Here is a 52,737-nt window from a genome sequence, read left to right as displayed (position 1 = left end):
CCGATCGATAATACGTAACACTAAACTTCTTCTCTTTTGCTGTTTTTCCTAAGCAACTACTCGATAATACACAGCCTTTACATTGCTGGCTGGATCCTCGATATTCCTTTAACATTTCAGACTACGAAAAAGCAAATTTTAGGATTTTGTACAATAGCCGTAATGTATAACCTAATTTACAACATATTATGTTTTACTTGCTCTTCTTCTGTAACTTTAGATAAATTAATAGCTGTTTCTATTAGTGCTAAATGAGAATAGGCTTGTGGGAAATTACCCAACAGTCTTTTGGTTTTAAAGTCTATATCTTCACTAAACAACCCTAAGTGATTACTATAGCTTAGTAATTGATCAAATAGCTTTTTTGCTTTATGCTCTTCCCCTATTTTATATAAACTATTTATAAACCAGAAAGTACAAATAGTAAATGATGAAGATGGTAAACCAAAATCATCCACATTTTTATAACGATATAACAATCCGTCATTGCTCAATTCACGTTCAATACCTTTTACAGTACTTACATATTTAGGGTCTTTAGCATTTATAAAACCATACGATTCCATTAATAATACAGAGGCATCTAAATATTCAGAACCATAAGATTGCGTAAAGGCCTGTACCTTATCATTCCATGCATTTGTATAAATATCATCTTTTATAGTAGCTTCCAATTGCCTCCATTTATCAGCTTTATATTTTTTACCCATAATTTCAGCAACTTTTATAGCCTTATCAATAGCAACCCAACACAATACTTTTGAAAAAGTAAAATGTCGGTCTTCTGTTCTAAACTCCCATATTCCTTTGTCTGGTTCTTGCCAATGTTTGCTAACAATCCAAACAATCCCTTTAGTTATGGTCCATAATTCTTCTGCGTTTTCTGCATCAATACTAAAATTCAATATTTCTTGATGAATTACATCCATTAAAATTCCATAAATATCATTTTGCTTTTGCATGTAAGCGGCATTACCCACCCTTACAGGTTTAGAGTTTTGATATCCATTTAAATGATCTAACGTTTCTTCGGTTAATTGTTTCTCTTTGTTAATGCCATACATAATTTGTAATTTCTCATCCTTATCTGGTATTAAATCAATAACAAATTGTAAAAAATGTTTGGCCATTTTTTTATGCCCTAGTTCAGAAACCACTTTAACTACCATAGATGCATCTCTTATCCAACAGAACCTATAATCCCAGTTTCGTACTTCTCCAATTGTTTCAGGTAACGATGTTGTGGCAGCAGCTAAAACGGCTCCTGTTTTATCATAACTCAATAGTTTTAATGTAAGTGCACTTCTTATAATTTCTTGGTTATATCTTTGGTATGTAGGTGTATTATCTACCCAATTTAGCCAATATACTTTGGTTCTTTCTAGTTCTAAATAGATGTTTTTTAGTGTAGGTTTAAAAATTTTCTCATTATATCCTAATAAAAAATATCCATCGGAAGTAAGTGTGATTTCTTCTGAATTGATTACTTTTTTCTTATCAAAATCGGTATACAAAAACAGAGTATCAAACTTTTCTTGTTCAGTTAAACTAACTATAAAATCGGATTTTACATGATGCTCGGTTTCTCCCAAAGCATATTCTAACTTCGGATCATAGTTAACTTTAAACTTTGGTGTACCCGATATGTATTTTATATATCTAATAATTTCTGGTGGTGCATGATAATGTTTTCCTTCTTTCTCATATCGAGGCATAAAATCTAACACTTCAAAAGCATCTTTACCGTTAGTAAATGTGGTAATTAAAATACAAGTGCTGTCAAAATATTTTTGTGTAGTGGTATAATTTTCATCGGTTAAAAAACTAAAGCTCCCTCCTATTTTATCATCTAAAATTTTAGCGAATACCGAAGAAGAATCAAACTCGGGTAAACAACACCAATCTAATGAACCTGTTTCAGATATTAATGCAGCACTTCTACAATTTCCTACTATTCCATAATTTAAATTATTCATAAAACTTTTCCTTTCATAAGGTTAAACTTAATTTTTTTTTTAAATTAACAAAAATCAATGACCAAAACCAAAATAGTAGATGAATAAAACAATAATTGTTTCTAACAGACTGCCACTACAAGTAAAAAATGAAAACGGAGATTTCACCATAAAACCTAGTGTTGGTGGGCTTGCTACCGGTATGAAATCAGTACATACAGAAGGTAATGGAATTTGGATTGGTTGGTCTGGATTAATCGAAGAAGAACTTAACCCAGAACTTTCAAAAAAAGTAGATACTGCTATTCAAAAAGAAAAATGTGTAAGTGTTTCACTAACTGAAAAAGATGTAGATAATTTTTATTTTGGCTTTAGTAACAAAACATTATGGCCTCTTTTTCATTACTTTATGGAGTTTACTGAGTTTGAAAAAGAACAATGGGTTTCTTATAAAGAAGTTAATCAAAAGTTTGCTGATGTTGTTTTAGAAAATTTAAATGACGGAGATACTGTTTGGATTCACGATTATCAACTACTATTATTACCTCAACTTATTAAAGATAAAAAACCGAATATTTCTATTGGTTTTTTCCTACACATACCTTTCCCTTCTTTTGAAATTTTCAGAACTTTTCCTTGGAGGGAAGAACTTTTAAGAGGAATATTAGGTGCTGACCTTATTGGCTTTCACACCTATGATTATGAACGCCATTTTTTAAGTTCTATAAAACGTATTTTACATTTAGATGTTAATTTTAATGAAATTACCTACCAAGATAGAATTATTAAAGTAGATTCTTTTCCTATGGGAATTGATTATCAAAAATTTTACAATGCTGCTTTAGAACATTTAGCCAAGGATAAAAAAGAAAGATCTGAATTACAGCGCAGGTTAGACAATCATTTTCAAGCTTCTGATGACACCAAACTCATTCTTTCTATAGATCGGTTAGATTATACTAAAGGAATTCCAAATAGAATTAGAGCTTTCGAGCATTTTTTAAATAGATATCCTCAATTTAAAGAAAAAGTTAGGCTAATAATGTTAGCAGTTCCCTCAAGATCTAACGTACCTCAATATCAAAAATTAAAAAGTGAAACGGATGAATTGGTAGGAAGAATTAATGGAAAATTTGCCACTGTAAGTTGGACACCCATTTGGTATTTTTACAGATCCATGCCTTTTGAAAATCTTATCGATTTATATACATCTGCAGATATAGCTTTTATTACTCCCGTAAGAGACGGTATGAACTTAGTAGCTAAAGAATATGTAGCAACAAGAACTCAACAAGATGGAGTATTGATTTTAAGTGAAATGGCTGGTGCTGCAAAAGAAATGAATGAAGCGCTATTAATAAACCCTAATAATTTTGAACAAATAGCAGACGTTTTAAAGCTAGCAATTGAAATGCCTTTGAAAGAGCAACAAAACCGAATGCAATTCTTACAAAAAAGATTAGAACGATATAGCGTAGAAAAATGGGCTAATGAGTTTATAAAATCATTAGAAGCAACCAAAAAATACAATACTACTATTGCAAAGGAAATAAAAGAAAATGCATTAGATGAAATGCTTGTCAACTTTAAAAATGCTGATAGAAAATTACTCTTTTTAGATTATGACGGAACATTAGTAGGATTTAAAAACAATCCGTCTGACGCTAAACCCGATGAAGAACTACTTCTTCTTTTAGATAAGCTTAACGAAGAAAAAAATACAGATATTGTTATTATTAGTGGTAGAGATAGAGAAACTTTTGAACAGTGGTTTGGTAATAAAAATTACAATTTAATTACTGATCACGGAGTGTGGCTAAAGAAAAAAAACAAGGATTGGAAAATGCTTGAGCACATTAAAAACGATTGGATGCCCAACATCCTTCCCATATTAGAAACATTTGTTGATAGAACTCCCGGAACCTTTGTTGAAAAGAAAAAGTATTCCTTGGCGTGGCACTACCGAAAGGCAGACCCTGAATTAGCTCAAATAAGAACTATTGAATTAAATACCGTACTAACCAGTTTAATTGCTAACAATGATTTATCCGTTTTAAAAGGAAATAAGGTTACAGAAATTAAAAGTAGTAGCGTTAATAAAGGAAGAGCTGCATCTAGATGGTTAACCCAAGCCAACTATGATTTTATTTTTGCTATTGGTGATGATTGGACAGATGAATATATGTTTGAAGAACTTCCTGATTCTTCTTATACTGTAAAAGTAGGCGCAACCAAAACAAAGGCTAAATATTATGTAAAAAATAATAAAAGTGTTAGAGAACTTTTAAAATCTTTTATAGTTTCTTAAAAAGAAAAGAGCTTACATTTTGTAAGCTCTTTTCTTTTATTGTTTGTTAGTATAACTCTATTCTAAAGCCCCTAAATAACGTTCAGCATCTAAAGCTGCCATACAACCTGTACCTGCTGCTGTAACTGCTTGACGGTATTCTTTATCTTGAACATCACCTGCTGCAAAAACACCAGGTAAATTTGTTTTGGTTGATTTTCCTTTGGTAATTAAATATCCAGTCTCATCCATATCTAACACACCTTTAAATAACTCTGTATTTGGCTTATGTCCAATTGCAATGAATACACCAGTAACTGGAATATCAAGTTTTTCTTTACTTTGATTATTAACAGCTCTTACTCCTTCAACTACATTATCTCCTAAAACTTCGTCAATTTCAGTATTATATAATACTTCAATATTCTTTGTTTTTTCAACACGGTGTTGCATAGCTTTTGAAGCACGCATATAATCCTTACGAACTAACATGGTAACTTTCTTGCAAATATTAGCTAAATACGTTGCTTCTTCAGCAGCAGTATCTCCTGCTCCAACCACAACAACATCTTGACCTTTGTAAAAGAATCCATCACAAGTAGCGCATGCCGAAACTCCACCACCAATTAAACGTTGCTCACTTTCTAATCCTAAATATTTAGCGGTAGCTCCTGTAGAAATAATTACAGTTTCAGCTTCAATTTCTTTAGAATCATCTACAATAACTATATGCTTACCTCCCACCTCTTTTGAAAAATCAACTTTGGTAACCATACCAAAACGAACATCTGTACCAAAACGTTCTGCTTGGTTTTTTAAATCTTCCATCATGGCGGTACCATCTGTACCATTAGGATATCCTGGAAAGTTATCTACTTCTGTTGTTGTAGTTAACTGACCTCCCATTTGCATACCTGTATACATTACGGGTTTCATATCTGCTCTTGCTGCATAAATTGCCGCTGTGTATCCTGCTGGTCCTGAACCTATAATAAGGCATTTAATTTTTTCACTTGTTTCTGACATGGGGTTTATTTTTTAGAAGTACAAAAATAATTTTTTTGATAAATTAAGGGTGTTTTTTGAAATATAATTTTATAATTCAACAATAAGGAAAAGTAATCATTCAAAAAAATATTTTTTTTGATTTGTATATTGAGTTTTTTTTCTACATTTGCAATCCGAAAACGCAACGGGGTGTAGCGTAGCCCGGTCATCGCGCCTGCTTTGGGAGCAGGAGGTCGCAGGTTCGAATCCTGCCACCCCGACTTAATAAAAAAGCTGAACTAATGAGTTCAGCTTTTTTATTATGTTTCTATTTTCTTTAAAAAAAACTCTCTGTAGCTAAGTCCAATAGGTATTCTTTTACCTTCAATTAAAATTCTATTTCTTTGAACAGAAGTTATATGATTAATGGAAACTATATATGATTTATGTACTCTTATAAAGTTTTCATTTTTTAATTTTTCTTCAAAACTCTTTAAACTGCTAAGGGTTAAAATGGGTTTGTTTGCATTTGTGTATATTTTAATATAGTCTTTTAAACCTTCTACATATTTGATGTCATTTAAATTTATTTTTAAGTTTTCGTACTCAGATTTAACAAAAACAAACTTGTTGGTTAAAGCTACTTCTTGAGATGAGGGTTGTGTTATACTTTTAGACTTTAAGGTGTTGTGTGCTCTTGTAGCTGCTTTTAAAAAACGATGAAACGGTATAGGCTTAACTAAATAATCTATTGCGTTTAAATTAAAACCTTCAACTGCATAGTGTGAGTAAGCAGTTGTAAAAATAAACATAGGTTTTTGCTCTAATGACTTAATAACTTCAATACCTGAAAAATTAGGCATTTCAATATCTGTAAAGATTAAATCTACTTGTTCACTTTGTAAAACTGTAGTTGCTTCAAATCCGTTAGAACATGAGGCTACCAATGTTAAAAATGGTATTTTTGAAATAAAATCTTCTAATAATTCTAATGCTAAAGGCTCATCATCAATTATAATACATTTCATCATTATTTTTTTAATTTAATAGATAAATTTACTTCATAGCTATTATTAATTTGTGCAATTTTTAGACTATGATTATTTGGATATAATAAATTTAATCTATTCTTAATATTTTCTAATCCAACTCCTGAATTTTCTTTTTTTGTGGTTTTTATTGATACTTTGTTATATACATATAAGTTTAAAAAATTATCTTCAACACTTATTTTAATAGTAATTATAGTATTTCCTTTAAAATCTGTACCATATTTAAATGCATTTTCAATGAAAGAGATAAGTAATAAAGGTTCTATTTTATAATCTAGATTACCATGTGCATTAAATTTAACATTACTTGAATCTTTTAATCGTAAAAGCTGTAATGAAATATAGTTTTTAACATAGTTAACCTCTTTTTCTAAAGAAACCAACTCTTGATCTGCTTCATAGATCATGTACCGCATTAACTCTGATAAAATTACTATTGCATTTGTTGTGTCTTTTGATTGTTTATGTGCTAGTGAATAAATACTGTTTAGTGAGTTGAATAAAAAGTGTGGGTTTAATTGAGCTTTTAAAAAAGATAATTCGGAGTTTACTTTTTGTGTTTCAATTAAGGTTCGTTGTTTTTCTGTTTTATACCATTCAATACCTAATCGTATACTTGTGCTTAATGCAATCATTAAAAAAAACAAACTTCCTAATGGAAAAAAGCCTCTTGTTAATTTGCCTAAAAATGACATACTTTCTTTTGGTTTAAAGAAAGGTGGCTGCTTATTAAAATTTCCATCGGCATTCATATGAAAGTTTGGAAAGTCTTGAGGCTTTGATATAAATAGCTCAATAGTTTGTACAAAAAGAATACTTAATACAAAAATTAGTATTAAGTATATAATTATTCTATTTGCTAGTAGCAATTTAGGAACCAGTAAAAAGTAGTTTAAATAAAAGATGATGATTAGTATACAAAATCTCAGAATAAAATCTACTGGAATTATATCAAACCTATAATAAATTTGAGAAACATTAGCTACCAAAAAAAACATCCATAAAAGAGTATGGATTATAAATGGATGTATTTTTTCAAATAAATTATTCAAAAAGTTTTTTTTCAAAGTTACTATTTAGTTTTGTAAATTGTAAAATAAGGCTGACCAAGAAAATTGAAAGGATTACAGTTTTTCAATGATTAAGAGTTCTTGGTTCAACCTTATAAAATGTTTGGATTACAATTTGTTAATCATCATCATCTTCTAATTCATCTGGTTTAAACTCCCAAACATCATCAAAATAATAACTACTACTTCTTCCCATTAAGACAAAGGCTGTGTTTTCAAAAGTAAAGGCCGAAGCATCTTGACGAGGGGTTCCTTCAAAATCAGGAACTTCATCCCAAGTATCTGTTAATGGCTCATATACCCAACATTTACTAGTTAATGAACCTGATATTCCTGTAGCAAAATATCCTTTACCATTTATTGAAAAACCAACTCCACTACTTAAATACAAATCATCATCATCATCATTATAATCTTCTAAATCTTGTAGTTTTGTCCATTGATTACCATCAAAGGAGTAAAAATCTAACTCATTAGATCCGTTATGAATTCCTGTACCTAAATAGGCAATTTCATCAATTACAAAAACAGCTCCATTTTGTCTTTTTTCTCCACTGAAACCAAATATTTGTTCCCAAGTATTATTTGATGGATCATATTTCCAAAAATCTTTTTGTTCACTTCCGTCATATCCTGTTCCTATATATCCTACTCCGTTTATTGAAAAACCAATGGCTCCATATCTGGCAGTTCCAGCAAAATCTGTTTTTTGTGTCCATTCATCTGTTTCTGGATTGTATTCCCAAAAGTCTTTTAACTTATCATTACCGTCATATCCTGTTCCTATATATCCTTTTCCATTTATGGCAAATCCAACAGCTCCACTTCTTGCTACTCCCGGAAAGGTCGCTTTTTGCACCCAGTAATCTCCTTCTAAATTATACTCCCATGTGTCAGCTAAATAATCATCTCCATTATATCCTGTTATCAAGTAGCCTTTATTTCCTATAGTGAAAGTAACTGCATTTCCTCTTGAGTTACCATCAAATGTTGAGCTTTCTACCCAATTTCCGTATTCATCACTTTCTTCATCTCCACTACAACTAAAGAAGAAACTAGTTGTTAGAATTAATAACAAAAAACCACTTTTTTTAATTCTGTTCATTTAATATAAATTTTTAGGTTCTTCTACAAATGTATATACGTTTAAGAATTGAATTAACTAAAATAGACAAACAGGTAATTTTTATATATTATTTAGTAATTCATATCCATCAAAATAATATTGAGCGGCCTGTGTAGTTTTTTAACACTTTTTTACACTGTTATCTATAAAACTTTCTAGTTAATCTATTTAATAGTTTTTTGAAAATATCCTACCTATACTTTTATCTTCTAAAAGTTTAAATCATGAGAGTTATTATATTTTTTATTATATCCTTATACATATTTATATCATGTACAAGTGAAACTAATTATTATCCTGTAGGAAATAATTTTATTGACACCGACATCAATATTAAAGTAATAGATACTTTTTTAATTAAAGCGGGTACTTTTAAATTTGATTCTTTAGTTACCTCAAATACTAACAGACTTTTAACAGGTACAATTATAAATGATGATTTTGGAAAATTAACCTCCCAACCTTATTTTCAATTGAGTCTTTCTAATTTTTCAATTCCTGATAATGCCGTTTATGATTCTATTGGTTTTGTACTGAACTATGATACTTATTTTTATGGAGATACTACAAAAACTCAAACTTATAAAATACATCGTGTTTTAGAAACTGTTAAACATGATGATGGTAGTTTTTATAATACTTCAGGATTAGAGTTTGATTCTGAATCTCTCGGTCAAATACAATTTACTCCGAGGCCTAATAAAAGTTCTGATTCTTTATACATTCCAATAAACCGAGAGTTAGGTGAAAAAATTTTCAATAAAATTAAAGATAATGACATTAATAATTCAGATGATTTCCTTCAATATTTTAAAGGATTAACCATTGTTTCCGATACTTTATCAAATAGCCATGTGCTAGGATTTAAATATCAAACAAGCTCTGCAGAATCAGGAAGTTCTTATTTAAGGTTGTTTTATACAGAAGATGACGATGATAGCGAAGATAATGATCAAAAAATAGATCTATATATTTCATCTGCAAGTAAACAATTCAACTCCATAAAAACAGACCTCAATAATACTTCTATTAACGAATTAAATGATGTTGAAACTGTACTCTCCAGCTCACAAACTGATGATTTAATTTTTATACAAGCTGGATCTGGAATTTCTGCTAGAATTGAAATACCATATCTTAAAAAGCTAAACGATATCTCAGACAAAAGCGCTGTATTAAAATCTGAACTACGCTTTTCCCCTTTGTATAATACTATAGAAAACTACAATTCTTTAAAAGATTCTTTAGCTGTTTATGTAATAGATCATAAAAACAGACTTATAAGTCAGTTAGCTGATATTGATTCAAACCCTAGTTATGCTATTCTAAATAAAGAGAATGATGAATTTAATCAAAATGCCTATTACAGCGTTGATATGAGTGGTTTTGTTGAAACGGTGTTAAATTCAACATACGATCTTAACTATGCGCTTATGGTACAATTTGTTAATTATAACAAAACTGTAGATCAAGTAATTATTAACAACTCAAATAACCAAAATAACACAATAAAACTTATTGTTCATCACTTAAATTACTAATACAATTTACATGAAAAAATTATATTTAATTATATTATGTTTTGTTCCCTTATATTTTTGCTCAGCTCAAAATGACACAAGCTCTCCTTACTCCTTATTTGCTTTAGGTGTTGAAAATAAAACAGCTACAAGTGGTTTAACTGGTTTAGGAAATTCAGGGATAGGACAAAGGTATGTTGATGCAATAAATATATACAACCCAGCTAATTTAGGTAATATACAGCAAAAAACATTTTTATATGAATTTGGTCTTAATGGTAGTTATTCTGTTTTAAAGAACCAGGATGAAAATCAATCTTTTATTGATGGTAACATATCGCATGTAGTTATTGCTTTTCCTTTACAAAAAAATATTGGTTTAAGTTTAGGGCTCCTACCCTACACTAAAGTAGGATATAATGTTGACATTATTAATACTGTTGAGGGGTCTACTGACAAATACATATCTCGTATTAGAGGTAATGGAGGCTTAAATAAATTTTTTATTGCTAGTGGTTTTAATATTGATAACAATCTTTCTTTGGGGTTAGATTTTTCTTTTTTATTTGGATCAATAAACCAAGAAACTATTATAAGTTATCAAACTTTAACAACTATAACTGATAATAATCATTACACAGGAGTTAAGTTTAAAGCCGGATTACAATATACATTACCAACCATTAAAAATAAAGAAATTACATTAGGTGCAATTGTTGAATTTCCTACAAAACTAAGTGGCTCTCAAATACGAAATTCTTATAAAGAAACCACTAGCGGACAAGTAACAATTGATGATAATATTGAAACTGATTTAAATGATTTTGAATTACCTATAGCTTATGGCTTTGGTGTTTCATCTAAGTTAAACAACTTTATTACTACTAATTTAGATTTTAAAAGACTACATTGGAATTCTACAAATCAATATCAAAACAATGAAAGATATATAAATCAAAATATTTATGCTTTAGGGTTAGAATATACACCACTAAATAAGTTAAACACAAAAATATGGAACAGAATGAAGTATAGGTTTGGGATTAATTATAATACTGGTTTTTTAAATATTTCTAAAACAAAAATTGATAGTTATTTCACTTCCTTTGGACTTGGAATACCTCTATCTAAATATAAAAACGATTGGTTAAATATTAGCTATTCCTACGGTAAAGAAGGAACAACTTATAATAATCTTATTCAAGAAAACTTTCATAAAATAACTCTTAATTTAAATTTTGTAGGAAAATGGTTTGCTGAACGTAAAATAGATTAACATATTATTTTCTATTTTCTAGATCAAAAAAAATCCCGATGAACCATAAATTCATCGGGATTTTGAAATATAATAAAGTTTAATTAGAATACAATTTGTAAAACTATTTCTCCTATATATAAATCAGACCCTTGTGTAAAATCAATTTTTGAAACTGCAGTTTGCAATTTTAAATTGTTACCATCAAAATATTTTGTAAATCCAAATGTATAACTCTTTGAATCCTGTAATAAAGAATTAGTATAACTTGCAAATTCTGGCTCAGTTTTTTCATATCTGAAATCAAAACTAAGTCCTTTTGAAGTAACATAGCCTGTTTGTAGGCTATAGCTATCTCCTAAAACTAAATATTCACTAATTTGTTGAGGTGCTAAAACACTTACACCGTTTGCATCTATATAACTTTGCCCTAAATTGCTTGCACTGCTACTAGCATATTCAGCTAAGAACGAGAATCCTTTATATTTAAATAAAATATCTGTAAATATTTGTGAGTAATCTGGTAAGTTATTTTTTCCGTTAGCATCATACAACATAAAATCTCCATGACCTTCTCCTGTAGCATTACTTGCTCCATTATTTTTACTTGCTGCTACACCAACTAATACTTTTGGAGTTTGCTCATGTGCTATATCTGCTGTATATTGATCATTTCCTGAAGTAAAAGCACCTGCTGGATAAAAATCTACACGACCTCCTATTTTTACACCTCCTAAGTCTGCATCTCTAGAATCTGCTCCGAAGGAATTTCTACCATCTCCTGAAGTAACTGCGAAACTTGGTGCTATTATAAATCTTTCTCCGAATTTAGTTTCAATAAATAAACCAAATTCTCTTCCTGTTTTACTATAAAGTTGACTAAATCTACTTCTTTCTGTAAATTGTAATTTGTCTTCTCTATAAATCATTTCTCGGTTATTCAAAAAACTTTGTTTTTGACCTGCTGTTAAGGTTAACCAATTATATGGATGGTATGCAACCCAAGCATCTAATAAAGGTTGAGCTAAACTAAAATCGGTTTGTAATAAAAAACTTACTTTTTCATTTACTGCTTTACCGCTCAACATAAAAAAGTTTCTTTTAGAATTGAATGCAAAGTCTGAATCTAAACCTTTGGTTTTCTCATAACTTATAGTTGGTTGAATAAACCCTGAAACCCTAAACTGATAAGCTCCTTCATTAAAAGAAAAATTAAGACCACTACCTAGCTTAAAATCAGCTTTATTTTTAGTATTTGTTTCCTGTGCGTTTATGATAGTTATACAGAAAAATACAGCTAAACATAATATTTTTTTCATATTTGATTTCATTTTTTAATTCTTTTTAGGTAATCTATATATTGGTAATTCGTTATTTAATTCGGTTTCTAATACACCAAAACTCACAAAACTATTAGGCGCTTCTGGCTCTAAAACTTCAGTAATCATGGGTGCATTTTTTTGATTTGTGGTAACCACAAAAGTTCCTTCTGGAAAAGTGATTGTTTTTTTAACAAGCTTCGCTTTAACCTTTTGACGGTTTACTTTTTCATACAGCTTTTCATTTTTATCATATTTTGTAATGATGTATGCTTCAACGGTAAACTGTGTATCTTGTTCAAGAATATCTGTTTCTACTCCCAAAACAATCAGTTTTTTTATCAAATCTCTGTGGCTATTTTTAATAAAGTATGCTTTAGGTCTTTTGCGTGTTAAAATTGGAGAGGATAACAACCCGTCTCTAACAGTAATTTCCATATTCATTAAATTATCAGTATCAAGATCTATAACTTCTATAGTGTCTTTATAAACTTTATGAATACTAGTAACTGTTACATCTTCAGTAAATTTTTGTGCTTTAGCAATTTCCTCTTTAACTCTACCCATGTTTTTATAGGCTGTTTCTAAATAAGACATACCAATTAAATAGGTTGTAGCTACTCTTCTTTTAAAAGAGGTTCTTCCTAGTTTAACCCCTCTAACCTCTATTAAACTAGAAATAGCATTAGTTAAAGCATAAGATGTTGCACTTGACCGAGCATTATTAGCTCCTTTTTTAAAATGAATTTCTCCATGATAATTTCCAGTTGACATGTAGCTTTGATAACGCAAGTTGTTTTTTGTTAACACTTTTCTAGCATTTTCTACAAAAAGCGTATCTGTCATTTGTCTCATGTTTTCAGGAACATTTAGATTTCCACTGTATAAAAACATGATATCATATAAAGCAGCTATACCAAAAGTACCTAATTTGGCAAAATCTCTACGGTATGGATTGTATTCATGAAAATCAACGGCAACTTCAGGGTTAAAATCTGAGTAAGCTTGTTTTAAAGCTACACTTTCCGGTGCCATCAATTTGGTTTGATCTCTGTTTAAATCTAATCCATTAGATGCATAACGGCTTTGGTTTAAGTAACCATCAATATTAGCCATAGGTACTATAGCTAAATCAATCTTATCTAACAAATAATTGTATTTAGGATTATTTATTAATTGATATACTAAGTATAATAAGCCTTCGGTACTTGCTGGCTCATTACCATGCAAACCACCTTGCATCCATACTTTTATTTTCTCTTCGTTTGAGTTTGTATTTGTTACACTAAACATAGGAATTCTAAATCCTTCTTGACTTTTCCCTATATAACTCATACTAACATAATTAGGATGTTTAGATTCCAAATCATAGAAAAAAAGAAGCACCTCTCTATAGTCGGTAAATCCTTTATCCTTCATTAAAGCAGGAGTTACATTTTCTAGGCTATCTGCATCCGGAAAAAAACGTTTTGTAATTTTCTTTGATTGCGGACTTAATTGCCCAAAACTACTTGTTAGGGTTAACAAAAAAACTATTACTATTGTATATTTTTTGTTCATTTTTAAAATGAGAATGTTAACATTAACCTACCTATTAATTCGTTTCTATCAATAGGGTTTCCATCAGTATCATTAATTGCAGTATCAACATAAGTAACAGAAGTTTGAATCTTAGCTCCGTAATTACGTCCTAAATACTTACTTAAACCAATAGTGTAATAATTAGGTCTACTGTAAAATGTTTCATTATTTAAAAAGGAATATTCATCAGCCTCTAAATGGGTAAATCTTCCATCAAGAGAAATTCCGCTTTTAAACACATAGCCTGCTTGAATATTATATCCTTCTCCTAACATCATACGTCCTTTTACATAATTTTCAACATCCTGAATAGAGTTTCCATTTTCATCTTTACCTATTTCAAAATTTGTTGAAATTGAACCGCTATCTAGTATTCTTTGAGTGATATCTGAAGGTACTGAAGCATAACTTTTTACAAATTCTCCTAACATTGAGAAACCTTGATATTTAAAGAGAAAGTCTGCTCCAATTTTTGTGTAATTTGGTAATGACTCTTTACCGTTTTCATCTAAATAAATTCTAGTACCACTATTTCTACCTCTACGGCTACTCATACCTAAATTATTACTAAAATTAGCACCAATAACTAACTTAGGGGTACGCTCTCTCATTACATCTGCTTGCCTAAACTGTCCGAAATTAGTAAATAAACCGAAAGGCAAATAATCTATACGACCTCCTATTTTTATTGATCCGTGATCTTTATTAAAAACATTAGCCCCATCACCATTTGTTACTACTAAATATGGTTTTAGATAGCTTCCTTTACCAGTTCTGAATTTTCCTTGTAAGAATAATCCAAACTCTCTGATAGATGCAAATGCAGAGGTCAACCTACTACGTTCTACTAATTGAAGACTACTTGAAGCCATAAACAACTCACGGTTATCTGTATATGTAGAACGTTGACCAAAAAGAACTGTTAATTGTTTAACCACTTCATACGACACATATGCATCTAATAAATAGTTACTTGAAGCATTATCAGATGTATTATCAACTTCTGAAGAACCACTTAAATCAAAATGCACACGATAGTTGAATCTTTCATCTTTAGAGCCACCGTCTATTCTAAATCTAGCGCGACGTAATCTAAATCGGTTTTCGGTATCAAAGTCTTCCGAATCTGTATAGTGTTTTGCTTCAAACAAAGGTTGTATATAACCACTGAGTTTAATTTTTTTACCTCCTTGGGTAGTAAATTGTAGTCCTTCCGAAAAACGGTAAGAACTCATTTTAATAGATTGTGCTTGCACCTGACCTAAAGCCATTAACAAACAAATAAATGGGATTATTTTATTAAATTTCATGTTAATTTTATTAAAACTATGATTCAAAATTTCCTTTTACTATTAGGTTTGTATTACTCATTAATTGACTACCTTTTGCAAAGACATCTTGTAGTTTAAAATCTTTATCAAAAGCACATAAATCTGCATCATAACCAACTGCTATTTTTCCTTTAGTTTGTAACCCTAAATTTTTAGCTGGGTTTATAGTAATAAGTTTAAATGCCTCTTCTATAGGAATACCTCCTTTTTGTATAAGCTGTATTACTTCCTGTAAATTTTTATTTAACGGTGCTTTCTTTGATCCTATGATATTTTGATCTTCATCAAATACTGTAAGTCCTGCATTACCATCTGAACTGAATGTAATATTATCTATAGAAGCTCCTTGTTTTAGAGCGTATAAAACAGATTTATACGGGTCTGTGTATTTAGATGCTCCTGTAGTAATATCAATCATACCTCCTAGTTTCGCAAACTCAATTGCTTGATCAAACAACTCTTTGGTTCTTCCTACATGAGTTGGAGATATATTTTCAATAGGGAATTGATATTTATTTACTAATTCAAAAAGAACATCCATTTTAGTATCTAAATTTCCTAGATGAATATGAAGAATACCTTTTTTATTACCAATACTTCCTCCTACTCTAACATCTCTTAATTTCCTTAACAGTTCAACTGCTGTAGGATATGAAGATCTTATGTCGCTAATGGCTATTTTACATCCTAAAACTTTATCAATAAAAATCATATCTCCTTGAATGCTATCTGTTATTGTAACAGAATCTACTCCGTAATAACCAGAGAAAATATATGCTGACATTCCTTCTTGCTCAAGAGACTTGGCTTTACCGTAAAGTGTTCGAAGACTTCTAAGGGTTCCGTCTGTACCTAACAAACCAACTGCTGTGGTTGTACCACAGGAAATAAATTCGCTCAAAGAAACTTCTGGTGTCATTGATGAAAATCCATTTTTACCTCCGGCTCCAATAATATGCACATGCTGATCTATTAATCCTGGAGTTACAATCTTCCCTTCTGCATCCCAAACATCACTTACTTCAGGAAAAGAGCTTTGTAAATTATTTGAAATGGCAATAATTTTTTCTCCTGCTATTAGAATGTCTTTTTTTCCTAAATATGATGGAGTATATAATTCAGCGTTTTTAATAAGTTTTAACATAAGACTATATAAAGTGGTAAAAAAGCATTATGATTAATGCTACTACTAAGGGAATAAAATTTCTTTTTACAATTGCTAAAGTTGATACACCTGCTATTTCAGAAACAGCTATAATAACTCCTGCTACTGGTGAAATAGCTCTTCCCATTGATGCGGACAACTGCATTGGTAAAATTATTGAGGTACTTTTAACTCCTAATTTTGTTGCTATTTTAGGCACTAAAGGACCAAAAGCAAAAAAAGAGGCATTTCCGCTTCCCATTAACATTGAAGCTAAAAAAATCATTACCGTCATTACAACTCCAATACCTACTGCTTCAAAACCTAAGTTTTGTGAAGCCTTTAATAAACCATCTATAAATCCTAAACTAATAAGACCTTTAGCAAAAATATCTGCTGCTATAATTAAAGTGACTACAGATTTGAAGATGTTGCCCATTCCGTTCCAAAATATTTTTAAAGACTCTAGCACCATTTTAACATTCTTTGTCCTAACTAACTCAAAGACCATAGCTATAAATAAACTAATAAACATTGCTGTTGTAGTATCTAACACTATAGGAGTACTAAAAAAATTAAATAGTTCTGAAAACAGAATTAATAACAGTATGGGAAGTATAGGAATTATAGCATAGGCCATAGGAACATTTATCGTTTCCTCTTCTACTCTTACATCATTTGTTTGATTATATTCTTTTTTATCATAATATCTATTTACAAAATAGTAAGTGATCATCATTGAAATACTTAAGGGTATTACTAAAGGAATTTGATTGTTTACAAAAAAAGTTATAATATCTTCATTAGCAATGCCCGTTGCACTAACAGTGATTGCAGATGCAGGCCCTATACCAAATGCAGTACTAGCCGTAATTACAGAAGCTGCTGATATTTTACTTACACCTAACTTTGTTAAAATTGGAAATAAAGATGCCATGAGCAACAAGCTTAATCCTGCTGCTGAAGGTATAGCCACAAACAAAATTTGTCCTATAGGTATTACTAAAGAAGCTGCTAAATATGGTTGAGCTTTAAATAACTGTAAGGGTTTCATGGTTACATGAACTAACATTTTAGAAGCTCCAATTTGATCAATATATGCTACAAAACCTCCAATTGCCATAATCATTAACCCAACTCCTGCATTTGTTTTACTAAATGACTCTTTTATATGTTTGAAAAGATCAAAACCAATAAAATTAGTTGAGGAAGCAAGTGGAGGTATTTTATAATTTAAACTAGATGCCAATAACAACATTAAAAGGCCCAATATTATCAATACAGAATGGGGATTACGCTTTTTTAATAACAATCTTGCAGTAATAATTATAAAAATAACCGATAATAAAGGGCCTATACTAGTCATATTAATTTACCTAAATTTAGAATAAAGAACCGTCTACTTTTGTTCCTGGAGAAAATAAGGCTCCGTTTGCTTCAGGAACATCTGCTCCATGCTGAACGAAATCTCCTGTTAAATCTGGATATCTTGTATAAGATTCATCTGGATTGCCAGAAAGAGGTTCAATATCAAACGTAAGAAGGTCTTCTCCGTTTGTATTTTTTAGAGATACTACATCACCAGAATTTGTCATGTTTATTTGCCCTTCAGATGCTGTTTGCACAATAGCTCCTCCAAAATTTCCTGTAGGAGTTCCTCCTCCAAACAACACTAACACTCCATTATTTGGAATAACTGTACCTTGTGGAAATGTGTGTCTTACTTCAGCTCTATCTGAAATAGTATACCCTGAAATATCTAGTGCTGTACCAGAATTATTATAAAATTCAATAAATTCATCTTCATTTGCATCTCTAGTACCATCACCATTAGCATCTCCTGCTGAACCTGAAGCAGGATCATATAAGATTTCGTTAATAATTAATGAAAAAGGGCACCCATTAAATGCTCCTGGAGTTTGCGGACAATCATCTTCTGCATCTATAAAACCATCATTATCTGAATCTACAAAAGTATCATCATCAATAAGAGAAATATTAATATTGTATGCTGAATTTATAATTACATTACTTGTGGTACCTAAACTTAATTCAATAGTTTCAATTCCTTCTACATCTTCATCTTGTATACTATTTATAGTAATTTGACCTGAGCTTTCGCCTTTATTTATTACCATTTTTGTTGATGATATAGTATAATCTACATTGGTAGTTGCTGTACCTTGTATAACTAAAGGTATCATAATTTCATCAGCAGCAGCACCATTTATAGTTGCTGTTACTGTAATTGCGCCATTTTCTTCAGGCAAACTTGTCTCACTAGTATCCACCTCTACAAGTATTGGTAATACATCTTCTGTAGAACAAGAAAAAATAGTAATTAAGAGTAATCCTAGATATAAAGATCTAGAGAAAAAATTTTTGATTTTCATTTTAATTGGGATTTTAATTAAATGTATTATGTAGTTTCAAAACTAGCGGAGTTTGAGCGCAACAAAAGATACCAATATTAAAAAAAGAATAATACCAATTTTATTTTTGTATAAAAATTTAAAGGTTTTATAAAAAAACCGCGCTTTTTTTAACTATTAATAAAAATTTGAATTGAAAATTAAATAATAAAAAAATATAAATATGCACTCTATATAATTGGGAAATTTTTGCTTTAAATAGTGTTTATATAAAACTAGCTATTTTTTTAATTTTTTGTTTTAAAACTGTTGGTCTTACTGATGAATATCCTAAAATTAATCCGTACTCTTTTTTAGACGTAATATAGCATTTACTTAAAGGAAAAGCTATTACATCGTGCTCTGTAAGTTTTTTTATAATTTCTGTCTCATCTTCTTCTGTTGCTGAGTATTTGAAATAAGCTATTAAATGAAAACTAGAAAAAGGTTTTTGTTGTATAAACATGTTTTTACTTACCAATTCAAACTCAGATATAAACAAATCATATCTCTCTTTTGCAACTTCTATGCTTGTTTTAATGTGTTTGTATAAATAATTTTTTTCAATAAACTGATTCATAACCACCTGAATAGATGGAGATATAAAACGATGAGAGTGTTCTTGTAATGCTTCTATAGTACTTACTAGATATTTTGGCACAACCATATAGCCTAATCGGATTGAAGGATGCAACAACCTATTAAATGTTCCCATATAAATGGTTCTATCTTCTGTATCTAAACTATAGATAGTAGGAATATTTTTAAACGAATTTGCTATCTCATTCTCGTAATCATTTTCTATAATAAAACTTTTATTTTTTGATGCCCATTGCAATAGTTCTTTACGCCTTTTTAAGCTCATTTGGACACCTAACGGATAATGATTAGATGGAGTAACATGTATAATTTTCGGTTTCTTCTCAACTAATGCATTCATTTGGTCTATACTTATTCCTTCATGATCCAAATTAATGGGCAGTAAATTAGCTTGAGAACTTTTAAAAATAGAATGAACATTTGGAAAAACAGGATTTTCCAACACAACAGAATCTCCCTTATCAATTAAAGCATTAGTAATTAAATATAATGACTGTAATGAGCCTGAAACAATAACAATTTGTTCTGGATTGCATTTAATATTTCTACTTACATTTAAATAATTAGCTATACTTTTTTTTAATTCTTTAACTCCTGTTGATTGAGAGTAAGAAAGTCCTGATGATTTTATATGACGCCAATAAGTATTTAGTAATTTTTTCCATTGATTCACAGGAAAAACATCTAGAGGAGGCAACCCAGGTCTAAAAGCTATACTTGTATTAGGCTGTCTATTAATAAGAGGTATATTTTCCAAATAAGATTTTCCCTTTTGAGAAATTACCGGGTATAAGTTTTCGTTTAAAACTTTTGTTTTTTCAGAATCCTCAATGTCTGTGATAGCACGATCATAATTAATACGGTTCCCTGAGCCCTTTTTTGAAATAATAAGCTTTTCAAGTAGCAATAGCTCATAAGCTTTAATAACAGTTGTTCTTGACAAGTCCAACTCTTCAGCCAAGATCCTCGTTGCTGGTAATAGCCAATTATGGGGTAACTCTACATCAACAATACATTGCTTTATTGACCTATAAAGTACTATGTACTTATTCTGTGGTTTTATTTTCTTTTGAATGTTGAATGCTTTTTGTATTCTTTCAATTACAAATTTATTATTGGTATTCATTTTTTGTAATAATTGGTATTGCTAATGTATTGAATTTTGATTTTCTTTTGCCTCATCTATAACTAATTCTTTTAAAACATAAAAATTATGAAAATTAAAAAACTAACCCTATTTATTTCTTTCATTGTACTGTTGGTTTCTTGCAGCAAAGATGAATCAGGTACTCCAGCAACTGACCTACCAACAGACATTAATTTAGAAAAAGGAGCTGGAGTATTTACTTATAATTATAAATCAACAGAAGTAAACACTTCCTTAAATGTTTACTACTATATTCCTCAAAACATTACTACCACAACTCCCCTATTATTTGTTTTCCATGGAGCTCAAAGAAATGCTGATGAATATAGAGACGCTATGATTTCAAAAGCAAATGAATTCGGTTTTATTGTTATCACTCCAGAGTTTACTAAAGAGAGTTTTCCTGGAGGAGATGGCTATAATTTAGGAAATGTCTTTGTAGATGGTGATAACCCTACTGTAGAATCTTTAAATCATGAAAACGAATGGGCATTTTCTATTATTGAACCTTTATTTGATCATACTAAGAAATTGTTAAAAAATGAAAATCCTACGTATAGCGTATTCGGACATTCGGGTGGAGGGCAGTTTTCTCACCGTTTTATAATGTTTAAACCCAACGCAAGAATAAATAAAATGGTAACTTCTGCATCTGGTTGGTATACTTTTCCAAATGTTGCTGTTAAATTTCCTTATGGATTTGATGAATCCCCTCTTACAGACATATCCTTAGTTAACTTATTTTCAAAACAAATCTATGTGCAAGTTGGTGATAATGATGATGATCCTAATGCATCAAGTTTAAGACACAATGAATTTGCAGATGCTCAGGGATTACATAGAAAAGAACGTGCTGTTAACTTTTTTGAATACAGTAAAACATTATCAGAAGAAAATCAAATTCCTTTTAATTGGAACTTTGACATTGTTGAAAATGCTGATCATGACTTTGTTAAAGCTTCAGAAAATGCTGCTGATTTACTTTTTAAATAAAAAAATATTACTTTTTTAATAGATTAAATAATTTAACTTAAACATGAATGGGCAAATAAGTTAATCATCATAAAAACAAAAAATATACCACCTTAAAAAAAGGTGGTTTTTTGGGATAAAGTAAACTCAACATAAAAATGAATATATCAAGTAAAAAAATAGGATTGTTTTTAGGACCTATATTGTTTATAGTAATTAAATTATTTTTCCACCCTGAAGGCTTAAGCATGCCTGCCAATGCAATTCTTGCTTCCACCCTATGGATAGCAATTTGGTGGATTACTGAAGCTACTTCAATTTCAGTTACGGCTTTACTTCCTATAGTTTTATTTCCTTTAACTGGTGGTATGACACTAAGTTCCACCACTGCTTCTTACGGCCATAAATATATTTTTCTATTTATAGGGGGTTTTATATTGGCTATTGCTATTGAAAAATGGAACTTACACAAACGTATTGCTCTTACTATTATTAAAATAGTAGGCACTAACGTGAACAGAATAATATTGGGCTTTATGATAGCCACTGCTTTCTTATCAATGTGGATATCAAACACAGCAACTGCTGTAATGATTTTACCAGTAGGTATGGCAATAATTGCGCAACTAAAAGACAATCCTAAAACGAAAGAAGATGAAAATTTAACATTCGGAAAAGCATTAATGCTGGCAATTGCTTACAGCGCATCTATTGGCGGTATGGCAACTCTTATTGGTACACCACCTAATTTGGTTTTAGCAGGAGTTGTTGAAAAAACATATCACACAGAAATAACTTTTTATCAGTGGTTTATTTTTGGATTACCTATAAGTATAATTCTATTGTTTATTTGTTGGACTTATCTAACACGTTATGCATTTAAATTCAAGCAGAAAAGTTTTCCTGGAGGAAAAAATGAAATAGAAAAACAACTAAATGAATTAGGCAAAATGACATACGAAGAAAAAGCTATTTTAACTGTATTCTCTTTTACTGCACTAGCTTGGATTTGCAGATCCTTTTTATTATCAAAATGGTTTCCAGCTATAGATGATACCATTATCGCTATGATAGCTTCTGTAATTCTATTTTTAATTCCAAGCAGAAAAAAATATCAACCATTAATTTCTTGGGAAGATACAGTAAAATTACCTTGGGGAATTTTACTCCTTTTTGGAGGAGGAATGGCATTAGCGCTTGGTTTTGAATCAAGTGGTTTAGCAAATTGGATTGGTAGCCAATTAACAAGTTTAAATGGTATTTCTATTTTTATTATTGTATTTATTTTAATTGCTTCTGTAAATTTTTTAACAGAAATTACTTCAAACATGGCCACCACAGCAATGCTATTACCTATATTGGTTTCGTTAGCTCCTGTTATCAATGTTCATCCTTATATTTTATTGGTAAGTGCTACTGTTGCTGCTTCATGTGCATTTATGCTACCTGTAGCTACCCCTCCTAATGCTGTGGTTTTTGGCTCAGGTTATTTAAAAATTGAAGACATGGTTAAAAAAGGAGTCTGGATGAACTTAGCGTCAATTATTATACTAACCCTAATTGTTTATTATGTATTACCATTGGTTTGGAATTTAACTTAAACTATTCAGACTAATATTTTTATCTGATGTTTTTTTATTCATTGTTCAATTTGAAATCTAAATTAATTTTGTTTAATTTTTTATTATATTTGTTAAACAACTATTGTTTTAGATGAAAATTCTTATCACAGGTACAACTGGTTATATAGCAAAACGCTTAATCATAAAGCTTCATGAAGAAAAGCATGAATTAACCTGCTGTGTTAGAGATTTAAACAGGATACCCGATGAAATTCAAAGTTTAGGTAATATCGCGTTCTTAAAAGTTGATTTTTTAAACACTTCTAATATTCAATTTCCAAAAGATATAGATGTAGCTTATTATCTAATTCATTCCATGACTTCTTCAAAAGGAAATTTTGAAGCTAAAGAAATACAATGTGCATATAATTTTAAAGCTTTAGTTGAAAAAACAACTTGCCAACAAGTTATTTACTTAAGTGGTATTGTAAATGATAATATCTTGTCAACACATTTACGTTCAAGGTTAAATGTTGAGAAAACATTAGCTTCAAAAAAGTATGCCCTTACCACCTTCAGAGCTGGAATAATAGTAGGTAGCGGTAGTTCTTCTTTTGAAATAATTAGAGATATTGTTGAAAAGCTTCCCATTATGGTGGCTCCTAAATGGTTAAATACCAAAACACAACCCATAGCAATAAGAGATGTTATTAGCTTTTTAACAAACGCTTTATTAAAGGAAAATCTATACAATAAGTATTATGATATTGTGGGGCCAGAAGTTTTAACCTATAAACAAATGCTGTTACAATTTGCTGAAGTAAGAAATTTAAAACGGCATATTATAACGCTTCCAATTTTATCTCCCCGATTATCTTCATATTGGCTATATTTTGTCACCTCAACTACTTTTAAATTAGCCCAAACTTTAGTAGACAGTCTTAAAGTGGAAGTTATAGGTAAAAAAAGCAACATTAACTATATTTTAAATATTGAGCCCATTTCCTATAAGGAAGCAGTATCATTAGCATTTCAAAAAATTGAACAAAGTGAAGTTATATCAAGTTGGAAAGATGCTATAAGCAGTGGTGTATTTAAAGATCAATTATCCAAGCACATTCAGCTACCTCAATTTGGCTGTTATAAAGATGTAAGGTTTAGAGAAGTTAACGACCTAAATTATACACTAACAAAAATTTGGTCAATTGGTGGAGAAAACGGTTGGTACAAATTTAATTGGTTATGGAAAATAAGAGGAATTATTGATAAAGTATTTGGAGGTGTTGGATTAAGAAGAGGAAGAACACACTCAAATTATCTAGAAGCAGGAGATCCTTTAGATTTTTGGAGAGTTTTATATGCAAATAAAACAGAAATGAGATTGTTACTCTTTGCTGAAATGAAATTACCCGGTGAAGCTTGGTTAGAGTTTAAAATTGTAAAGAACAGACTATACCAAAGAGCCGTTTTTAGACCTAAAGGTTTGTTAGGCAGAATGTACTGGTATACGGTTTTTCCTTTTCATGGATTTGTTTTTAGCGGATTAATTAATGAATTAACAAAAAAATAACATCAAAATCTTAATATATTATGAATAATGTAAAAAGTTTTTATATATTTGATTTACTGTTGATTTTTATCAGTAGTAAATTTTTCCTTAAAACTCTACCCTACATTCTTAAAACTTTTGATTGTTATACAATCAATATACATAGAAAAAATCAATAAGTAGATTATTGAAATTTATGGTTGTTTGCAAAAAAAATTAATCCATTCCCCTACATTTGCAAATCCCCATTTTTAAATAGCAAAAAACCTAACTAACTATTAGTTTAGAAAATAAGTGAAATTGTTGAATTTAATTTAATAGAATTATGTCAATCATTGAAAAAGCCCTTGAATTTGAAAATAGAAAGTTAAAATTTCCAACCACTAGCGATCGAATTTTAGCTTCAAGAGAAGCTAAAGATTTGATTTTATCTTTAAACGAGGTTTATAAAAAAACAAAAGACAATGAAATAATGGATATTATGAAACGTCTTACTGCTATTAAGCAGCGAATAGAAAAAAGATTAAAAGGAAAACCATTAACAGAATAAATTTTGAAAAAATTAAGTATTGTTAGAGGAAGTAAAGAATTTTTGTTAACTAAATTTTTCTTTACTTCTTCATCAAAAACTTAAGTAATTTTTTTAAAACAAAAGAGTAAAGTAAACCGTACTCTACTTTAAAAAGTAACTGTAACTATATATCATTTGATTTCAATGATATAAACCCTTGCTATATGAAAACTTTATATGTACTACCGTTTTTAATATTATCTCTTTACTCTTGTAAATCACAAACCAATAAAAACACCACTAATATGTCTGTATACAATGTAAAAATTAACACTTTACAAGGTAAAGAAATAAATTTTTCTGATTATCAAGGAAAGAAAATTTTATTTGTAAACGTGGCTTCTAAATGTGGTTTTACTCCTCAATATGAAGGTTTACAAAAGCTTTCTGATGAATATAGTGAAAAACTTGTGGTTATTGGTGTTCCATGCAATCAATTTGGAGGACAAGAACCCGGAACTTCCTCTGAAATACAAGAATTTTGTCAGGTTAATTATGGAGTAACATTTCCTATTACCGAAAAAGTTGATGTAAAAGGAGACAATCAACATCCATTGTATAAATTTTTAACTGATAAAGATTTAAATGGTAACAAAAACTCATCAGTAAAGTGGAATTTTCAAAAATATTTGGTAGATGAAAATGGTAATTTAATAGATTATTGGTACTCAATTACCAAACCTCAAAGTAAAAAAATTACCAAATACTTACAATAAATGTTTACTAAAAAAGGTAAGCTTTTCTTTCTATTTTTAGTAATAAACCTTTTGTGTTTATATATTGGGACTGTATTAATGGATAATGGTCCTCAACAAAAGTGGTATTTAAGCTTAAACAAAGCACCATGGACACCACCTGGTTGGGTTTTTGGAACCACTTGGGTGTGTATAATGATTTGCTTCTCTTTGTATTCATCACATTTATTTAATAAAAATTCTTCAAAAAAAACTTATGTAATTTATGCCTTACAAATAATATTAAATATTAGTTGGAACTACATTTTTTTTAATCAACATTTAATATTAGCTGGTTTATTTATACTCTTTTTTCTTTTTGCTACTATCTTATACTTTTTTTTAAATTTTAAAAATGAAGTAAAAAAACTACGATTTTTATTAGCCCCATACATTATTTGGCTTGCTATAGCAATATCTCTAAATTTCTACATCTTAATTTACAACTAATGAAAATTTACCAACTACATAAGAAACAAAAATTACCAATTAGTGTTGATAAAGCTTGGGATTTTTTATCTGACCCTAAGAATTTAAAAGTTATTACTCCAAACTATATGGGGTTTAACATTTTATCTGGAGCAGAACGAAAAATGTATCCTGGTCAAATAATTCAATATATAGTTACTCCTGTTTTAGGTATAAAAACAAAATGGGTTACAGAAATCACACACGTAGTTGATAAAAACTATTTTGTTGATGAGCAGCGTTTTGGCCCATACTCGCTTTGGCATCACAAACACTTTATAAAACCAATTGATGGAGGTGTTGAAATGGAAGATATTATTGATTACAAACTTCCCTTAGGTATTCTTGGACAAATCATACATCCAATATTAGTAAAACCTAAATTGGAAGAAATTTTCGAATACCGTAAAAACAAATTAATTGAACTTTTTGGAGAATATAATGGATAGTATATCTATTTTTTGGTTTCGTCGTGATTTAAGACTAGAAGACAACCATGGTTTGTTTAAGGCTTTACAATCAGACAGTAAAATACTACCTATATTTATTTTTGATAAAAATATTTTAGAACAACTTCCAAAAAACGATGCTCGAGTAGGTTTTATTCATCAACAGCTTTTAAAAATTAATTCGGTCTTACTAAAACATAATAGCGGTTTAACCACACACCATGGTACTCCTAAAGAAGTTTTTCAAACTCTTACCAAAAAGTTTAAAATAAATGCTGTTTACACCAATAAAGACTATGAACCGTATGCTTATAAAAGAGATAAAGAAATTGAAAATTTTTTAAACTCTCAAAGTATTGAATTTTATTCATATAAAGATCAGGTAATTTTTGAAAAAAAAGAAGTTGTAAAAGATGATGGAACACCGTACAGAGTATACACTCCTTATTCAAAAAAATGGTTATCTATTTTTAACAAACAAAAACCTACTTTTTATTCTTCAGAAAATTTATTAAAAAATTTAGCTTTAGTTGAAAAACCACAACTCTTATCGTTAGAGGAAATCGGTTTCCAAGAATCAAACATCAAAATCCCCAATTTTAATATCAACTCTCATTTAATAGAAAATTATGAGGAAACCCGAGATTTCCCAGCTATAAACGGAACTTCTCATATAGGACCCCACCTTCGTTTTGGAACTATTTCTGTTAGAAAAGCTGTTGATAACGCTCAAAAAAGTAAAAACAATACTTTTTTAAAAGAGCTTATTTGGCGAGAGTTTTTTATGCAAATCCTGTGGCATTTTCCTAAAACGGTTACTGAAGCGTTCAAACCCGAATACGATCATATAAAATGGAGGAATAATGAAAAGGAGTTTGAAAAATGGAAACATGGAAAAACCGGATATCCATTAGTAGATGCCGGAATGCGTCAACTTAACAGCACCGGCTATATGCATAACCGAGTACGAATGTTAGTAGGTAGTTTTTTATGTAAACATTTACTTATAGATTGGCGTTGGGGTGAAGCCTATTTTGCAGAAAAACTTCTAGATTTTGAATTAGCAAGCAATATAGGAAACTGGCAGTGGGTAGCAGGTAGCGGCGTAGATGCTGCTCCTTACTTCAGAATTTTTAATCCTACTACCCAAATAAAAAAGTTTGATAAAGATTTACAATATATCAAAAAATGGGTTCCAGAGTTTCAAGAGCTAACATATCCAGAACCTATGGTTGACCATAGCTTTGCCAGAGAACGTTGTTTATCTACTTACAAAAAAGCTTTAAATAATTCTTAAAATTAGTAGTTTTAAGAAAACAACTTGTTTGGAACAAACGCTAAAAATTAGCATAATAATGTTGTTGAAATTCATGGCGGTAATTTTATTAACAAATTTGTTTTCCTCTGAATGGAAACACAAATTTTAATTTTAAAATTTTAAATCCATTTTTTTCAGAGCTTTTTTTATATTTGCCTTCACTCGGGATGTAGCTTAGTCCGGTTAAAGTGCTGGTCTGGGGGACCAGAGATCGGAGGTTCGAATCCTCTCATCCCGACTTAACTTTTATAAACCCTCAGCTAAAATTTTTAATTTTGGTATATTCAACACAAAAATTTCTTTTCCTTTTAAATCAATCAGGTTGTTTTTCTTGAATTCAGATAACAATCTGATTGCTGACTCAGTTGCAGTACCAATAATATTAGCTATATCTTCTCGGGTGAGATGAATAGAGTTTATTCCTTCTTCTGTTTTAAAATTCTCATGCAGGTATAATAATGTTACTGCTAATCGCTGTTTTACAGTTTTTTGGGCCATATCAACAATAATATTATCTGCATTTTTTAAAGACAATGCTAATTTCTGCATCATACCCATAGTAAAATTCGGATTTCTTTGAAGATTTTTTATCACTTCTTCTTTGGGTATAAAACACACCTCAACATCGTTTAAAGCAACCGCTTTTAAATTTGAAGACTCATTACTTATTAAACTACGTTCCCCTATTAAATCTCCTTTTTTTATTAAGTTGATAATTTGATCTTTACCATTATCACTCATTTTAGAAACTTTACAAACACCATTTCTCACACAATATAAACCGTTTATATGCTCTCCTTCATCAAAAAGAACTTCTCCTTTTTTTATTTCTTTAGATGATTTACATAATGACAAACGAATCAATTCATCCTTAGTCAATTCTTTAAAAGCATTTAATTGCCGAATACCACATTGTTCACATTTACCCATATTATTGTGCCTTTCTACTATCAAAAGTAACTATTGTTAAATCGAATAACATGACAAATATCATATTTTAAACTTACAGTTTTTGTGACTTTTGTTACAGGCAAAAGAGTAAATATGAAAACTACACAATGTTATCATTGCGGTAACGATTGTAATGATGAATCAATACAAATAGAAGACAAGTTTTTCTGCTGTAATGGCTGTAAAACTGTGTATGAGATTTTCGCAGAAAATGAGTTGACTTGTTATTATGATTTCCAAAACAATCCGGGAGCTGTTCCACAAGAAATTAAGGGGAAATATGATTTTTTAGACAATGAAGAAATTGCAAAAAAACTGCTAGATTTTGATGATGGTAACACACAAATAGCTACGCTTTACATTCCGCATATTCATTGTAGCTCTTGTATTTGGGTACTTGAAAACCTACATAAACTCAATGATAACGTAAGTAACTCGCAGGTTAATTTTCCAAAAAAAACAGTGAGAGTTGCTTATAATTCTGAAAAAACTTCCTTAAAAAATATTGTTTTACTGTTAAGTTCTATTGGATACGAACCTTATATCAGTTTAGAAGATTATGAAGTTGGTAAAAAGAAAGTTGATAGAAGCTTAATTTACAAGTTAGGCGTTGCAGGATTTGCGTTTGGAAATGTAATGCTACTGTCATTTCCTGAGTATTTTGAAGTAAATGAATTTTGGCTAGAAAAGTTCAAGCATGTTTTTCGTTGGATCATGTTTGCTTTTTCTTTACCTGTAGTTTTTTATGCTGCTCAAGACTATTTTGTATCGGCCTATAAAGGATTAAAAAATAAAATTTTAAATATTGATGTACCTATTGCCTTAGGGATTTCAGTTTTATTTATCAGAAGTTCAGCCGAAATTATTTTTGATCTAGGATCTGGTTTTCTCGATAGTTTAACCGGATTGGTTTTCTTTTTATTACTCGGAAAATTCTTTCAGCAGAAAACCTATAACTTCTTATCGTTTGAGCGTGATTATAAATCGTACTTTCCAATTGCGGTTACAAAAATAAATAAAGATCAATCGGAAGAAAACATACAAATTTATGATGTTGAAAAAGGTGATAGATTATTGATTAGAAGTCAGGAATTAATTCCAACAGACGGAATTCTAATCAACGGTAATGCACAAATAGACTATAGCTTTGTCACAGGTGAAGCTGATCCAGTTGCGAAAAAATCGGGAGACAAAGTTTTTGCCGGAGGAAAACAAATGGGTGATGTTATTGAAATTGAAGTGTTAAATTCTGTTTCTCAAAGCTACCTAACACAATTATGGAGCAACGATGTTTTTCAAAAAGATAAAACATCAACTTTTAAAAATTTAACCGATAGTATTAGTCAGCATTTTACTATCGCTGTGTTAACTATTGCTATAATTGCAACTTCTTTTTGGCTGTATGTTGATGCATCCAAGGCATTGAATGTTTTTACAGCTGTATTGATTATTGCTTGTCCGTGTGCCATAGCATTAGCTGCGCCTTTTACTATGGGAAATATGCTTCGTATTTTTGGTAAGCTAAAATTCTATCTTAAAAATGCCTTGGTGGTTGAGCAATTAGCCCAATTAAACTATTTAATTTTTGATAAAACCGGTACACTAACCACTAACGCTAAAAACAATATTGAGTATCAAGGTAAAGAAATAAAATCCGAAGAAAAATCGATTTTAAAAAGCTTATTAAGAGCTTCTAACCATCCTTTAAGTAGAAATTTATACAATTCATTAGAAGAAGTTTCGGCAATACCTGTTGAAAATTTTCAAGAACACATTGGCAAAGGATTAGAAGGTAACTATCAAGATACTCGTATAAAAGTAGGCTCTTCATCTTTTGTTACAAATGCTAATGAAGTGAATAATTTAGATACATCTGTTCATCTAAGCATCAACAACACTTACAAAGGAAAGTATGTATTTAAAAATAGCTATAGAGAAGGTGTAAAAAAATTATTCGATAAACTTTCAAAACACTTTAAACTAGCTGTCGTTTCTGGTGATAACGAAGGAGAGAAAAAATATTTAACCAATATTTTACCAAACAATACACAACTTCTTTTCAATCAAAAATCAGAAGATAAATTAAATTATGTAGCGCAACTACAAAAAGAAAATTTCAGCGTTGGAATGATTGGAGACGGATTGAACGATGCTGGAGCTTTAGCACAAAGTAATGTGGGAATTGCTTTATCAGAAAACATCAACGTCTTCTCCCCTGCTTGCGATGCCATTTTAGATGCTCAAAAATTCAACCAGATTGATAATTATATAGTAGCTGCAAAAAAAGCTGTTAGAATCGTTAAATATTGTTTTTTACTATCTTTAGTGTATAATATTATTGGCTTATATTTTGCTGTTACTGGACAGCTAACTCCTGTAGTTGCAGCAATTTTGATGCCTTTAAGTTCAATCAGTATTGTGGTATTTACTACAATCAGCACTAATCTAATCGGAAAAAAACTTAATTAGACTTATGAAAATTCAACGTTATATAGATCATACTTTATTAAAACCAACTGCTACTGAGCAAGACATAATTCAACTTTGCAATGAAGCAGCACAACATCATTTTTATGCAGTTTGCGTTAACGGATGCTACGTTCCACTAGCCAAAGAACAACTTAAAAACACTACTGTAAAAGTAGCTGCTGTTATCGGTTTTCCGTTAGGCGCCATGAGTACCGAAGCTAAAGTTTTTGAAGCTAAAAAATGTATTGAAAATGGTGCCAATGAAATTGACATGGTAATCAATGTAGGCATGTTAAAATCTGGCGACAATGAATATGTTGAGCAAGAAATTGCACAAATTAAAGAAGCTATTGGTGACAATGTTTTAAAAGTGATTTTAGAGAATTGTTACCTAACTAAAAAAGAAATTGAATTAGCGTGTCAACTATGCTTGAACGCAAATGCCGATTTTGTAAAAACCTCAACTGGATTTGGAACCGGAGGAGCAACTTTTGAAGATGTTGCAATTATGAATAGTATTGTTGATGGTGAAGCACAAATAAAAGCTGCGGGTGGTATTCGTGATTTAGAAACCGCATTAAAATATATAGAAATGGGCGTTACTCGCCTTGGAACCTCATCAGGTGTAGCATTGGTAACCACTGGTATTGCTGATAAAAACCAATACTAATCTAATTCATTATTAAACTACAAAAAAATTATGAGCGTACATATTGAAGCAAAAAAAGGAGAAATAGCCGAAACCGTTTTATTACCCGGAGATCCAATGCGTGCTAAATGGATTGCTGAAACTTTTTTAGAAAATCCGGTTTGTTATAATGAAGTGAGAGGAATGTTAGGTTATACCGGAATGTATAAAGGTAAAAGAGTATCGGTACAAGGAACAGGTATGGGAATTCCATCTTCATTAATTTATTGCCATGAATTAATTAATGATTACGGTGTTAAAAATTTAATTCGTGTAGGCTCTGCTGGTTCGTATCAAAAAGATGTGAAAATAAGAGATATAGTTATTGCCATGGCAGCTTCAACCAACTCAGGGTTAAACACTATTCGTTTTAATGGTGCTGACTTCGCTCCTACTGCCAGTTTTGAGTTATTTCAAAAAGCTGTTGAGGCTGCTAAAAAGAAAAATATTCCTTTGAAAGCTGGTAATATTCTAAGTTCTGATGAATTTTATGCCGATGAATTTGAAAGTTATAAAAAATGGGCAGATTACGGAGTTTTATGTGTTGAAATGGAAACCAACGGGTTGTACACCGTTGCTGCTAAACACAACGTAAATGCACTGTCTATTTTAACCATTTCCGACAGTTTGGTTACTGGTGAAAGAACCACTGCTGATGAGCGAGAACAAACCTTTAAAGAAATGATACAAATAGCTTTGGAATTAGCTTAAGAGCCAACTCAAAAGAATCAAGAAATTACAACAAGAACATGAGTTCACTTATACAAAAATACAACGTTCCGGGACCGCGTTATACAAGTTACCCTACCGTTCCGTATTGGGACAGCACCACTTTTTCTAAAGAAAAATGGATTGAAAGTTTTAAAAAATCGTTTTACGAAAGCAATACTTCCGAAGGAATTAGCTTATACATTCATTTACCATTTTGTGAGAGTTTATGTACGTTTTGTGCGTGCCATAAACATATTACCAAACGCCACGAAGTAGAAGAAGATTATATCGACACTCTTTTAAAAGAATGGAAATTATACATTGATCTGGTTGATGAAAAACCCATCATAAAAGAAATTCATTTGGGCGGTGGCACACCTACTTTCTTTTCAGCAGAAAATCTACAGAAGCTAATCAACGGATTATTAGCAAATGCTAAAAAACATCCAAATCATGAGTTTAGTTTTGAAGGCCATCCAAACAATACCACAAAAGAACATTTACAAACTTTGTTCAATTTAGGTTTTACACGCGTTAGCTTTGGCGTACAAGATTATGATCTAAAAGTTCAAGAAGCCATTCATAGAATTCAGCCTTTTGAAAATGTTGAAAACGTAACGAATTGGGCAAGAGAAATTGGATATACATCGGTAAGTCACGATTTAATTTTCGGGCTTCCATTTCAAACAAAAGAAAATGTTATTGATACCATTAACAAAACCAAATTATTAAAACCTGATAGAATTTCTTTTTACAGTTACGCTCATGTTCCGTGGGTAAAAGGTGTTGGGCAACGTGGATTTAATGAAGAAGATTTACCCAAAGACGAAGAAAAGAGAGAACTCTATGAAATTGGAAAGCAACTTTTTGCAGATTTGGGCTACGTTGAAATTGGAATGGATCATTTTGCGTTACCAACCGATAGTTTGTATGAAGCTACTCAAACCAAAACCCTACATAGAAATTTCATGGGTTATACTGCCAATAAAACTCAACTAATGATTGGTTTAGGAATGTCAGCAATTTCAGATTCTTGGTATGGGTTTGCTCAAAATGTAAAAACAGTAAAAGAATATCAGCAAATGGTAAATTCAGGAGAAATTCCTGTATTTAGAGGACACGTTTTAACAGAGGAAGATTTAGTTGTTAGAAAACACATTTTAAATATTATGTGTCATTTTTCCACTTCTTGGAAAGATAAAAATGAATCGTTTGGTTTCCTTGATCAGTCTATTGATTTATTAAAAGAAATGAAACAAGATCATCTATTAGAAATTAACAATAACCACTTGATTGTTGAAGAAAAAGCAAAACCTTTTGTTCGGAATATATGTATGGCTTTTGATGTAAGGCTCCAAAAACAAAAACCAGAAACCAAACTCTTTTCCATGACTATTTAAGATTTAAAAACTCGAGGTTTTAGCCTCGAGTTTTTTCTTTTATAAAAAATTCAAACATGACAAATATCATGTTTTAAACAGTAAAGCAAACCTACTTTTGATGTTGTAATTATCAGGCAATAAAAATGAGCGTAATCTATCTATTACTTACCATTAGCATTATAGTAGCTGTACTGTTTTTTATAGTATTTATCATTTCTGTAAAAAAGGGTCAGTTTGATGACACCTATACTCCATCAGTTAGAATGCTGTTTGATGATGAACTTATAAAAGAAGAGAAAAATTAACTAATTAATAACTAAAATCAATTCAATATGGAAATGCAACAATTTTATTACGATAACAAAATCGTAAAAAAATTCGTTTACGCTACAATGCTTTGGGGAATTGTTGGCTTTTCAGTAGGGTTACTTCTAGCTTACATGTTCTTGTTTCCGAATTTAACTGAAGGAATTTCATGGTTAAGTTTTGGTCGATTACGCCCACTACACACAAATGCAGTAATTTTTGCCTTTGTAGGAAATGCAATTTTTGCCGGAGTTTATTATTCACTTCAACGCTTGTTAAAAACAAGAATGGCTAATGATTTTTTAAGTAACTTAAACTTTTGGGGGTGGCAACTTATTATCGTTGCCGCAGCTATCACCTTACCTTTAGGATACACTACTTCCAAAGAATACGCTGAATTAGAATGGCCTATAGATCTTGCCATTGCAGTAGTTTGGGTAGCTTTTGGTGTAAACATGATTTGGACCATTTTAAAAAGACGTCAACGACACTTATACGTAGCTATCTGGTTTTACTTAGCAACATTTGTAACAGTTGCAGTATTACACATTTTTAATAGTTTAGAATTACCAGTGTCATTATCTGGCATGAAGAGTTATTCAGTATATGCTGGTGTACAAGATGCTTTGGTACAATGGTGGTACGGACATAATGCTGTAGCATTTTTCTTAACCACTCCTTTCTTAGGATTGATGTATTATTTCGTACCAAAAGCAGCTAACAGACCTGTGTATTCATACAGGTTATCGATTGTTCACTTCTGGTCATTAATATTCATTTATATCTGGGCAGGACCTCATCACTTATTATATTCTGCGTTACCAGATTGGGCTCAAAACTTAGGAGTTGTATTCTCTGTAATGTTAATCGCTCCGTCTTGGGGAGGTATGATCAACGGATTATTAACCTTGCGTGGTGCTTGGGATAAGGTAAGAGTTGACCCTGTTTTAAAATTCATGGTAGTAGCTATTACCGGTTATGGTATGGCAACTTTTGAAGGACCAATGCTATCGTTAAAAAACGTAAACGCAATCGCTCACTTTACAGATTGGATTATTGCACACGTACACGTTGGAGCACTAGCTTGGAACGGTTTCTTAACCTTTGGTATGTTATACTGGTTAGTTCCTAGATTGTTCAAAAACAAATTACACTCTACTGGTTTGGCAAACTTCCATTTTTGGATTGGTACATTAGGTATTATTATGTATGCTTTGCCAATGTATGTTGCTGGTTTTGTACAAGCATTCATGTGGAAACAATTTAATCCAGATGGTACATTGACGTATGGTAACTTCTTAGAAACAGTCCAAGAAATTATTCCAATGTATTGGATGCGTGCAATTGGGGGTAGTTTATACATATTAGGTGCATTAGTAATGGTATACAACCTTGTTAAAACTATTAAAGCAGGTAGTTCCGTTACTGATGAATTAGCTGAAGCAGCAGCTTTAACTCCGGTCCCATCATACAGAACAAGTAATGAGGGTTGGCACACTTGGTTAGAAAGAAAACCTATCAAATTAACCATCTATGCAACTATAGCTATCTTAATTGGTGGAATGGTGCAAATTATTCCAACTATTTTAGTAAAATCTAATATCCCAACTATTTCAAGCGTACAACCATATTCTCCTTTAGAAATTGAAGGTAGAGATATTTATATACGCGAAGGTTGTGTGAGCTGTCACTCTCAAATGATTCGTCCTTTCCGTAGTGAAGTAGAGCGTTATGGCGAATACTCAAAAGCAGGTGAATATGTTTATGACCATCCATTCTTATGGGGTAGTAAACGTACCGGACCTGATTTATTAAGAGTTGGTGGTAAGTATAATGACAATTGGCACTTAAACCACATGTACGATCCACAAAGTACATCACCTGGTTCTATTATGCCATCATACAAGTGGTTGTTAAGAAATAAACTTGACAAATCGGGTACTGAAGATAAAATGAGAACAATGGTTACTCTTGGGTCTCCTTATTCTGATGAGGAAATTGCCAATGCTCAACAAAGTATGGATACACAAGGTGCAAAAATTCAAGAGAGCTTATATAACGATCCAGATTTTGCTAAAACCTATGAGCAAGACAAACAATATGCAACAGAAAACGGTATTGAGTTTGTTGAAATGAAAGATCGAGAAATAGTTGCCTTAATTGCCTATTTACAACGTTTAGGTACCGATATTAAAGTGAAAGATGTACAAGATAAACTAGGTTCAAAAAACTAAAAAATCATGTTGAAATTTGTTAAAAATCATATGGAGAGCATTGTGGGTATAGAAATATACCCAATCATCTCACTAACTATATTCTTTTCCTTTTTTCTAATTCTTTTTTGGTGGGTTTTCACAGCTAAAAAAGAGCATATAAAAGAAGTTAGCCAAATACCATTAGACAATTAATACGTATCTAAAATGAAAAAATATATACAATCAATAGCATATATTGCTTTTATAGGTATTACCTCTTGGGCAATTATCACTGCTATCAGATCATACGAAAATCCTTTTAGCTTATATGAGCACCCATTAGTATGGATTGCCTTAGTTGCCTTAATACTAGTGGTAGCTTTAAAAGAGTGGTTAAATGTTACTGCGCTTAAAAAAACTGAAGAACTTACCATGGAAAAATTAGGTATTTCTCTTGAAGAAGTTGACAATTGGGCGTGGGCTAAAAAACTTATAAATAAATGGACGAAAGCTCGTGCCATTGAAGAAGAAGCAGATATTGAATTAGACCATAATTATGATGGAATTAAAGAGTTAGACAACTCACTTCCACCTTGGTGGTTATATCTTTTCTATATAACTATGGTTTTTGCGGTAGTGTATTTAGTAAGATATCATATTTACGGCGCAGATAATCAAGCATTAGAATATGAAAAAGAAGTTGCGCAAGCTAAAATAGAATTAGCAAAGTATAAAGCTGCAACACCCGATGCTTTTGACATTAACAATGTTACTTTATTAACTGAAGAAAGTGATTTAGCGCGTGGAAAAGCAGTATTTAACTTAAACTGTGTGGCATGTCATGCCGCTGATGGTGGTGGAGGTATTGGACCTAACCTAACCGATGAATTCTGGATTTTAGGGGGTGGATTTAAAAATGCTTTTCACACTATTTATAACGGTGGTAGAGATGGAAAAGGAATGGTGGCTTGGAACAAAACTCTGAAACCAATCGATATTCAAAAAGTAGCCAGTTACGTAATGTCTTTACAAGGAACTACGCCTGCTGCTCCTAAAGCACCACAAGGTGATAAATGGGTAGAAGAAGGTGCAGCACCTGAAGCTACTCCAGAACAACCCGCAGAAGAAAATGAAACTCAAGCAACAACACAAACTGAAGAATAACAATATCCGAAATTAGTTTTTAATAGTTGATTATGGAAACACCCAAGAATGAAAAGTTTAGAGACAGTATTGGTACAATTAATGAAGAAGGTAAACGTTCTTGGGTGTATCCTAAAAAACCCAGTGGTAATTTCTATAAATACAGATCGTATGTAAGTTACTTTTTATTAGTTATACTATTTTCGGCTCCATTTATTAAAATCAACGGAAATCAGTTTTTACTTTTCAACGTTTTAGAACGTAAGTTCAATATTTTCGGATTTCCTTTTTGGCCACAAGATTTTCATTTAGTGGTAATTTCAATGATTATTGGAGTGGTATTTATCACTTTATTTACCGTAGTTTTTGGTCGTATTTTCTGCGGATGGATTTGTCCGCAAACCATTTTTATGGAAATGGTTTTTAGAAAAATTGAATATTGGATTGAAGGCGACCGAAACAAACAAATAAAACTCGATAAACAACCTTGGAATGCTGAAAAAATTAGAAAGAGGATTACCAAATGGACAGCTTTTTTCATTATCTCCTTTTTTATAGCAAATATCTTTTTAGCCTACATAATTGGTAGTGATGAATTATTAGGTTATATCACAGATGGTCCCTTAAATCACTTAAATACATTTATTGCTTTATTAATTTTTACCGGAGTTTTCTATTTCATTTTTGCATGGTTTAGAGAGCAAGTATGTATCATTGCTTGTCCGTATGGTAGATTACAAGGAGTGTTATTAGACAACCAATCGGTCGTAGTGGCTTATGATTATGTACGAGGTGAAAAAGAAACTGGTAGAGCTAAATTCAGAAAGGATGAGGACAGGGCAACCACTGGTAAAGGCGATTGTATTGATTGTAAACAATGCGTATACGTTTGTCCTACTAACATAGATATTAGAAACGGAACACAATTAGAGTGTATAAACTGTACTGCTTGTATTGATGAGTGCGATACTATGATGGAAAAAGTAGGATTACCAAAAGGATTGATTCGCTACGCAAGCATAGATAATATTGAAAAGAAAACACCTTTCAAATTTACAGCTCGTATGAAAGGATATTCTGCAGTGCTATTCATTTTAGTTGGAGTTTTAATAGGCATGCTCTTTTTACGAAATGATGTTGAAGCAAGAATATTACGTTTACCAGGGCAATTATATCAACATAAAGAAAACGGAATAATTAGTAACGCGTATTCTTACAAAATCATTAACAAAACTGTTGATGAAATAGAAGATGTAAGCTACAAATTACTATCACACAAAGGAAAAATAGAAACAGTAACACATCAAAACTTTGAAGTTCCTAAACAAGGATTAGCAGAAGGCTCATTATTTATTGAACTCCATCAATCTCAATTAACAAAAGAAAAAATGAAAATTAAGATTGGGGTGTATAGTGGTAATAAACTTATAGAAACCACAACCACTAGCTTTTTAGGACCAAGAAGTTATAGATAATTTAAAATTAAAACTTATGAAATTCAACTGGGGCACGGGCATAGTAATTGCAATTATGGCATTTATAGGGTTTATCATGTTTATGGTAGTAACCATGATAACCGACAAAAATTATGATCATGATTTGGTAACAGAAAAATATTACCAAAAAGAGTTATCCTATCAAAAAAATATTGATGCTATAAAAAACGCAAAAAACTTAGAGCATCCTGTTGAATTGATTAAAACCAATGAAGGTTTAAAAGTTTTATTTCCAAGTAATTTTAACCCTACTGAAATAAAAGGTAAAGTGTTCCTATATAGACCATCTAATAAAAAGTTAGATTTTGAACTGCCTATATCAATCTCTAATCCATATTTGCTCGTGCCTGAGAATAACTTATTAGGTGGTCGTTGGAACATTGAAGTAAGTTTCAACTACAAAAATAAAGACTATTTAGTTACTAAAGAACTGATCTATTAACATGTTACTTTCTGCTATCATATTTGGTTTACTAGGAAGTTTTCATTGCATAGGTATGTGCGGACCTATAGCTTTTATGTTACCTGTTGATAGATCTAATCAAGTAAAACAATTCTTTCAAATTATCAGTTATCATTTAGGTAGAATAATATCTTACGGAATTATTGGTTTTTTATTCGGTTTATTAGGAAAAGGATTTCAGTTATTTGGATTTCAACAGCAAGTATCAATAATAACTGGTGCTTTAATGATATTGGCTATAATATTACCAAGTCTGTTCAAAAAAATAAAAATAACCGATTCTTTAAGCAGAATGGTAATCAAACTAAAATCTGCTTTAGGAAAAGAATTAAAAAAGAAAAGAAACGATACCTTTTTTACGATTGGTTTTCTAAATGGTTTCTTACCTTGCGGTTTAGTATATATGGCTATCCTCGGAGCCATTGCTATGTCAACACCTTTAAAAGCAAGTATATATATGGCTTTATTTGGCTTAGGAACAATTCCCTTGATGTCTGCAGTAGTATATGCAGGAAACTTTGCCACAGGAGTTTTCAGAAAAAGAATTCAGCAAATAATACCAATACTAGTTGTTTTTATTGGTATTCTATTTATTTTAAGAGGTTTGGGCTTAGGCATCCCTTTTTTATCTCCACCTACTAATGTTAGCACATTAACTGAAGCTGCTAAAGGATGCCATTAATATTACTTTTTGCTTTTACCACCCATAATTAAAAACAAAACAGCAGTAATAAGTATTATACATACCAATGCAAAAACTGCAATCATTAATGCGCCATTAGACCATGATACTATAGGTAAAAAAAATTGTTTCATAATTTTGTTTAGTTTACTTCAAAAATACCTATCTACAGAGCTCTAAAAAATGACTTTTATCATGTTAGTTGATTATAGAAGTTGTAATTTTATAGTACAATTTTAAAGTCAATGTCATGAAAAAAATTATTGTCCCTGTAGATTTCTCAGACCATTCAGAAAAAGCATTACAAACGGCTGCATCCATAGCCAAAAAACATAATTCAGAAATTTTGGTTGTTCATATGCTTGAGCTATCAAATGCAGTCATAACTCAATCTCAGAGTTATGCACAAGAAGAAACTGCCTTTTATTTAAAAATTGCTGAAAAGAAATTTAAAGACTTTTTAAATAAAGATTATTTACAAGGATTAAAAGTAACCCCTATAGTTAAACATTATAAAATTTTTAGCGAGCTAAATGAACTAGCTAGAGATGAAAACGCCACTTTAATAGTTATGGGATCTCATGGTGTGAGTGGACTAAAAGAAATTTTCGTAGGCTCTAATACAGAAAAAGTAGTAAGAAACTCTTCTGTGCCAGTACTTGTTACAAAAGGAAAATCTGTAGTTACTGATTTTAGTAAGGCTCTATTTGGTTGTGACTTTTCTGATGATGATATTGCTCCTTATCAAAAAGCAAAAGAGTTTTTAGGTAAATTAAATTGTAAACTACATCTTTTACATGTAAATACCCCTTACGGAAAATTTAGAAGCTCAAAAGAAATGAGAGAAAAAGTAGCTAAATTTTTAGCAAAAGCCAATGAAACAGATATCACTTTTAATGATGTGGTATATGCTTCTGACTATACTGTTGAAAAAGGAATTCTAGAGTATGCTCATCAGCAAAGTATTGATTTAATTGTCATGGCTACACATGGTCGTAAAGGATTATCTCATTTCTTTGAAGGAAGCATTTCTGAAGATCTTGTAAACCATTCAAACATACCTGTTTTAACCATTAAAATTTGATTTTTTAAAACTGAACAATATAATAAAAAAGGGAAGTTTACAAACTTCCCTTTTTATTAACCCAAAAACTAAATTAGTGAAACTGTTGTAACAAATAATTAATCAAATCGGTTGTTGTTACAATTCCCACTAGCTTTTCATTCTCTACTACTGGCAAAGCATGAAACTCACGCTCTGCTAAAATTTCTGCAACTTCTTTAATTGTTGCCTCAGAAGATACACATACCACTTTCTTAGCCATAACTTGTTCTATAGTAAATAAACTATTTACAACTGTACCCACTTCTAACTCCACCTCTTCCAAATTATCAGCATAACTCACTCGCATTAAATCTGTATGACTCAACATACCTATTATAGTATCTCCACTTACCACCGGAATATGTCTTATGTGATGCTCCTTAAAAAGAGCCTCGGCAGTAGTTAAATCATCATTATAATTAACTGTTATTAAATTTTTGGTCATTATTGTTGAAACTCTCGCTCGTTTTTTCATTACTTATCTCTTTAGTTTTCAACAAATTTCTAAAACTTTCTAAGATTTTTTTATGATATTAATCATGTTATAAAGCATTTATCTTATTTAAATTTGAATAACCTTAAAACAATATTTTATGAAAACTATTACAACAAATTGGACAAAAAAGGAATTACATGCGTATCTTTTTATTTATTGCATGAATGCCGATTATGATGAAACCGATGATGAATTAGAAATCATTAAATCAAAAATTGATGATGTAACCTACAAAAAAATGCATACAGAATTCGAAAAAGACAATGATTACACAAGTATTCAAAAAATTCAATCTACTTTAGCTGATCTAGGATATACAAAAGATGAAATTGAAAATTTATTCAATGAAATTAAAGTATTATTCTTATCTGATGGAAGTTATGACATCTTAGAACGCAACCTTATGATGGGCTTAAAAAAACTACTTTTATAGTTACTAAAAAAAGAACTCAAATTTTTTAAAAAATATTTGCCAGTATTTAAAAACGTTTTATATTTGCCACGCTTTAAAAAGCAACAGCCGATATAGCTCAGCTGGCTAGAGCAGCTGATTTGTAATCAGCAGGTCGTGGGTTCGAGTCCCTCTATCGGCTCAAACAAAACAAGACATCAGAAATGATGTCTTTTTTTATGCCTTAAATTTTCTAAATTTGTAACAATAATTTTAAATCATGAAAAACATATTTATTATCGGTATTGCAGGTGGAACCGGAAGTGGTAAAACCACAGTTGTAAACCAAATTATTAATGAGCTACCGCCAGACGAAGTCTGTGTAATTTCACAAGATTCTTATTATAAAGCAACCGATAATCTAACGTATGAAGAAAGAACAAAAATAAACTTTGATCATCCAAGAGCTATTGATTTTGATTTATTGGTTCAACATTTATCAGAATTAAAAGAAAATAAAATTATAGAGCAACCTGTATATTCTTTTGTTACTCATAACAGAACTAAAGACAGCATTATTACACATCCAAGAAAAGTAGTTATTGTTGAAGGTATTTTAATATTTAACAACAAAGAATTACGTAACTTGTGTGATATTAAAGTTTTTGTACATGCAGATGCCGATGAACGTTTAATAAGAAGAATTAGAAGAGATATTACTGAGCGTGGACGAGATATAGACGAAGTTTTGAATAGATACAAAGACACATTAAAACCCATGCATCAAGAATTTATTGAACCAACTAAAAACTTTGCCGATATCATCATTCCGAACGACAGATACAATACTGTAGCTATTGATATCGTTCGTACAGTAATTAGCGATCGTTTATAATATGAATTTCAAATCTCTCAAAGAAAAACCTTTCTTTAAAATTGTAACCAATATATATCTGCTAATTTTAACAGGCTTTGTTATTTGGATGCTTTTTTTAGATGAAAACTCCTATCTAACACATAGAGAGTTTAACAAAGAGATTAAAGAACTGGAAACTTGGATTGAATATCACAAGCAAAAAATAGCGCAAGACAAGCAAACCATTCAAAAATTACAAGATTCTCTAGAGCTTGAACGCTATGCTCGAGAGAAATATTTAATGAAAAGAGAAAACGAAGACATTTTTATTATTGAATTTGATACCATAAAAAAATAATGAGCAAGTATTTATTTGATGAGTTTGATAAAGTTTCTCCAAAGCAGTGGAAACAAAAAATTCAAGTAGATTTAAAAGGTGCAGACTACAATGAAACCCTACTTTGGAAAACCAATGAAGGCATAACTGTAAAACCTTTTTACACCAAAAAAGACCAAACACATCAAGAAATTGATTTCTCCAAAAACGGTTTTAATATTTGTCAATCTATTTTTATTGATGATGAAATAATTGCGAATCAATCAGCAATTGATGCTTTGCAAAGAGGAGCTACTGCTATCGAGTTTTATGCAAATTCAGTTTTCAATTATAAAAAAGTACTTGAAAACATTGACACTTCATCAACCAAAATCTATTTTAATTTTGGCTTTTTATCTTCAGATTTTGTGTTAGAAATTTCAAATTTTATCAATTCTAAAAACAGCTTTTTCAATATTGATATTATTGGAAACCTTGCTAAAACCGGAAATTGGTTTTCAAATTCAAAAGAAGATTATAATCAGTTAGAAAAAATAGTTTCTTCAACTGATAATTGTATTAGAGTGGGTAGTTCCATATATCAAAATGCAGGAGCGAATAGTATTCAGCAATTGGCATACGCTTTGGCACATGCCAATGAATATTTAAATCATTTTGGAGAAAGTGTTGCTGAGAAAATCCACTTTAACTTTTCCGTAGGAAGCAATTACTTTTTTGAAATAGCAAAACTTCGTGCTTTTCGTATTTTATGGACTTCACTCCTAAATCAATACGGAGTAAAAAACACCTCAACTCATATTTTTACGCAACCAAGTTTTCGCAATAAAACCTTATACGATTACAACGTAAACATGTTGCGAACTACATCAGAATGTATGAGTGCTATTTTAGGGGGAGCAGACACAATATCAAATGTTGCATATGATGAAATTTTTCACAAACCTAATGAATTTGGTGAGAGAATTTCTCGCAATCAATTATTGATTTTACAGCAAGAAAGTGAGTTGGCAGAAGCTCAAAATATTGCTGACGGAGCATATTACATAGAAGCAATCACAGAACAACTTTGTGAAAAAGCATTAGAAATTTTCAAGTTAATTGAGCAAGGTGGCGGATTTTTAAAACAGTTGAATGAAGGCATTATTCAAAAGAAAATTGCTGAATCTGCTCAAAAAGAACAAGAACAGTTTGACAGCGGTGAGTTGGTTTTATTAGGAACTAATAAAATCCCAAATGAAAATGATGTTATGAAGAACGATTTAGAATTATTTCCTTTTGTAAGACCTCGAACTGAAAAAACGATAATTCTTCCAATTATACCAAGAAGATTAGCTGAAAAACTTGAACAAGAACGTTTAGAAAATGAGTAGAAAAGATATATCAAATATTAGTTTATCTAAAAATCAAAAATCAAAGGTAGAAAGTAAACTACACGAAGATTTTATAGCTGGAATTGCTCCTAATTTACGCGGACCTTACTCTACAATGTACGTTCGTCGTCCATGGACTATTCGTCAGTATGCAGGTTTTTCTACTGCTGAAGAAAGCAATGCTTTTTACAGAAGAAACTTAGCTGCAGGACAAAAAGGATTGTCTGTTGCATTTGACTTAGCTACGCATCGCGGTTACGATTCAGATCACGAACGCGTTCAAGGTGATGTTGGTAAAGCCGGTGTTGCCATTGATTCTGTGGAAGATATGAAAGTTTTGTTCGATCAAATTCCGTTGGATAAAATGTCCGTTTCCATGACTATGAACGGAGCAGTTTTACCCATTTTAGCATTTTATATTGTCGCGGCTGAAGAACAAGGCGTAACTCCTGATAAACTTGCAGGAACTATACAAAACGATATCTTAAAGGAATTTATGGTGCGTAACACTTACATTTACCCACCTACTCCGTCTATGAAAATTATCGCTGATATTTTCAAATATACTTCTGAAAACATGCCAAAGTTCAATTCAATTTCTATCTCTGGTTATCATATGCAAGAAGCCGGAGCTACTCCAGAAATTGAATTAGCATATACTCTTGCCGATGGTTTAGAATACATCAAAAAAGGATTAGAAGCTGGAATGGATATTGACACTTTTGCTCCTCGCCTATCTTTTTTCTGGGCTATTGGAATGAACCATTTTAAAGAAATTGCCAAAATGCGTGCTGGCAGAATGTTGTGGGCAAAATTGGTAAAACAATTCAATCCGAAGAACCAAAAATCATTAGCATTACGCACGCACTGTCAAACTAGTGGTTGGAGTTTAACCGAACAAGATCCGTTTAACAATGTTGCTAGAACTACTATTGAAGCCATGGCTGCAGCGTTTGGAGGCACACAAAGCTTACATACCAATGCACTAGATGAAGCTATTGCTTTACCTACGGATTTTTCTGCTCGTATTGCGCGTAACACGCAAATTTATTTACAGGAAGAAACTAACATAACAAAGACCGTTGATCCTTGGGCAGGAAGTTATTATGTGGAACAATTAACTGAAAGTATTGCTAACAAAGCATGGGAATTGATTCAAGAAGTTGAAGAATTAGGCGGAATGACCAAAGCAATTGAAAAAGGAATTCCGAAAATGCGTATTGAAGAAGCTGCTGCCATTAAACAAGCTAAAATTGATAGCGGACAAGATGTAATTGTAGGAGTAAATAAATATCAATTAGAACAAGAAGATCCGTTACATATTTTAGAAGTTGATAACAAAGCAGTGCGTCAATCACAAATCACTCGCTTAAATAATCTGAAATCAGACAGAAATCAAGCTGAAGTTGAAAAATCTATTGCAGATTTAACAGAATGTGCAAAATCAGGTGATGGGAATTTATTAGATTTAGCAGTAAAAGCAGCCAGAAATAGAGCCACTTTAGGTGAAATCTCTGATGCTTTAGAAGATGTTTTTGGTAGACATAAAGCAGTTCATAAAACCATATCAGGCGTGTATAGTAAAGAAATAAAAGACGATTCATTATTTAAAAAGGCAAGTGAGTTAGCAGATAAATTTGCTGAGTTAGAAGGTCGCCGTCCACGAATTATGATTGCCAAGTTAGGACAAGACGGTCATGATCGTGGAGCAAAAGTAGTAGCTACCGGTTATGCCGATTTGGGTTTTGATGTAGATATGGGGCCTCTTTTTCAAACACCAAAAGAAGCTGCAAAACAAGCTATTGAAAACGATGTACATATTTTAGGAATTTCCTCATTAGCGGCTGGTCATAAAACACTTGTTCCGCAAGTAATTGAAGAACTTAAAAACTACGGTCGCGAAGATATTATGGTTATTGTTGGAGGTGTAATTCCTGCACAAGATTATCAGTTTTTATTTGATGCTGGAGCTGTTGGAGTTTTTGGTCCTGGAACTAAAATTGCACAAGCTGCCATTGACATGTTAGAAATTTTAATTGATAGTATAGAAGAGTAAATGCAAATAAAATTCATCGATAGAAAAACAGGAGAAATTAAAACTGAAACTCCACCCGGAGAAGGGTTTTTAAATCTTTTATACAACAATCCGTTTGGTAAAATGGCTCTATTACCATTAGCAAAGCGTAAGTTTTTATCATCGTATTACGGTAAAATGATGGATAAAGTCAAGTCAAAAAAACGAATTGAACCTTTTATAAAACTTTTGGGTATTGATATGAATGAAGCGGAAAAGCTTTCTCATGAATATCAAACCTTTAATGATTTTTTCTATCGAAAATTAAAGCCTAATGCGCGTCCTATACAAAGTGGTTTTGTTTCTCCGGGGGACGGAAAACTACTTGCTTTTGAAAACATAGACGATGTGCATAATTTCTTTATCAAAGGACGTGAATTTACGTTAGAAGAGTTTTTAAATAATAAAGAACTAGCTAAAAAATATGAAAACGCCTCTATGATCATTTTACGTTTAGCACCCAATGATTATCACAGATATCATTTTCCGTATGACGGCGTTCCTTCAGAAACAACAAAAATAAAAGGAAGTTATCTATCCGTTTCACCCTACGCTTTAGCAGCAAACTTTACCAGAGTTTTCTGTGAAAACAAACGTGAATATTGCACTCTTACCACACAAGATAAAGGAGATGTTATTATTGCTCCTGTAGGTGCCACTATGGTAGGGAGTATTTTTTCTACCTACATTCCTAATGAACCCATAAAAAAAGGTGAGGAAATGGGGTATTTTGCTTTTGGTGGTTCTACCATTGTTATTTTGATAGATAAAAACAAACTTAAAATTGATGAAGATCTATTAAAAAACACCCAAAACAAAATGGAAACTTTTGTTAAAATGGGTGAAAAAATTGGTGAGTAAGCATCTAAAAAAACATCTTCTTATTTTAACATAAAAAACCCTTATTTTTAAGGGTTTTTCTTTTCGCTTTACGTAAATTTGCAAAGTTTTTGTCTACGCATTTTACAATGAAAAAATTATTAAATATCCTCTACTCTACCCGTTTAATGGCCATTTTATTTTTTGTTTTTGCCATTGCCATGGGAGTAGCTACTTTTATAGAAAACGATTTTGGCACGCAAACCGCAAAAAAACTAGTATATAATACTTGGTGGTTTGAACTTATCATGGTGTTTTTTGTCATTAACTTCTTTGGAAATATTTTCAAATATCAGTTATATAAAAAAGAAAAATGGGCTGTTTTTATGTTTCATATTGCTTTTTTATTCATCATTATTGGAGCTGGAATTACGCGTTACATTGGTTATGAAGGAATGATGATTATTGATGAAGGTGAAACGACGAACACTTTTTTATCAGATACCAATTACCTAAACGTTATTGTGGACAATAACAAATTTCAAAAAGAAACTAACAATAAGTTATTATTGTCTGCTTTGGGGAAAAATTCAGTAGAATTTTCAGAAACTTTCCAGCCTTCTAAAGATGAACCAGAACATACTATTGATTTTAAATTAGTGGATTACATTCCGTGGGCAGAGAAAAAATTTATTGAAGACAAAACCAAAACTGAACACTTGTTTTTTGTTGAAAGTAGTGACGGCACACGACATGAGCATCACATAAAAAGAGGAACTTTACAAAACATTCACAATATTTTAGTAGGTTTTGATGCTCCTGACAAGAATGCATCTATCAACTTTTTTTATGAAGATGGTAATTTAAAAATGCAAACCAAGTCAAATGGAGATTGGTTACGAATGGCAGATCAAACTCGTGGTAAAATTGTAAAAGACAGTATTCAATACTTTCAATATTTAACGTTACACAACGTTGCCGGATTACAATTTGTGGTTCCTCGTCCTGCTGAAAAAGGAGAAGTGAAAACCGTGAGAGGTAATAAAGACAATAAAAAATATGACGTTGTTGTATTTGACATCACTACAAACGGAGAAACTAAGCGTGTTGAATTTTCAGGAGGACAATTCAACACGGATAATAAAAAAGAATTCTCTATTGGTAACTTGAATTTCAGAGCATGGTATGGTGCAAAACGACTACAAACTCCTTTTAGTGTTAAACTAAATGATTTCCAACTAGAAAAATACCCTGGTTCTGAAAGTGCAGCTTCATACGCTAGTGAAGTTACGGTAATTGATTCGGAAGAAACATTTGATTACAGAATTTTCATGAACCATATTTTAGATTATAAAGGATATAAATTCTTCCAATCTAGTTTTAAAAATGCTGGTCAACCCATTGAACAAACACACCTTTCTGTAAATCATGATTTTTGGGGAATGCTAGTTACCTATTTTGGTTACTCGTTATTATACACTGGATTAATTTCAATGTTATTTGCTAAAAACACTCGTTTTGATGATTTGAAAAAAGGTTTAAAGAAAATCAGAAATAAAAAAGCTACGCTTTCTTTAATAGCCTTCTTTTTTGTCGGATTTGGTTTTGCTCAAGAAGATCATAATCACAACGAGCATGATGGACATGGCCATCAAACTACAGAAGTACACACAACCAATCATCAACAATTAAAAATTACTGATAAAGTTATTGATAGCATTTTAAAAGCTAATTTGGTTGATAAATCTCATGCTGACAGCTTTAGCCATTTGGTAATTCAAGATGCTGGCGGACGAATGAAACCTGCGCATACTTTTGCTTCTGAGTTGGTTAGAAAAGTAGCACAGACTAATAAATTCAAAGGCATGGAACCAAGTCAGGTTTTATTGTCTATTACAGAAAATCCGAGGTTTTGGTTTGAAGTGCCTATTATTTATTTAGCTGACAAAGGGAATAAAGAAATTCGTAAAGTTTTAGATTTACCTGACACTACAAAATATGCTCGTTTATCTGATTTTATTACTCCGACAGGAGCCTATAAAATAAAAGAACAAGTAGACGAAGCTCAGAAAACAAAAATTCAGAATAAATTTCAACAAGATTTAATAAAGGTTGATAGACGTGTTGGTTTACTATACAGTGTTATTGGTGGTGGAATTTTACGTATTTATCCTGTTCCGGGAGACGAAAATAATAAATGGGTTTCGCAACCCGAAACTTTACATGCTGGTTTTAAAGGAACAGACTCTGTATTTGTACGTCAATCTTTACCAGTGTATTTACAATTATTACAAGAGTCAAAAAAATCTGGAGTCTATACTGAAACCAATAAGGTTTTAGAAGGAATTAAGAAATTCCAACGCAAATTTGGCTCAGACGTAATTCCTTCAAAAGATAAAATTGATCTTGAAATCACTTATAACAAGGTAAATATTTTTAAACGGTTATCAAATTACTACCGTTATATTGGTGTTCTATTAACACTTTTTGTGATTTTACAAATATTTTTCAGAAAATCTAAAGCATTAAATTACACTGTAAAAGCATTGATTGCTTTTACTGTTATTTTATTTCTTTTTCACATTATTGGTTTAGGAATACGTTGGTACATTAGCGGAAATGCCCCTTGGAGTAATGCCTATGAAAGTTTAATTTATGTAGCATGGTCAACGATGCTATTTGGTCTCTTTTTAGGAAGAAAATCTGCCTTAACCATTGGGGCAGCTGCTTTTTTAGCATCGAGTATCTTATTTTTTGCTCATCAAAATTGGTTGGATCCTGAAATTGCAAACCTGCAACCTGTACTAAATTCTTGGTGGTTATTAGTTCATGTATCTATTATTGTATCGGCTTATGGTCCGTTTGGATTAGGAATGATTTTAGGAATTGTTTCATTACTCTTAATGGCATTTACCACTAAAAAAAATAAAAAGAAAATGGATGCCAACATCAAAGAACTAACTATCATTAATGAAATGTCACTAACTGTAGGTTTGGTTTTATTTACTGTTGGAAACTTCCTAGGCGGTATGTGGGCCAATGAAAGTTGGGGGCGTTATTGGGGTTGGGATCCTAAAGAGACCTGGGCGTTAATTTCTATTATGGTTTATGCCTTTGTGTTACATATGCGTTTAGTACCAGGATTAAGAGGTCGCTATGCATTTAATTTATGGTCTGTTATAGCTTTTGCTTCTGTAATGATGACATATATGGGCGTTAATTTCTACTTATCGGGATTACATTCTTATGCAAGTGGAGATAAGGTCATTACACCTAGTTCAGTGTACTATTCGATTATTTTTGTAGCGATATTAGGAACTTTGGCTTACTTTAAGTATCAAAAATTTTATAAGAAGTAAGACATTTTGATTTAAAAATGTAATTTTGTGCACCAAAAATTCAAGAAAATATGTTCAATAAAAATATAAAGTTAATTTTAGCAGGATTAGTAACAATTTGGTCGGTATATGAGTTTTCTCAAGGCCATATTATGAATGGAATTTCTATCTTGTTATTAGCGGGAATCTTTATTTTGTTCTACTTTAAAAATGAATTTATTTTATTAGCCTTTTTACAATTACGTAAACAAAACTTTGAAGGCGCTAAAAAATGGTTAGGATACATAAAAAATCCGGAAGCAGCATTAACACAAAGACAGCAAGGTTATTATAACTATTTGCACGGTATTATGTTATCTCAAACTAACATTACCCAAGCTGAAAAATTCCTAAAAAAAGCGGTGAAGCTAGGTTTATCTATGGATCATGATTTAGCCATGGCTAAACTTCAATTAGCAGGAATTGCTATGACTAAACGTCGTAAACGTGAGGCTACCACTTTAATGAATGAGGCTAAAAAATTAGATAAGCACGGTATGCTAAAAGAGCAAATTGCTATGCTAAAACAACAAATGAAGAAAATATAATTATAATAAAAAAACACTTCTGCACATTATAGCTCAATTAATTGTATATTTAGCTGTTTGATATTATAAGGGAATGCTTAGGACTATTTTTTTAAAAGCTTTAAACAAGCATGCTTCACACTGGCTTGTTTTATTTATAGACATACTATTGGTATGTTTCTCATTTATTTTAGCTTATTCCGTAAGGTTCAATGCCTCATTAAACTTTAATACAAGTGACCTTAATTATCAAATACCCTTTATAGCAATTGTTTTTACTGCTAGTTTTTGGTTAGTTGGAACTAATCGTGGTATTGTTAGACATACAGGAACTAGAGATGCCTTTAATGTGTTTTTAGGCGTTACATTAGCTTCTATTAGTGTAATGTTTATAATAGCTATAAATAATGTATTTAATATATTCCCTAATTACACTGTTCCAAAGTCAATTATACTAATTCATTACTTTATAAGCATTTTTGTATTAGTAG

The 52,737-nt window shown here is 31.1% G+C and carries 47 protein-coding genes and 3 tRNA genes (1 of these 50 cut by a window edge); 35 read left to right on the top strand and 15 right to left on the bottom strand.

From position 1 onward, the window contains the following. Positions 1-176 precede the first annotated feature (176 nt). Positions 177-1,976 (bottom strand): glycoside hydrolase family 15 protein, encoded by a 1,800-nt coding sequence (locus SLH33_RS11575; RefSeq protein ID WP_320419265.1) that lies wholly within the window; start codon positions 1,974-1,976, stop codon positions 177-179. 79 nt (positions 1,977-2,055) lie between these two features. On the opposite strand from SLH33_RS11575, the gene SLH33_RS11570 reads away from it, so the two are divergent. Next, the gene (locus tag SLH33_RS11570; RefSeq protein WP_320419264.1) at positions 2,056-4,263 is read left to right on the top strand and encodes a bifunctional alpha,alpha-trehalose-phosphate synthase (UDP-forming)/trehalose-phosphatase; all 2,208 of its coding nucleotides are present in this window, start codon (positions 2,056-2,058) and stop codon (positions 4,261-4,263) included. A 57-nt stretch (positions 4,264-4,320) separates the two neighbouring features. Here SLH33_RS11570 and trxB read toward each other — a convergent pair whose 3' ends face one another. Next, positions 4,321-5,268 (bottom strand): thioredoxin-disulfide reductase, encoded by a 948-nt coding sequence (gene trxB, locus SLH33_RS11565; protein WP_320419263.1) that lies wholly within the window; start codon positions 5,266-5,268, stop codon positions 4,321-4,323. A gap of 167 nt (positions 5,269-5,435) precedes the next feature. Here trxB and SLH33_RS11560 point away from each other — a divergent pair. After that, a tRNA-Pro gene (locus tag SLH33_RS11560) sits at positions 5,436-5,510 on the top strand. A gap of 39 nt (positions 5,511-5,549) precedes the next feature. Here SLH33_RS11560 and SLH33_RS11555 read toward each other — a convergent pair. The 3 genes from SLH33_RS11555 to SLH33_RS11545 all read right to left on the bottom strand — a co-directional run bounded on the left by SLH33_RS11555 (position 5,550) and on the right by SLH33_RS11545 (position 8,456). Then, on the bottom strand, positions 5,550-6,260 hold the full coding sequence (locus tag SLH33_RS11555) for a LytTR family DNA-binding domain-containing protein (RefSeq protein WP_320419262.1): 711 nt from the start codon (positions 6,258-6,260) through the stop codon (positions 5,550-5,552). Further along, positions 6,260-7,033, bottom strand: coding sequence for a sensor histidine kinase (locus SLH33_RS11550; protein WP_320419261.1), 774 nt, complete (start codon positions 7,031-7,033; stop codon positions 6,260-6,262). The genes SLH33_RS11555 and SLH33_RS11550 overlap by 1 nt, the downstream gene beginning before the upstream one ends. Positions 7,034-7,469: 436 nt before the next feature. Beyond that, complete coding sequence (locus SLH33_RS11545) at positions 7,470-8,456, bottom strand: Kelch repeat-containing protein (protein WP_320419260.1); 987 nt, start codon at positions 8,454-8,456, stop codon at positions 7,470-7,472. A gap of 245 nt (positions 8,457-8,701) precedes the next feature. Here SLH33_RS11545 and SLH33_RS11540 point away from each other — a divergent pair, with 245 nt between their 5' ends. Together SLH33_RS11540 and SLH33_RS11535 are read left to right on the top strand one after the other, a co-directional pair. Next, entirely contained in the window at positions 8,702-10,018 is a 1,317-nt protein-coding gene (locus SLH33_RS11540; RefSeq protein WP_320419259.1) for a DUF4270 family protein, read from the top strand. 10 nt (positions 10,019-10,028) lie between these two features. After that, positions 10,029-11,273 (top strand): hypothetical protein, encoded by a 1,245-nt coding sequence (locus SLH33_RS11535; protein ID WP_320419258.1) that lies wholly within the window; start codon positions 10,029-10,031, stop codon positions 11,271-11,273. An 83-nt stretch (positions 11,274-11,356) separates the two neighbouring features. Here the strand turns inward: SLH33_RS11535 and SLH33_RS11530 are convergent, their stop codons facing one another. From SLH33_RS11530 to SLH33_RS11500, 7 genes are all read right to left on the bottom strand, one after another. Beyond that, positions 11,357-12,571, bottom strand: coding sequence for a hypothetical protein (locus SLH33_RS11530; protein WP_320419257.1), 1,215 nt, complete (start codon positions 12,569-12,571; stop codon positions 11,357-11,359). 15 nt (positions 12,572-12,586) lie between these two features. Continuing rightward, positions 12,587-14,131 carry a M14 family metallocarboxypeptidase gene (locus SLH33_RS11525; protein WP_320419256.1) on the bottom strand — a complete coding sequence of 515 codons (1,545 nt, stop codon included), beginning with the start codon at positions 14,129-14,131 and terminating at the stop codon, positions 12,587-12,589. A 2-nt stretch (positions 14,132-14,133) separates the two neighbouring features. Next, complete coding sequence (locus tag SLH33_RS11520; protein ID WP_320419255.1) at positions 14,134-15,462, bottom strand: porin; 1,329 nt, start codon at positions 15,460-15,462, stop codon at positions 14,134-14,136. 16 nt (positions 15,463-15,478) lie between these two features. Further along, a complete protein-coding gene (iadA, locus tag SLH33_RS11515) occupies positions 15,479-16,627 on the bottom strand; it encodes a beta-aspartyl-peptidase (protein ID WP_320419254.1) in 1,149 nt (382 codons plus the stop codon). A 4-nt stretch (positions 16,628-16,631) separates the two neighbouring features. Then, positions 16,632-17,993 (bottom strand): C4-dicarboxylate transporter DcuC, encoded by a 1,362-nt coding sequence (gene dcuC / locus SLH33_RS11510; RefSeq protein ID WP_320419253.1) that lies wholly within the window; start codon positions 17,991-17,993, stop codon positions 16,632-16,634. Positions 17,994-18,009: 16 nt separating this feature from the next. Beyond that, positions 18,010-19,020, bottom strand: coding sequence for a lamin tail domain-containing protein (locus tag SLH33_RS11505; protein ID WP_320419252.1), 1,011 nt, complete (start codon positions 19,018-19,020; stop codon positions 18,010-18,012). A 244-nt stretch (positions 19,021-19,264) separates the two neighbouring features. After that, a complete protein-coding gene (locus tag SLH33_RS11500) occupies positions 19,265-20,764 on the bottom strand; it encodes a PLP-dependent aminotransferase family protein (protein WP_320419251.1) in 1,500 nt (499 codons plus the stop codon). Between the two features lie 87 nt (positions 20,765-20,851). Here SLH33_RS11500 and SLH33_RS11495 point away from each other — a divergent pair, with 87 nt between their 5' ends. The 9 genes from SLH33_RS11495 (at position 20,852) to SLH33_RS11455 (ending at position 28,646) form a co-directional block, all read left to right on the top strand. Then, complete coding sequence (locus SLH33_RS11495) at positions 20,852-21,778, top strand: hypothetical protein (protein WP_320419250.1); 927 nt, start codon at positions 20,852-20,854, stop codon at positions 21,776-21,778. Positions 21,779-21,915: 137 nt separating this feature from the next. Next, complete coding sequence (locus tag SLH33_RS11490; protein WP_320419249.1) at positions 21,916-23,358, top strand: DASS family sodium-coupled anion symporter; 1,443 nt, start codon at positions 21,916-21,918, stop codon at positions 23,356-23,358. Positions 23,359-23,470: 112 nt separating this feature from the next. After that, positions 23,471-24,889, top strand: a complete 1,419-nt coding sequence (locus SLH33_RS11485) for an SDR family oxidoreductase (protein ID WP_320419248.1) — start codon at positions 23,471-23,473, stop codon at positions 24,887-24,889. Positions 24,890-25,193: 304 nt separating this feature from the next. Next, on the top strand, positions 25,194-25,418 hold the full coding sequence (locus SLH33_RS11480) for a hypothetical protein (protein ID WP_320419247.1): 225 nt from the start codon (positions 25,194-25,196) through the stop codon (positions 25,416-25,418). A gap of 185 nt (positions 25,419-25,603) precedes the next feature. Next, complete coding sequence (locus tag SLH33_RS11475) at positions 25,604-26,155, top strand: glutathione peroxidase (RefSeq protein ID WP_320419246.1); 552 nt, start codon at positions 25,604-25,606, stop codon at positions 26,153-26,155. Continuing rightward, positions 26,156-26,623: a TspO/MBR family protein gene (locus tag SLH33_RS11470; RefSeq protein WP_320419245.1), complete on the top strand. Its 468-nt coding sequence runs from the start codon at positions 26,156-26,158 to the stop codon at positions 26,621-26,623. Beyond that, positions 26,623-27,090 (top strand): SRPBCC family protein, encoded by a 468-nt coding sequence (locus SLH33_RS11465; protein WP_320419244.1) that lies wholly within the window; start codon positions 26,623-26,625, stop codon positions 27,088-27,090. Before SLH33_RS11470 ends, SLH33_RS11465 begins: the two co-directional genes overlap by 1 nt. After that, entirely contained in the window at positions 27,080-28,387 is a 1,308-nt protein-coding gene (locus tag SLH33_RS11460) for a deoxyribodipyrimidine photo-lyase (RefSeq protein WP_320419270.1), read from the top strand. Before SLH33_RS11465 ends, SLH33_RS11460 begins: the two co-directional genes overlap by 11 nt. Positions 28,388-28,571: 184 nt before the next feature. Continuing rightward, positions 28,572-28,646: transfer RNA gene (locus SLH33_RS11455), tRNA-Pro, on the top strand. An 8-nt stretch (positions 28,647-28,654) separates the two neighbouring features. On the opposite strand, the gene SLH33_RS11450 is transcribed toward SLH33_RS11455, so the two are convergent. Next, the gene (locus SLH33_RS11450; protein ID WP_320419243.1) at positions 28,655-29,338 is read right to left on the bottom strand and encodes a Crp/Fnr family transcriptional regulator; all 684 of its coding nucleotides are present in this window, start codon (positions 29,336-29,338) and stop codon (positions 28,655-28,657) included. A 114-nt stretch (positions 29,339-29,452) separates the two neighbouring features. On the opposite strand from SLH33_RS11450, the gene SLH33_RS11445 reads away from it, so the two are divergent. The 11 genes from SLH33_RS11445 to SLH33_RS11395 all read left to right on the top strand — a co-directional run bounded on the left by SLH33_RS11445 (position 29,453) and on the right by SLH33_RS11395 (position 40,894). Then, positions 29,453-31,828 carry a heavy metal translocating P-type ATPase gene (locus tag SLH33_RS11445; RefSeq protein WP_320419242.1) on the top strand — a complete coding sequence of 792 codons (2,376 nt, stop codon included), beginning with the start codon at positions 29,453-29,455 and terminating at the stop codon, positions 31,826-31,828. A gap of 4 nt (positions 31,829-31,832) precedes the next feature. Then, positions 31,833-32,498, top strand: a complete 666-nt coding sequence (gene deoC, locus SLH33_RS11440) for a deoxyribose-phosphate aldolase (RefSeq protein WP_320419241.1) — start codon at positions 31,833-31,835, stop codon at positions 32,496-32,498. Between the two features lie 30 nt (positions 32,499-32,528). Next, the gene (gene deoD, locus SLH33_RS11435) at positions 32,529-33,227 is read left to right on the top strand and encodes a purine-nucleoside phosphorylase (protein WP_320419240.1); all 699 of its coding nucleotides are present in this window, start codon (positions 32,529-32,531) and stop codon (positions 33,225-33,227) included. A gap of 38 nt (positions 33,228-33,265) precedes the next feature. Beyond that, positions 33,266-34,627: an oxygen-independent coproporphyrinogen III oxidase gene (gene hemN, locus SLH33_RS11430; protein WP_320419239.1), complete on the top strand. Its 1,362-nt coding sequence runs from the start codon at positions 33,266-33,268 to the stop codon at positions 34,625-34,627. A 125-nt stretch (positions 34,628-34,752) separates the two neighbouring features. Then, on the top strand, positions 34,753-34,914 hold the full coding sequence (gene ccoS / locus SLH33_RS11425) for a cbb3-type cytochrome oxidase assembly protein CcoS (RefSeq protein WP_320419238.1): 162 nt from the start codon (positions 34,753-34,755) through the stop codon (positions 34,912-34,914). Between the two features lie 27 nt (positions 34,915-34,941). Further along, complete coding sequence (gene ccoN, locus SLH33_RS11420) at positions 34,942-37,149, top strand: cytochrome-c oxidase, cbb3-type subunit I (protein WP_320419237.1); 2,208 nt, start codon at positions 34,942-34,944, stop codon at positions 37,147-37,149. A 6-nt stretch (positions 37,150-37,155) separates the two neighbouring features. After that, the gene (locus tag SLH33_RS11415) at positions 37,156-37,323 is read left to right on the top strand and encodes a CcoQ/FixQ family Cbb3-type cytochrome c oxidase assembly chaperone (protein ID WP_320419236.1); all 168 of its coding nucleotides are present in this window, start codon (positions 37,156-37,158) and stop codon (positions 37,321-37,323) included. A 12-nt stretch (positions 37,324-37,335) separates the two neighbouring features. Next, a complete protein-coding gene (locus SLH33_RS11410; RefSeq protein WP_320419235.1) occupies positions 37,336-38,274 on the top strand; it encodes a cbb3-type cytochrome c oxidase N-terminal domain-containing protein in 939 nt (312 codons plus the stop codon). 32 nt (positions 38,275-38,306) lie between these two features. Then, a complete protein-coding gene (gene ccoG / locus SLH33_RS11405; protein ID WP_320419234.1) occupies positions 38,307-39,728 on the top strand; it encodes a cytochrome c oxidase accessory protein CcoG in 1,422 nt (473 codons plus the stop codon). Positions 39,729-39,744: 16 nt separating this feature from the next. Beyond that, a complete protein-coding gene (locus SLH33_RS11400; RefSeq protein ID WP_320419233.1) occupies positions 39,745-40,191 on the top strand; it encodes a FixH family protein in 447 nt (148 codons plus the stop codon). A gap of 1 nt (position 40,192) precedes the next feature. Next, on the top strand, positions 40,193-40,894 hold the full coding sequence (locus tag SLH33_RS11395) for a sulfite exporter TauE/SafE family protein (protein ID WP_320419232.1): 702 nt from the start codon (positions 40,193-40,195) through the stop codon (positions 40,892-40,894). A 2-nt stretch (positions 40,895-40,896) separates the two neighbouring features. Here SLH33_RS11395 and SLH33_RS11390 read toward each other — a convergent pair whose 3' ends face one another. Continuing rightward, positions 40,897-41,028, bottom strand: coding sequence for a hypothetical protein (locus SLH33_RS11390; protein ID WP_320419231.1), 132 nt, complete (start codon positions 41,026-41,028; stop codon positions 40,897-40,899). 116 nt (positions 41,029-41,144) lie between these two features. Here SLH33_RS11390 and SLH33_RS11385 point away from each other — a divergent pair, with 116 nt between their 5' ends. After that, the gene (locus tag SLH33_RS11385) at positions 41,145-41,978 is read left to right on the top strand and encodes a universal stress protein (RefSeq protein ID WP_320419230.1); all 834 of its coding nucleotides are present in this window, start codon (positions 41,145-41,147) and stop codon (positions 41,976-41,978) included. A gap of 73 nt (positions 41,979-42,051) precedes the next feature. Here SLH33_RS11385 and SLH33_RS11380 read toward each other — a convergent pair whose 3' ends face one another. Continuing rightward, positions 42,052-42,474 (bottom strand): CBS domain-containing protein, encoded by a 423-nt coding sequence (locus tag SLH33_RS11380; RefSeq protein ID WP_320419229.1) that lies wholly within the window; start codon positions 42,472-42,474, stop codon positions 42,052-42,054. 118 nt (positions 42,475-42,592) lie between these two features. Here SLH33_RS11380 and SLH33_RS11375 point away from each other — a divergent pair, with 118 nt between their 5' ends. From SLH33_RS11375 to SLH33_RS11330, 10 genes are all read left to right on the top strand, one after another. Then, complete coding sequence (locus SLH33_RS11375) at positions 42,593-42,928, top strand: hypothetical protein (RefSeq protein ID WP_320419228.1); 336 nt, start codon at positions 42,593-42,595, stop codon at positions 42,926-42,928. Positions 42,929-43,014: 86 nt separating this feature from the next. Further along, positions 43,015-43,088: transfer RNA gene (locus tag SLH33_RS11370), tRNA-Thr, on the top strand. A gap of 87 nt (positions 43,089-43,175) precedes the next feature. Then, entirely contained in the window at positions 43,176-43,781 is a 606-nt protein-coding gene (udk, locus tag SLH33_RS11365) for a uridine kinase (RefSeq protein ID WP_320419268.1), read from the top strand. Between the two features lies 1 nt (position 43,782). Further along, positions 43,783-44,100, top strand: coding sequence for an FtsB family cell division protein (locus SLH33_RS11360; RefSeq protein WP_320419227.1), 318 nt, complete (start codon positions 43,783-43,785; stop codon positions 44,098-44,100). Continuing rightward, positions 44,100-45,449 carry a methylmalonyl-CoA mutase subunit beta gene (locus SLH33_RS11355; RefSeq protein WP_320419226.1) on the top strand — a complete coding sequence of 450 codons (1,350 nt, stop codon included), beginning with the start codon at positions 44,100-44,102 and terminating at the stop codon, positions 45,447-45,449. The genes SLH33_RS11360 and SLH33_RS11355 overlap by 1 nt, the downstream gene beginning before the upstream one ends. Next, the gene (gene scpA / locus SLH33_RS11350) at positions 45,442-47,505 is read left to right on the top strand and encodes a methylmalonyl-CoA mutase (RefSeq protein ID WP_320419225.1); all 2,064 of its coding nucleotides are present in this window, start codon (positions 45,442-45,444) and stop codon (positions 47,503-47,505) included. The genes SLH33_RS11355 and scpA overlap by 8 nt, the downstream gene beginning before the upstream one ends. Beyond that, positions 47,506-48,384 carry a phosphatidylserine decarboxylase gene (locus SLH33_RS11345; protein ID WP_320419224.1) on the top strand — a complete coding sequence of 293 codons (879 nt, stop codon included), beginning with the start codon at positions 47,506-47,508 and terminating at the stop codon, positions 48,382-48,384. It begins immediately after the preceding gene. A 107-nt stretch (positions 48,385-48,491) separates the two neighbouring features. Beyond that, entirely contained in the window at positions 48,492-51,701 is a 3,210-nt protein-coding gene (gene ccsA, locus SLH33_RS11340) for a cytochrome c biogenesis protein CcsA (protein ID WP_320419223.1), read from the top strand. A gap of 50 nt (positions 51,702-51,751) precedes the next feature. Then, positions 51,752-52,267: a DUF2892 domain-containing protein gene (locus SLH33_RS11335; protein ID WP_320419222.1), complete on the top strand. Its 516-nt coding sequence runs from the start codon at positions 51,752-51,754 to the stop codon at positions 52,265-52,267. A 73-nt stretch (positions 52,268-52,340) separates the two neighbouring features. Then, on the top strand, positions 52,341-52,737 hold the 5' end (the start) of the coding sequence (locus tag SLH33_RS11330) for a nucleoside-diphosphate sugar epimerase/dehydratase (protein WP_320419221.1). Its footprint extends 1,505 nt past the window's final position; only the first 397 of its 1,902 coding nucleotides appear in the window; it begins with the start codon at positions 52,341-52,343; its stop codon lies beyond the right edge, outside the window.

The sequence above is a fragment of the Tenacibaculum sp. IB213877 genome, from assembly GCF_034043975.1.
In the GTDB taxonomy this organism is placed as follows: Bacteria; Bacteroidota; Bacteroidia; order Flavobacteriales; family Flavobacteriaceae; genus Polaribacter.
Note: the sequence above shows the minus strand (reverse complement) of the source record. Positions and strands in the feature narration are given on the sequence as shown.

Excerpts from the sequence above, each read along its gene's own strand:
- SLH33_RS11575 (WP_320419265.1), bottom strand. The coding sequence starts at position 1,976 with ATGAATAATTTAAATTATGGAATAGTAGGAAATTGTAGAAGTGCTGCA.
- SLH33_RS11570 (WP_320419264.1), top strand. The coding sequence starts at position 2,056 with ATGAATAAAACAATAATTGTTTCTAACAGACTGCCACTACAAGTAAAA.
- trxB (WP_320419263.1), bottom strand. The coding sequence starts at position 5,268 with ATGTCAGAAACAAGTGAAAAAATTAAATGCCTTATTATAGGTTCAGGA.
- SLH33_RS11555 (WP_320419262.1), bottom strand. The coding sequence starts at position 6,260 with ATGATGAAATGTATTATAATTGATGATGAGCCTTTAGCATTAGAATTA.
- SLH33_RS11550 (WP_320419261.1), bottom strand. The coding sequence starts at position 7,033 with ATGAATGCCGATGGAAATTTTAATAAGCAGCCACCTTTCTTTAAACCA.
- SLH33_RS11545 (WP_320419260.1), bottom strand. The coding sequence starts at position 8,456 with ATGAACAGAATTAAAAAAAGTGGTTTTTTGTTATTAATTCTAACAACT.
- SLH33_RS11540 (WP_320419259.1), top strand. The coding sequence starts at position 8,702 with ATGAGAGTTATTATATTTTTTATTATATCCTTATACATATTTATATCA.
- SLH33_RS11535 (WP_320419258.1), top strand. The coding sequence starts at position 10,029 with ATGAAAAAATTATATTTAATTATATTATGTTTTGTTCCCTTATATTTT.
- SLH33_RS11530 (WP_320419257.1), bottom strand. The coding sequence starts at position 12,571 with ATGAAAAAAATATTATGTTTAGCTGTATTTTTCTGTATAACTATCATA.
- SLH33_RS11525 (WP_320419256.1), bottom strand. The coding sequence starts at position 14,131 with ATGAACAAAAAATATACAATAGTAATAGTTTTTTTGTTAACCCTAACA.
- SLH33_RS11520 (WP_320419255.1), bottom strand. The coding sequence starts at position 15,462 with ATGAAATTTAATAAAATAATCCCATTTATTTGTTTGTTAATGGCTTTA.
- iadA (WP_320419254.1), bottom strand. The coding sequence starts at position 16,627 with ATGTTAAAACTTATTAAAAACGCTGAATTATATACTCCATCATATTTA.
- dcuC (WP_320419253.1), bottom strand. The coding sequence starts at position 17,993 with ATGACTAGTATAGGCCCTTTATTATCGGTTATTTTTATAATTATTACT.
- SLH33_RS11505 (WP_320419252.1), bottom strand. The coding sequence starts at position 19,020 with ATGAAAATCAAAAATTTTTTCTCTAGATCTTTATATCTAGGATTACTC.
- SLH33_RS11500 (WP_320419251.1), bottom strand. The coding sequence starts at position 20,764 with ATGAATACCAATAATAAATTTGTAATTGAAAGAATACAAAAAGCATTC.
- SLH33_RS11495 (WP_320419250.1), top strand. The coding sequence starts at position 20,852 with ATGAAAATTAAAAAACTAACCCTATTTATTTCTTTCATTGTACTGTTG.
- SLH33_RS11490 (WP_320419249.1), top strand. The coding sequence starts at position 21,916 with ATGAATATATCAAGTAAAAAAATAGGATTGTTTTTAGGACCTATATTG.
- SLH33_RS11485 (WP_320419248.1), top strand. The coding sequence starts at position 23,471 with ATGAAAATTCTTATCACAGGTACAACTGGTTATATAGCAAAACGCTTA.
- SLH33_RS11480 (WP_320419247.1), top strand. The coding sequence starts at position 25,194 with ATGTCAATCATTGAAAAAGCCCTTGAATTTGAAAATAGAAAGTTAAAA.
- SLH33_RS11475 (WP_320419246.1), top strand. The coding sequence starts at position 25,604 with ATGAAAACTTTATATGTACTACCGTTTTTAATATTATCTCTTTACTCT.
- SLH33_RS11470 (WP_320419245.1), top strand. The coding sequence starts at position 26,156 with ATGTTTACTAAAAAAGGTAAGCTTTTCTTTCTATTTTTAGTAATAAAC.
- SLH33_RS11465 (WP_320419244.1), top strand. The coding sequence starts at position 26,623 with ATGAAAATTTACCAACTACATAAGAAACAAAAATTACCAATTAGTGTT.
- SLH33_RS11450 (WP_320419243.1), bottom strand. The coding sequence starts at position 29,338 with ATGGGTAAATGTGAACAATGTGGTATTCGGCAATTAAATGCTTTTAAA.
- SLH33_RS11445 (WP_320419242.1), top strand. The coding sequence starts at position 29,453 with ATGAAAACTACACAATGTTATCATTGCGGTAACGATTGTAATGATGAA.
- deoC (WP_320419241.1), top strand. The coding sequence starts at position 31,833 with ATGAAAATTCAACGTTATATAGATCATACTTTATTAAAACCAACTGCT.
- deoD (WP_320419240.1), top strand. The coding sequence starts at position 32,529 with ATGAGCGTACATATTGAAGCAAAAAAAGGAGAAATAGCCGAAACCGTT.
- hemN (WP_320419239.1), top strand. The coding sequence starts at position 33,266 with ATGAGTTCACTTATACAAAAATACAACGTTCCGGGACCGCGTTATACA.
- ccoS (WP_320419238.1), top strand. The coding sequence starts at position 34,753 with ATGAGCGTAATCTATCTATTACTTACCATTAGCATTATAGTAGCTGTA.
- ccoN (WP_320419237.1), top strand. The coding sequence starts at position 34,942 with ATGGAAATGCAACAATTTTATTACGATAACAAAATCGTAAAAAAATTC.
- SLH33_RS11415 (WP_320419236.1), top strand. The coding sequence starts at position 37,156 with ATGTTGAAATTTGTTAAAAATCATATGGAGAGCATTGTGGGTATAGAA.
- SLH33_RS11410 (WP_320419235.1), top strand. The coding sequence starts at position 37,336 with ATGAAAAAATATATACAATCAATAGCATATATTGCTTTTATAGGTATT.
- ccoG (WP_320419234.1), top strand. The coding sequence starts at position 38,307 with ATGGAAACACCCAAGAATGAAAAGTTTAGAGACAGTATTGGTACAATT.
- SLH33_RS11400 (WP_320419233.1), top strand. The coding sequence starts at position 39,745 with ATGAAATTCAACTGGGGCACGGGCATAGTAATTGCAATTATGGCATTT.
- SLH33_RS11395 (WP_320419232.1), top strand. The coding sequence starts at position 40,193 with ATGTTACTTTCTGCTATCATATTTGGTTTACTAGGAAGTTTTCATTGC.
- SLH33_RS11390 (WP_320419231.1), bottom strand. The coding sequence starts at position 41,028 with ATGAAACAATTTTTTTTACCTATAGTATCATGGTCTAATGGCGCATTA.
- SLH33_RS11385 (WP_320419230.1), top strand. The coding sequence starts at position 41,145 with ATGAAAAAAATTATTGTCCCTGTAGATTTCTCAGACCATTCAGAAAAA.
- SLH33_RS11380 (WP_320419229.1), bottom strand. The coding sequence starts at position 42,474 with ATGAAAAAACGAGCGAGAGTTTCAACAATAATGACCAAAAATTTAATA.
- SLH33_RS11375 (WP_320419228.1), top strand. The coding sequence starts at position 42,593 with ATGAAAACTATTACAACAAATTGGACAAAAAAGGAATTACATGCGTAT.
- SLH33_RS11360 (WP_320419227.1), top strand. The coding sequence starts at position 43,783 with ATGAATTTCAAATCTCTCAAAGAAAAACCTTTCTTTAAAATTGTAACC.
- SLH33_RS11355 (WP_320419226.1), top strand. The coding sequence starts at position 44,100 with ATGAGCAAGTATTTATTTGATGAGTTTGATAAAGTTTCTCCAAAGCAG.
- scpA (WP_320419225.1), top strand. The coding sequence starts at position 45,442 with ATGAGTAGAAAAGATATATCAAATATTAGTTTATCTAAAAATCAAAAA.
- SLH33_RS11345 (WP_320419224.1), top strand. The coding sequence starts at position 47,506 with ATGCAAATAAAATTCATCGATAGAAAAACAGGAGAAATTAAAACTGAA.
- ccsA (WP_320419223.1), top strand. The coding sequence starts at position 48,492 with ATGAAAAAATTATTAAATATCCTCTACTCTACCCGTTTAATGGCCATT.
- SLH33_RS11335 (WP_320419222.1), top strand. The coding sequence starts at position 51,752 with ATGTTCAATAAAAATATAAAGTTAATTTTAGCAGGATTAGTAACAATT.